Annotated in this window: 49 protein-coding genes and 2 pseudogenes (1 of these 51 running past the window's edge); 29 read left to right on the top strand and 22 right to left on the bottom strand. The window is 74.8% G+C overall.

The genetic code is table 11. The features are described 5' to 3' along the window. Positions 1 to 734: the 3' portion of a hypothetical protein gene (locus AB0F01_RS26570; RefSeq protein ID WP_362100643.1), read on the top strand. It extends 328 nt beyond the left edge of the window; the window shows 734 of its 1062 coding nt (coding positions 329-1062); the start codon falls outside the window, past its left edge; the stop codon is at positions 732 to 734. Between the two features lie 212 nt (positions 735 to 946). Here the strand turns inward: AB0F01_RS26570 and AB0F01_RS26565 are convergent, their stop codons facing one another. After that, a complete protein-coding gene (locus AB0F01_RS26565; protein ID WP_362100640.1) occupies positions 947 to 2881 on the bottom strand; it encodes a glycoside hydrolase family 15 protein in 1935 nt (644 codons plus the stop codon). 594 nt (positions 2882 to 3475) lie between these two features. Continuing rightward, a complete protein-coding gene (locus AB0F01_RS26560) occupies positions 3476 to 4609 on the bottom strand; it encodes a methyltransferase (protein WP_362100693.1) in 1134 nt (377 codons plus the stop codon). Positions 4610 to 4676: 67 nt separating this feature from the next. Between AB0F01_RS26560 and AB0F01_RS26555 the strand changes: the two genes are divergently transcribed. From AB0F01_RS26555 to AB0F01_RS26540, 4 genes are all read left to right on the top strand, one after another. After that, positions 4677 to 5327 (top strand): alpha-ketoglutarate-dependent dioxygenase AlkB, encoded by a 651-nt coding sequence (locus tag AB0F01_RS26555; protein WP_362100638.1) that lies wholly within the window; start codon positions 4677 to 4679, stop codon positions 5325 to 5327. 36 nt (positions 5328 to 5363) lie between these two features. Then, positions 5364 to 6602 carry an ROK family protein gene (locus AB0F01_RS26550; RefSeq protein WP_362100635.1) on the top strand — a complete coding sequence of 413 codons (1239 nt, stop codon included), beginning with the start codon at positions 5364 to 5366 and terminating at the stop codon, positions 6600 to 6602. 239 nt (positions 6603 to 6841) lie between these two features. Beyond that, the gene (locus AB0F01_RS26545; protein WP_362100632.1) at positions 6842 to 7723 is read left to right on the top strand and encodes an NAD(P)-dependent oxidoreductase; all 882 of its coding nucleotides are present in this window, start codon (positions 6842 to 6844) and stop codon (positions 7721 to 7723) included. A gap of 130 nt (positions 7724 to 7853) precedes the next feature. Continuing rightward, entirely contained in the window at positions 7854 to 8276 is a 423-nt protein-coding gene (locus tag AB0F01_RS26540) for a PPOX class F420-dependent oxidoreductase (RefSeq protein WP_362100629.1), read from the top strand. A 371-nt stretch (positions 8277 to 8647) separates the two neighbouring features. On the opposite strand, the gene AB0F01_RS26535 is transcribed toward AB0F01_RS26540, so the two are convergent. After that, on the bottom strand, positions 8648 to 9202 hold the full coding sequence (locus tag AB0F01_RS26535) for an ATP-binding protein (RefSeq protein WP_362100627.1): 555 nt from the start codon (positions 9200 to 9202) through the stop codon (positions 8648 to 8650). A gap of 195 nt (positions 9203 to 9397) precedes the next feature. After that, positions 9398 to 9721: a hypothetical protein gene (locus tag AB0F01_RS26530; RefSeq protein WP_362100624.1), complete on the bottom strand. Its 324-nt coding sequence runs from the start codon at positions 9719 to 9721 to the stop codon at positions 9398 to 9400. Between the two features lie 326 nt (positions 9722 to 10047). Here AB0F01_RS26530 and AB0F01_RS26525 point away from each other — a divergent pair, with 326 nt between their 5' ends. Beyond that, positions 10048 to 11172, top strand: coding sequence for a PLP-dependent cysteine synthase family protein (locus AB0F01_RS26525; protein WP_362100622.1), 1125 nt, complete (start codon positions 10048 to 10050; stop codon positions 11170 to 11172). A 116-nt stretch (positions 11173 to 11288) separates the two neighbouring features. On the opposite strand, the pseudogene AB0F01_RS26520 reads toward AB0F01_RS26525, so the two are convergent. Both AB0F01_RS26520 and AB0F01_RS26515 read right to left on the bottom strand, forming a co-directional pair. Further along, positions 11289 to 11393: pseudogene (locus AB0F01_RS26520) on the bottom strand (SRPBCC family protein); the annotation flags it as partial. A gap of 203 nt (positions 11394 to 11596) precedes the next feature. Then, a pseudogene (locus AB0F01_RS26515) lies at positions 11597 to 12403 on the bottom strand (DeoR/GlpR family DNA-binding transcription regulator); the annotation flags it as partial. A 413-nt stretch (positions 12404 to 12816) separates the two neighbouring features. Here AB0F01_RS26515 and AB0F01_RS26510 point away from each other — a divergent pair. After that, the gene (locus tag AB0F01_RS26510) at positions 12817 to 15105 is read left to right on the top strand and encodes a hypothetical protein (protein WP_362100690.1); all 2289 of its coding nucleotides are present in this window, start codon (positions 12817 to 12819) and stop codon (positions 15103 to 15105) included. A 4-nt stretch (positions 15106 to 15109) separates the two neighbouring features. Here the strand turns inward: AB0F01_RS26510 and AB0F01_RS26505 are convergent, their stop codons facing one another. The 3 genes from AB0F01_RS26505 to AB0F01_RS26495 form a co-directional block, all read right to left on the bottom strand. Then, positions 15110 to 17560, bottom strand: coding sequence for a right-handed parallel beta-helix repeat-containing protein (locus AB0F01_RS26505; protein ID WP_362100620.1), 2451 nt, complete (start codon positions 17558 to 17560; stop codon positions 15110 to 15112). 323 nt (positions 17561 to 17883) lie between these two features. Continuing rightward, the gene (locus tag AB0F01_RS26500) at positions 17884 to 18732 is read right to left on the bottom strand and encodes an MOSC N-terminal beta barrel domain-containing protein (protein WP_362100617.1); all 849 of its coding nucleotides are present in this window, start codon (positions 18730 to 18732) and stop codon (positions 17884 to 17886) included. A gap of 103 nt (positions 18733 to 18835) precedes the next feature. Beyond that, positions 18836 to 19270: a DUF6643 family protein gene (locus AB0F01_RS26495; protein ID WP_362100614.1), complete on the bottom strand. Its 435-nt coding sequence runs from the start codon at positions 19268 to 19270 to the stop codon at positions 18836 to 18838. A gap of 294 nt (positions 19271 to 19564) precedes the next feature. Between AB0F01_RS26495 and AB0F01_RS26490 the strand changes: the two genes are divergently transcribed. After that, positions 19565 to 20842 (top strand): TerD family protein, encoded by a 1278-nt coding sequence (locus tag AB0F01_RS26490; protein WP_362100687.1) that lies wholly within the window; start codon positions 19565 to 19567, stop codon positions 20840 to 20842. A gap of 19 nt (positions 20843 to 20861) precedes the next feature. Here the strand turns inward: AB0F01_RS26490 and AB0F01_RS26485 are convergent, their stop codons facing one another. After that, positions 20862 to 22055 carry a glycosyltransferase gene (locus tag AB0F01_RS26485; protein WP_362100684.1) on the bottom strand — a complete coding sequence of 398 codons (1194 nt, stop codon included), beginning with the start codon at positions 22053 to 22055 and terminating at the stop codon, positions 20862 to 20864. Between the two features lie 39 nt (positions 22056 to 22094). Here AB0F01_RS26485 and AB0F01_RS26480 point away from each other — a divergent pair, with 39 nt between their 5' ends. Together AB0F01_RS26480 and AB0F01_RS26475 are read left to right on the top strand one after the other, a co-directional pair. Beyond that, complete coding sequence (locus AB0F01_RS26480; protein ID WP_362100611.1) at positions 22095 to 22889, top strand: aspartate/glutamate racemase family protein; 795 nt, start codon at positions 22095 to 22097, stop codon at positions 22887 to 22889. Positions 22890 to 23136: 247 nt separating this feature from the next. Continuing rightward, positions 23137 to 23682, top strand: a complete 546-nt coding sequence (locus AB0F01_RS26475) for a hypothetical protein (RefSeq protein WP_362100608.1) — start codon at positions 23137 to 23139, stop codon at positions 23680 to 23682. 33 nt (positions 23683 to 23715) lie between these two features. Here the strand turns inward: AB0F01_RS26475 and AB0F01_RS26470 are convergent, their stop codons facing one another. Further along, a complete protein-coding gene (locus AB0F01_RS26470) occupies positions 23716 to 24723 on the bottom strand; it encodes an O-antigen ligase family protein (protein ID WP_362100681.1) in 1008 nt (335 codons plus the stop codon). A gap of 414 nt (positions 24724 to 25137) precedes the next feature. Between AB0F01_RS26470 and lnt the strand changes: the two genes are divergently transcribed. Further along, complete coding sequence (gene lnt, locus AB0F01_RS26465; RefSeq protein WP_362100679.1) at positions 25138 to 26709, top strand: apolipoprotein N-acyltransferase; 1572 nt, start codon at positions 25138 to 25140, stop codon at positions 26707 to 26709. Positions 26710 to 27128: 419 nt separating this feature from the next. On the opposite strand, the gene AB0F01_RS26460 is transcribed toward lnt, so the two are convergent. Then, positions 27129 to 28619 (bottom strand): SulP family inorganic anion transporter, encoded by a 1491-nt coding sequence (locus AB0F01_RS26460; RefSeq protein ID WP_362100606.1) that lies wholly within the window; start codon positions 28617 to 28619, stop codon positions 27129 to 27131. A 419-nt stretch (positions 28620 to 29038) separates the two neighbouring features. Between AB0F01_RS26460 and AB0F01_RS26455 the strand changes: the two genes are divergently transcribed. The 7 genes from AB0F01_RS26455 to AB0F01_RS26425 all read left to right on the top strand — a co-directional run bounded on the left by AB0F01_RS26455 (position 29039) and on the right by AB0F01_RS26425 (position 35887). Beyond that, positions 29039 to 29452: a MerR family transcriptional regulator gene (locus tag AB0F01_RS26455; RefSeq protein WP_362100603.1), complete on the top strand. Its 414-nt coding sequence runs from the start codon at positions 29039 to 29041 to the stop codon at positions 29450 to 29452. Positions 29453 to 29654: 202 nt separating this feature from the next. Beyond that, positions 29655 to 30134, top strand: coding sequence for an NUDIX domain-containing protein (locus tag AB0F01_RS26450; protein WP_362100601.1), 480 nt, complete (start codon positions 29655 to 29657; stop codon positions 30132 to 30134). Positions 30135 to 30655: 521 nt separating this feature from the next. Beyond that, a complete protein-coding gene (locus AB0F01_RS26445) occupies positions 30656 to 32530 on the top strand; it encodes a GAF domain-containing protein (protein WP_362100676.1) in 1875 nt (624 codons plus the stop codon). A 77-nt stretch (positions 32531 to 32607) separates the two neighbouring features. Further along, on the top strand, positions 32608 to 33186 hold the full coding sequence (locus AB0F01_RS26440; RefSeq protein WP_362100598.1) for a gas vesicle protein: 579 nt from the start codon (positions 32608 to 32610) through the stop codon (positions 33184 to 33186). Between the two features lie 10 nt (positions 33187 to 33196). Next, positions 33197 to 34114: a gas vesicle protein gene (locus AB0F01_RS26435; protein WP_362100595.1), complete on the top strand. Its 918-nt coding sequence runs from the start codon at positions 33197 to 33199 to the stop codon at positions 34112 to 34114. Positions 34115 to 34706: 592 nt separating this feature from the next. Beyond that, on the top strand, positions 34707 to 35021 hold the full coding sequence (locus tag AB0F01_RS26430; protein ID WP_164335082.1) for a gas vesicle protein K: 315 nt from the start codon (positions 34707 to 34709) through the stop codon (positions 35019 to 35021). After that, the gene (locus tag AB0F01_RS26425; RefSeq protein ID WP_362100591.1) at positions 35018 to 35887 is read left to right on the top strand and encodes a GvpL/GvpF family gas vesicle protein; all 870 of its coding nucleotides are present in this window, start codon (positions 35018 to 35020) and stop codon (positions 35885 to 35887) included. Before AB0F01_RS26430 ends, AB0F01_RS26425 begins: the two co-directional genes overlap by 4 nt. A 191-nt stretch (positions 35888 to 36078) precedes the next feature. On the opposite strand, the gene AB0F01_RS26420 is transcribed toward AB0F01_RS26425, so the two are convergent. Further along, a complete protein-coding gene (locus AB0F01_RS26420) occupies positions 36079 to 36447 on the bottom strand; it encodes an STAS domain-containing protein (protein WP_362100588.1) in 369 nt (122 codons plus the stop codon). Between the two features lie 203 nt (positions 36448 to 36650). Here AB0F01_RS26420 and AB0F01_RS26415 point away from each other — a divergent pair, with 203 nt between their 5' ends. The 5 genes from AB0F01_RS26415 (at position 36651) to AB0F01_RS26395 (ending at position 42315) form a co-directional block, all read left to right on the top strand. Next, positions 36651 to 38300 (top strand): GAF domain-containing SpoIIE family protein phosphatase, encoded by a 1650-nt coding sequence (locus AB0F01_RS26415; RefSeq protein ID WP_362100585.1) that lies wholly within the window; start codon positions 36651 to 36653, stop codon positions 38298 to 38300. Continuing rightward, on the top strand, positions 38297 to 39517 hold the full coding sequence (locus tag AB0F01_RS26410) for a cobalamin-dependent protein (RefSeq protein ID WP_362100583.1): 1221 nt from the start codon (positions 38297 to 38299) through the stop codon (positions 39515 to 39517). The genes AB0F01_RS26415 and AB0F01_RS26410 overlap by 4 nt, the downstream gene beginning before the upstream one ends. Continuing rightward, the gene (locus AB0F01_RS26405) at positions 39502 to 39720 is read left to right on the top strand and encodes an EF-hand domain-containing protein (protein WP_362100580.1); all 219 of its coding nucleotides are present in this window, start codon (positions 39502 to 39504) and stop codon (positions 39718 to 39720) included. Before AB0F01_RS26410 ends, AB0F01_RS26405 begins: the two co-directional genes overlap by 16 nt. 444 nt (positions 39721 to 40164) lie before the next feature. Further along, entirely contained in the window at positions 40165 to 41229 is a 1065-nt protein-coding gene (locus AB0F01_RS26400) for a right-handed parallel beta-helix repeat-containing protein (RefSeq protein ID WP_362100577.1), read from the top strand. 60 nt (positions 41230 to 41289) lie between these two features. Beyond that, positions 41290 to 42315 carry a methyltransferase gene (locus tag AB0F01_RS26395; RefSeq protein WP_362100574.1) on the top strand — a complete coding sequence of 342 codons (1026 nt, stop codon included), beginning with the start codon at positions 41290 to 41292 and terminating at the stop codon, positions 42313 to 42315. Between the two features lie 168 nt (positions 42316 to 42483). On the opposite strand, the gene AB0F01_RS26390 is transcribed toward AB0F01_RS26395, so the two are convergent. From AB0F01_RS26390 to AB0F01_RS26360, 7 genes are all read right to left on the bottom strand, one after another. Next, entirely contained in the window at positions 42484 to 42816 is a 333-nt protein-coding gene (locus AB0F01_RS26390; protein ID WP_362100571.1) for a TcmI family type II polyketide cyclase, read from the bottom strand. Positions 42817 to 42872: 56 nt separating this feature from the next. Beyond that, entirely contained in the window at positions 42873 to 43355 is a 483-nt protein-coding gene (locus AB0F01_RS26385) for an SRPBCC family protein (RefSeq protein WP_362100568.1), read from the bottom strand. Between the two features lie 2 nt (positions 43356 to 43357). Continuing rightward, positions 43358 to 43618, bottom strand: a complete 261-nt coding sequence (locus AB0F01_RS26380; RefSeq protein WP_362100565.1) for an acyl carrier protein — start codon at positions 43616 to 43618, stop codon at positions 43358 to 43360. Between the two features lie 26 nt (positions 43619 to 43644). After that, the gene (locus AB0F01_RS26375) at positions 43645 to 44928 is read right to left on the bottom strand and encodes a ketosynthase chain-length factor (protein WP_362100563.1); all 1284 of its coding nucleotides are present in this window, start codon (positions 44926 to 44928) and stop codon (positions 43645 to 43647) included. After that, entirely contained in the window at positions 44925 to 46193 is a 1269-nt protein-coding gene (locus AB0F01_RS26370) for a beta-ketoacyl-[acyl-carrier-protein] synthase family protein (protein WP_362100560.1), read from the bottom strand. Before AB0F01_RS26370 ends, AB0F01_RS26375 begins: the two co-directional genes overlap by 4 nt. After that, entirely contained in the window at positions 46190 to 46657 is a 468-nt protein-coding gene (locus tag AB0F01_RS26365; RefSeq protein WP_362100557.1) for a cupin domain-containing protein, read from the bottom strand. Before AB0F01_RS26365 ends, AB0F01_RS26370 begins: the two co-directional genes overlap by 4 nt. 66 nt (positions 46658 to 46723) lie before the next feature. After that, the gene (locus AB0F01_RS26360; RefSeq protein WP_362100554.1) at positions 46724 to 47845 is read right to left on the bottom strand and encodes a SchA/CurD-like domain-containing protein; all 1122 of its coding nucleotides are present in this window, start codon (positions 47843 to 47845) and stop codon (positions 46724 to 46726) included. A 249-nt stretch (positions 47846 to 48094) separates the two neighbouring features. Between AB0F01_RS26360 and AB0F01_RS26355 the strand changes: the two genes are divergently transcribed. Continuing rightward, positions 48095 to 49753, top strand: coding sequence for an FAD-dependent monooxygenase (locus AB0F01_RS26355; protein WP_362100551.1), 1659 nt, complete (start codon positions 48095 to 48097; stop codon positions 49751 to 49753). 23 nt (positions 49754 to 49776) lie between these two features. On the opposite strand, the gene AB0F01_RS26350 is transcribed toward AB0F01_RS26355, so the two are convergent. Both AB0F01_RS26350 and AB0F01_RS26345 read right to left on the bottom strand, forming a co-directional pair. Continuing rightward, the gene (locus tag AB0F01_RS26350) at positions 49777 to 50748 is read right to left on the bottom strand and encodes a hypothetical protein (protein WP_362100549.1); all 972 of its coding nucleotides are present in this window, start codon (positions 50746 to 50748) and stop codon (positions 49777 to 49779) included. A 312-nt stretch (positions 50749 to 51060) separates the two neighbouring features. Next, positions 51061 to 52506, bottom strand: a complete 1446-nt coding sequence (locus tag AB0F01_RS26345; protein ID WP_362100547.1) for a glyceraldehyde-3-phosphate dehydrogenase — start codon at positions 52504 to 52506, stop codon at positions 51061 to 51063. 176 nt (positions 52507 to 52682) lie between these two features. Here AB0F01_RS26345 and AB0F01_RS26340 point away from each other — a divergent pair, with 176 nt between their 5' ends. From AB0F01_RS26340 to AB0F01_RS26320, 5 genes are all read left to right on the top strand, one after another. After that, positions 52683 to 53087, top strand: a complete 405-nt coding sequence (locus tag AB0F01_RS26340; protein WP_362100545.1) for an SseB family protein — start codon at positions 52683 to 52685, stop codon at positions 53085 to 53087. 268 nt (positions 53088 to 53355) lie between these two features. Next, a complete protein-coding gene (locus AB0F01_RS26335) occupies positions 53356 to 53613 on the top strand; it encodes an ArsR family transcriptional regulator (RefSeq protein ID WP_362100542.1) in 258 nt (85 codons plus the stop codon). Positions 53614 to 54082: 469 nt separating this feature from the next. Continuing rightward, positions 54083 to 54568 (top strand): CrcB family protein, encoded by a 486-nt coding sequence (locus AB0F01_RS26330; RefSeq protein WP_362100539.1) that lies wholly within the window; start codon positions 54083 to 54085, stop codon positions 54566 to 54568. Next, the gene (crcB, locus tag AB0F01_RS26325) at positions 54565 to 54939 is read left to right on the top strand and encodes a fluoride efflux transporter CrcB (RefSeq protein ID WP_362100536.1); all 375 of its coding nucleotides are present in this window, start codon (positions 54565 to 54567) and stop codon (positions 54937 to 54939) included. The genes AB0F01_RS26330 and crcB overlap by 4 nt, the downstream gene beginning before the upstream one ends. Before the next feature lie 138 nt (positions 54940 to 55077). Beyond that, entirely contained in the window at positions 55078 to 56010 is a 933-nt protein-coding gene (locus AB0F01_RS26320) for a glutaminase (RefSeq protein ID WP_362100534.1), read from the top strand. Positions 56011 to 56110: the final 100 nt, after the last annotated feature.

Genomic DNA, 56110 nt, shown 5'->3' with positions numbered 1-56110 from the left:
GCGAGCACGACAAGGAACTCCACCTCATCGTGGCCTCCCGCGACCTGCGGACCTACCGCCACCTGCACCTGGTCCGCTCCGGCGACGGCACCTGGACCACCACCGCGGACCTCCCACGGGCCGGTGCCTACCGGATCTTCGCCGACTTCACCCCGGCCCGGCAGGGCGCCCGCGGTCTCACCCTCGGCGCGGACCTCGCCGTCTCCGGCGCCTACCGCCCGCTCGCCCTCCCCGGCGCCCACAGCACCGCCCGCGTCGACGGCTACGAGGTCCGGCTGACCGGCACCCTGCGCCCGGGCCGGGCGAGCGAGCTGGAACTCACCGTCTCCCGGGACGGCAGGCCCGTCACCGACCTGCAGCCCTACCTCGGGGCGTACGGCCACCTGGTCGCGCTGCGCTCCGGCGACCTCGCCTACCTGCACGTCCATCCGAACGGCGAGCCCGGCGACGGCACGACGAGGCCCGGACCGGCGGTCTCCTTCACGGCCACCGCACCCAGCAGCGGCAGCTACCGCCTCTTCCTGGACTTCCGCCACGACGGCGTCGTGCGCACCGCGGCCTTCACGGTGCACGCGGGCACCCCGGACACCCGCACCGACACCCCCGCGGCCTCGCCCGACCCCGGCACCACGGACCCGGACGGCACGACCCCGGGGCACTCCGGGGATCCGGAACACTCCGGGAGTGACGCGCCGGGCGGGGACCACGACCCCGCCGACGGGCACGGCCACTGACCGGCAGGTTCCGCAACCGGGGCCACCGAGCCCGCCCCCGGGACCACCCGAGCCCGCCTTCGGGCGCCACCCGAGCCCGCCTTCGGGCGCCACATGGGAACACCGGGGCGCATCCCGGGACCACCGGAGCCCCCGGGCCTCCGCCGGCCGGCCCTGACGAGAGCGCTGTCGGCCTGCCCCCACGTGAGGGCCGGCGGCCGGGCCGCGGGCCGTCAGCCCAGCGCCCGGTCCAGGTTGAACGCGGCGCTGATCAGCGACAGGTGCGTGAACGCCTGCGGGAAGTTGCCCTGCTGCTCGCCGGTGTGACCGATCTGCTCGGCGTACAGGCCGAGATGGTTGGCGTAGGTCAGCATCTTCTCGAAGGCGAGGCTCGCCTCGTCCAGCCGCCCCGCCCGCGTCAGCGCCTCCACGTACCAGAACGAGCAGATGGAGAAGGTGCCCTCGCCGCCGCGCAGCCCGTCGGGGCTGAGGCCGGGGTCGTACCGGTACACCAGCGAGTCCGACACCAGGTCCTCGGTCAGCGAATCCAGGGTGCGCAGCCACTTCGGGTCGGTCGGCGCGATGAACTTGGTCAGCGGCATCATCAGGACCGAGGCGTCCAGCACCACCCCGTCCTCGTGCTGCACGAAAGCACCCTGCTGCTCCGACCAGCCGTGACTCATGATCCGCCGGTAGATCGTGTCCCGGCACGCCTGCCAGCGAGGCAGGTCGGCGGGCAGCCCCCGCCGGTGGGCCATGCGGATGGCGCGCTCGATCGCCACCCAGCACATCAGCCGCGAGTACAGGAACTTCCGGCGACCGCCCCGGGTCTCCCAGATCCCCTCGTCCGGCTGGTCCCAGTGCCCGCACACCCACTCCACCAGTGCGCAGACGTGGTCCCACTCCTCGCTGGAGACGGGTTCCGCCCACTTGTCGTACAGGTAGACCGAGTCGATCAGCGCGCCGTAGATGTCGAGCTGCAACTGCTCCGCGGCGGCGTTGCCGACCCGCACGGGGGCCGAGCCCAGGTGGCCCTCCAGGTGGCCGAGTTCGGTCTCGGTCAGGTCGGTGCGGCCGTCGATGCCGTACATGATCTGCAGCGGGCCGGACGGGTCGCCGTCCCCGGGGCTGATGTGCCGGGACACGAACCCCATGAAGGCCCTGGCCTCCTCCGAGAACCCCAGCCGCAGCAGCGCGTACACGCAGAACGCCGCGTCGCGCACCCAGACGTAGCGGTAGTCCCAGTTCCGTTCCCCGCCGATGTCCTCCGGCAGGCTGGTGGTCGGCGCGGCCACGATCGCCCCGGTCGGCGCGTAGGTGAGCAGCTTCAAGGTGAGGGCCGAGCGGTGCACCATCTCCCGCCAGCGGCCCCGGTACCGTGAGGAGGACAGCCAGCGCCGCCAGTAGCTCACCGTCGCGCCGAACGCGCTCTCCGCCTCCTCCCGGGCGCAGCCACGCGGCGTCACTCCCTCGGCCAGGTGGTCCAGGGCGAGGATCGCCGTGCCGCCTTCGGTGAGCCGGAACTCCCCCCGGACGTCGTCCCCGTCGGGCGTCAGGGGGACGGTCGAGGTGAGTCCGAGGGACAGGCGCTCGGACGCGAACACCGTCACGTCGCCGTGCGGGCGCACGGTGTGCGGCCGGGTGCCGTAGTCGAAGCGCGGCGCCACCCGGACCCGGAACGGCATGGTCCCGCGCACGCACAGCACCCGCCGGATCAGCCGGTGCCTGCCGATCTCGGCGGGGTCCTCCGAGACGGGCATGAAGTCCTGCACCTCACCCACGCCGTCGGCGGTGTAGAACCGGGTGATCAGTACGTTGGTGTCGGGGAAGTAGAACTGCTTCGTGCGGGCCGGCACTGCCGCCGCCAGCTCGAAGCAGCCGCCGCGGTCGGCGTCCAGTACGGCCGCGAACACGCTGGGCGCGTCGAAGGACGGGGAGCAGTACCAGTCGATGGTGCCGTCGATCGCCACCAGGGCCGCGGTGCGCAGATCGCCGATCAGTCCGTGGTCCGCGATCGGTACGTAGCGCCGGCCGTGGCCCCGCCCGTCCTGCCCGGACTCCCCATCGTGCCCGTCGGCCCCGTCCCTCCCGTGCTCCGCGGCGGGCCCGTGGCGTTCGGCGGCGCGATCGTCCCCGGCGGCCCCGTGTTCCCCGTCCGTTCCGCCCATCGCAGCCTCCCTGGCCCGGCGGCGTACTGTCGTCCTGCCTGCCAGCCTAGGGTCGCGGGCCGGACCCGGCCCGGTGTGCGGCGCTCACGCCACGACGGCCCGGAACCCCGCCTCCTCGAACGCGTGCAGCGCCTGTGCGGCCCGCCGCCGCGTCGGTGACCCGCGTCTCGACCGCCTCCGCCGGGCAGATCCGGGCGAACGCCCGGCGGCGCAGCCGGCTGGAGTCGGCGGCCATCCCCACCCGCCCCGCCCGCTCGCGCAGGTGCCGGTCGACCCACGGCCTCAGGCTCGACCCACGGCCTCAGGCTCGGGCCTCGGGCCCGTCGTGCGCGGCGGCACCGCGGGCGACGTCGTACGCGACGACCCCGAGCACGGTCACGAGCACGGTCACGAGCACCGTCACGACCGTAGGGATCTGTTGATGCACTGACCGGTCGATGTGTCGACAAGTCGTTCCGGCGTCGTGCCGGTGGTGTCCGCCCTGCCGGTCGTGCCTGCCCCGCCCCTCGCCGGTTGTGGTCGCCTGGGTTGCGGTCGCCTGGCCGTCGTGCCGGTCGTGCCGGTCGTGCCCGTTGTGGCCGTCATGGCGGCCGGTCACCGCCGGACGGCCCTGAGCACCACGAACTTCGGGTCGGACGCGACGACTTCGCTGCTGCCGAACAGCCGCCGGAGCCGTACGTGGTACCCCAGGTGCCGGTTGCCGACGACCCACAGTTCGCCGCCCGGCCGCAGCACCCGTCGGGCGTCCCCGAACATCCGCCGGGCCGTGGCGTCCGTGGTCGCCCGGTGGGAGTGGAACGGCGGATTGGTGAGCACCAGGTCGACGCTCCGGTCCGGCACGCCCGTCAGCCCGTCGCCGACCCGGAACTCCGCGTGCCCCGGCACGCCGTTCGCCCGGTAGGTGGCCTCGGCGGACGCCACGGCCTGGAACGACTCGTCCGTGAACAGCACTTCGGCCCGCGGCTGGGCGAGCGCCACCGCCGTGCCGACCACACCGTTGCCGCAGCCCAGGTCCACCACCCGGGCCCCCTCACCGGAGGCCGGGAGGTGCCGCAGGAAGAACCGGGTGCCGATGTCGAGGCGGTCCGCGCAGAACACCCCCGCGTGGTTGACGACCGGCCGGCCGGACACCGCGCCGATGTCCTCGGGCAGCGTGTAGCGGTACGGCCAGGGGTTGTCCGGCCGTTCCAGGGCCGGGTCCGGGGTGCACAGGATCAGCCGCGCCTTCTGCTCGGCGAGCGTGGTCCTGGTCGGGCCGAGGATCCGTTCGAACAGGCGCAGCGTGGAGGTGTGGATCTCCTTGACCATGCCGGTGCCGATCACCACCGTGTCCGCGTGCACCGCGGGGGCCAGCCGCAGCAGCTGGTCCTCCAGCAGGGCCAGGCTTTTGGGCACCCGCACGAGCAGCACGTCGATCCGGCCCGGTGGCGCGTCCTGCGTGGTGAGCAGCCGAACCGCACCGGGCTCCACCCCGTTGCGCGCCAGGTTGGCCCGGGTCGCCTGCTGTCCCAGCCAGGAGTCCGTGATCTGCGTCGGCCGGTGCGCCGCCAGCGCGGTGACCAGCGCGCCCCACCGGTCACCGAGCACCACGACGGTCCCCGACGGAGTGATCCCCTCCCGGTCCAGGTACCGCAGCAGATAGGCGTCGGAGGCGTCCCAGGCGCGCAGCCGGTCGCGCGGATCCTCGGGGAAGCGGGTCAGCGCCGGCGCACCCCACGGCGTCGTCATACGGTCGTCCATCGTGCCCACAGGCTAGCCGAGCCCCAGCTCAGGCCCGGTCCGGCAGGATGGGGGCATGGACGCCGAGCTGTTCCCCAGGGCCCGGGCGGAGATCGCGCCCGGCGCGGTGCACGTGCCGGGATGGCTGGACCTCGCCGGGCAGCGCGAGCTGCTCGCGGCCTGCCGGGAGTGGGCCCGGCCGCCCGCCGGACTGCGTACGGTCCGCACCCCCGGCGGCGGCACCATGTCCGCCCGCCAGGTGTGCCTGGGCTGGCACTGGTACCCCTACGGGTACGCCCGCACGGTCGTCGACGGCGACGGCGCCCCGGTCAAGCCGTTCCCCGGCCTCCTCGGGCGCCTGGGCCGGCGCGCGGTGGCCGACGCCCTGGGCGCCGACGCGGCCCGGGGAGCGGCGTACGACATCGCACTGGTCAACTTCTACGACGCCGACGCCCGGATGGGCATGCACCGCGACAGCGACGAACGGGCGGACGCCCCGGTGGTGTCCCTGAGCCTCGGCGACACCTGCGTCTTCCGCTTCGGCAACCCGGAGACCCGGACCCGCCCGTACACCGACGTCGAGCTGCGCAGCGGCGACCTGTTCGTCTTCGGCGGCCCCTCCCGGCTCGCGTACCACGGGGTGCCCCGCGTGCACGGCGGCACCGCACCACCGGAGTTGGGGCTGGAGGGACGGCTGAACATCACGCTGCGGGTGTCCGGCCTGTAGTCGGCCACCGGGACGGATCATGGAACACTCTCCTTCATGAGCGGCAACGCGGACCCCGGGACGCCGGGGAAAGGGACCACCACGAGGGCGCGGCTGGACCGGGGGCGCGCCGCGCTCGGGCCCGCCCTGGAGCTCGTGCACACCGGCCGGGCGCCCACCCGGGCGGTGCTCACCGCAGAGCTCGGCGTGACCCGGGCCACCGCGGGGGCGGTCGCGGCCGAACTGGAGGCGCTGGGCCTGATCCGGGTGGACGCCCGCCCCGGGGCCGCCTCCGGTTCGCAGGGGCGTCCCTCGCACCGGCTGGCGGTCGCCGAGGACGGACCGGTGGTCCTCGCCGCCCAGGTGCACGCCGACGGGTTCCGCGCCGCCCTGGTCGGCCTCGGCGGCCGGATCGTCGCCACGACACCCGGCTGCGAGGTGGTGGACGCCGACCCGGCGAAGGTGCTCGGCTCCGTCGTGACGGCCGGCGCCGACCTGCTCCGCGAGACCGGGCGCCGGTGCGTGGGAGCGGGGCTCGCCGTGCCGTCCGCGGTCGCCGAACCGGAAGGGCTGGCGCTCAACCCCCTGCACCTGGCCTGGCCCGCGGGGGCGCCGGTACGGGAGATCTTCACCGAGCAGGTGCGGGCCGCCGGGCTCGACGGCCCCGCCTTCGCCGCCAACGACGTCAACCTCGCCGCGCTCGCCGAGCACCGGCACGGCGCCGGACGGGGCTCCCGCGACCTGCTCTGCGTGGCCACCGGCCATCGCGGCGTCGGCGGCGCGCTGGTCCTCGACGGCCGCCTGCACTCGGGCAGTTCCGGGCTCGCCCTGGAGGTCGGCCACCTCCCCGTCCACCCGGAGGGCCGCCCCTGCCACTGCGGCAGCCGCGGCTGTCTCGACGTCGAGACGGACCCGCTGGCCTTCCTGACCGCGGCGGGCCGGGCACCGGGCCCCGAGGTGTCCCTGCTGAAGCACGCCGACACCCTGATCCGTGAGCACCGCGACGACCCGGCCGTCCGCGTCGCGGTGGAGCGCCTGATCGACCGCCTCGGCCGCGGTCTCGCCGGGCTGGTGAACATCCTCAACCCCGACCGGATCATCCTCGGCGGCCTGCACGGCACGCTGCTGGAGGCGGACCCGGACCGGCTGCGCGCCGTCGTCGCCGACCGCAGCCTGTGGGGCCGCAGCGGCAGCGTCCCGATCCTGCCCTGCACCCTGGCCCACAACAGCCTGGTCGGGGCCGCCGAACTCGCCTGGCAGCCCGTCCTGGACGATCCCCTGGGCGCCCTCGCGTAGCCCGGGCCAGGGACCCGCGGTGGCGGCCGGGCGGCGGGCCCGGGGGGATGTCGAAGGCGCCCCATCGACCGCACGCGAACACAACGGACCTTGACCGCACGCGCACACCTCGACCGCACGCCCCCGCATACGACCGCGGGCGCACGCACCCGGCGGAACCGGGGTACTGGAGAGCGGGGGCAGGGAGACCGGCCCCCGGGGTCGCGAGGCGGCCCGGCCCGACGAAGGAAGGCGACGGCATGACCGACGACCAGCTCACCGTGGCGGTCCTGGGCACCGGCATCATGGGTGCCGCGATGGCCCGCAACCTCGCCCGCGCCGGACACGCCGTCCGCGTCTGGAACCGCACCCGCGCCAAGGCCGAACCGCTCGCCGCCGACGGCGCGCACGTCGCGGACACCCCCGCCGACGCGGTCGCCACGGCCGACGTCGTGCTGACGGTGCTGCACGACGGCCCCGTCACCCTGGACACCGTGCGGCAGGCCGCCCCCGCCCTACGGCCCGGCACGGTCTGGGCGCAGTCCACCACCGCCGGACTCGACGACGTCACCCAACTCGCCGCCCTCGCCCGCGAGCACGGCCTGCTGTTCTACGACGCCCCCGTGCTCGGCACCCGGCAGCCCGCCGAGGCCGGGCAGCTGACCGTGCTCGCCGCGGGCCCCGCCGAGGGCCGGGACAGGGCGACGCCCGTCTTCGACGCGGTCGGCACCCGCACCGTGTGGACCGGCGACGACGGCGCGGCGGCGAGCGCCACGCGCCTGAAACTGGTGGTCAACAGCTGGGTCCTGGCGGCCACGTCCGCCGTCGGCGAGTCCCTGGCGCTCGCCGAGGCCCTGGACGTCGACCCCGACGGCTTCCTCGACCTCGTCAGGGGCGGCCCCCTCGACATGGGTTACCTGCACGCCAAGGCCGGCCTCATCCGCTCCGGACAGCTGTCCCCGGCCCAGTTCGCCGTGACCACGGCCGCCAAGGACGCCCGCCTGATCGTGCGGGCCGGTCGACAGCACGGGGCACGCCTGGACGTGGCCGCGGCGAGCGCGGAGCGCCTGGAACGCGCCGCGGCACAGGGCCACGGCGACGAGGACATGGCCGCCGCCTACTACGCCAGCTTCCCGGACTGACCCGGTCGCCCGGTCGTCCGGTCGCCAGGTCGTCCGGCTGTTCGGCCGTCCGGCCCTCCTGCCCGTGCCGCCCCGGCACGCCCGCCGACCCCCGTCACCACCCTCACACGAAGAAGACGAAGGAGAACCCGTGTCCGAGCCCCCGCTGCCCGCCGACGCCGTCGACCTGCTGCGCCGCCCCAACCCGTGTGTCATGGCCACCGTGCGTGCCGACGGCTCACCCGTGTCCACGGCGACCTGGTACCTCTGGGAGGACGGGCGGGTCCTGCTCAACCTCGACGAGGGCCGCGTCCGCCTGAAGCACCTGCGCCGCGACCCGCGCGTCACCCTCACCGTGCTGGCCGAGGACGACTGGTACACCCACGTCACCCTCATCGGCCGCGTGGCCGAGTGGCGGGACGACGCCGACCTCGCCGACATCGACCGCCTCGCCCGGCACTACACCGGCGGCCCGTACCCGAACCGGGAGCGGGGCCGGGTCAGCGCCTGGGTCGAGGTCGAGCGCTGGCACGGCTGGGGCCGGATGAAGGACACCGCACAACCCTCGTCCTGACCCCGGCCCGCGCGGCTTCCCGCCCCACGGCCCCGGAGCCCCGGCAGGCGGGTCACCGCGCCGTGCCGGCCGGGCTGCCCGCCTGCCGGAGGGCTCCGGGCGGCCCCGGCCCGTGCGCCCGTGCGAGACGACCGGCAGGCCCCCGCGACCGTGACAGGAACGACCGGCAGGCGCCCGCGTCCGTGACGCGTACGGCCGCGACCGCGCGCCGTGTATCACTCCGGACGGCGCCGGGGCACAGCGCGACCGCGGGCGTGGATCACCCCGGACGGCGCCGAGGCACAGCGCGACCGCGGGCGTGGATCACCCCGGACGGCGCCGAGGCACAGCGTGCCCCGCGCCGGTCGCCCGGCGACGAGGTCACCGCCCGGTCAGCCGGGAACGGCGGACCGGGCGGGAGCTGGTTCGGGGCGGTGACCCTCGGTGGCACGTTCGACCAGGGCGACCTCCGCGACCTCGGTGATCCGGGGCGAGGGACGCTCCGCCCCGTTGAGCCGCGGGAGGCGGGCCGGGACGGGCGCGGCGGTCACGGCGGGCGTCGGCAGGGTGAACCACACGACCTTGCCGTCGTCGCCGTCGGGCAGCGCGCCCCAGCTCTCACTCATCGCGGCGACCATCGCCAGCCCTCGGCCGCAGGTCGCGAGCGGGCTCGCGTCCGACACGACGGGCAGGCGCGGATCGCGGTCGTGCACCGAGACCTTGAGCCGGTCGAGCAACAGCTCCATCTCGACGGTGCAGGTCTTGTCGGGCCGGGCATGCCGGTGGACGTTGGACAACAGCTCCGTCACGCCGAGCGAGGCCCGGTCGATCAGGCAGTCCATATGCCAGTAGCGCAACTGCGCAGATACGATTCTGCGGACCTGTCCGATCCGCGACGGCAGGGCTTGGAGCTCCACCGTGCACTGTCTGCTTGGGTGACTGATCACGGCTGCGACTCCCCGATGTCAGGTCCGGATCGGAGTCCGGAAGAACACGGAGTACGGATCCAGCAGGATGCCTGCGTGACGCTGCCGCCTGCTGTCGTGGCCGGCGGGCTGGTTCGCAGCGTTATCGCCGGTAAACCCAGAGTGACGTGTGAACAGCGTGACGTACGGGGTGGGGTGGCGCAACTCGCGGACATCTCAGTCGCCGCGCCCCGCCGCCCGCCGCACGGCCTCGATGAAGCGGCGTGCCGCCGGCGGGCCCGGCTCGCCCGGGGCGGGATCGTGGTCACCGAGGGTGAGTGAGTAACGGGTGCCGTTGACGTCCGCCAAGGCCCGGTCCTCCGGGGCGAACCAGGGGCGGGAGGCGCGTACCGCCTGCACCGGTGCGCTGTCGATCTCCGTGCCGTAGCTGGTGAGCAGTTCGAGACGGCCGTCGCTGATCCGGACCTGCCCGGCCCGGGTGAGCGACCGCAGCCGTCTGCCGATCCGCACGCCGGTGGCCGTGAACTCCGGCTCCGCCATGTCCCACGCCCCCTCGTCGCGCGTCGGTGTGCCGGGACCCTCCCGGGTCCGGCGCGTCCACCACCGGTCTCCCCGTCCGGGGGATCCTCCCGCCGGTGCAGTGTGCCCCCGCGCGCCGTCGAGCACCAGTACGCGCGCTCCTCCTTCCGCAGGCGCGCGAAGCACTCCGGCCCGTGCGCCCCCGCAACTTCACGCCCCCGTCCCCAGGAGCACCTTTGAGCCTCCCAAAGATGCGTTTATGCAGGTGAAGAGGGGTGTGTGGGGTGCTTATGATCGGAGTACCGGCCGCGTGAGACGCCGTCGGCGCTCAGCGTAAGGAGCCCGCCGTGAGCACTTCTCCCCTGACCCGGACGGACGTCACCCTCGACGTCGACCGGACCGACACCGCCTACCGCGACTGGCTGAAAGAAGCCGTCCGCCGGGTCCAGGCGGACGCCAACCGCTCCGCCGACACCCATCTGCTGCGCTTCCCGCTGCCCGAACGGTGGGGCGTCGACCTCTACCTCAAGGACGAGTCCACGCACCCCACCGGCAGCCTCAAGCACCGGCTGGCCCGGTCGCTGTTCCTCTACGGGCTGTGCAATGGCTGGATCCGCCCGGACCGCCCGGTGATCGAGGCGTCCAGCGGCTCCACGGCCGTGTCCGAGGCGTACTTCGCGCACCTGATCGGCGTGCCCTTCATCGCCGTCATGCCGCGCACGACCAGCGCCGAGAAGTGCCGACTGATCGAGTTCCACGGCGGCCGGTGCCACTTCGTGGACGACCCCCGCACCATGTACGAGGCGTCCGCCGCACTCGCGGCGGAGACGGGCGGCCACTACATGGACCAGTTCACCTACGCCGAACGGGCCACGGACTGGCGGGGCAACAACAACATCGCCGAGTCGATCTTCCGGCAGATGGAACGGGAACGGTTCCCCGAACCCGAGTGGATCGTCGCGACGGCCGGCACCGGCGGCACCTCCGCGACCCTCGCCCGCTACGTCCACTACCTCCAGTACGACACCCGCGTCTGTGTCGCCGACCCCGAGAACTCCTGTTTCTTCGACGGCTGGACGACCGGTGACGGCGACGTCACCTGCGACCGGGGGTCACGCATCGAGGGCATCGGCCGGCCCCGGATGGAGCCCAGCTTCGTGCCCGGTGCGATCGACCGGATGATGAAGGTGCCGGACGCGGCCAGCGTGGCCGCGGTCCGCGCCCTGGAGAGGGCGATCGGGCGCCGGGCGGGCGGCTCCACCGGCACCGGGCTGTGGAGCGCGCTCAGGATCGTCGCGGAGATGGTGGCCGCCGGGCGGCAGGGCAGCGTGGTCACCCTGCTGTGCGACCCGGGGGACCGCTACCTCGACCGCTACTACTCGGATGCCTGGCTGGCCGGGCAGGGGCTGGACATCACCCCGTACGAGGCGGTCATCGACACCCTGCTGAGCACCGGCGTCTGGCCGGAGTGACCCGTCCGGAGCGACCCGCCCGGCCGGAGTGACCCGCCCGGGGGCCGGGGCGGCCGGGGCCGTACGAAAGGGCCGGGGGCGGTTCCGGTCGCACGTGCTCGGCGCCGCGCGCCGGGCCGCCGGTCCGGCCTCGTGGCCGCGTCGCGGAAGGCCCGTGCGAGGCCGGACCGGGCGGCTCCGAGCGCGATCCGGAAGGGTGCCGTGCCGTCGGCGGCGAACGTCCCCGGCGGACCCGGCCGACGCTCCGGAGCCGCGCAGCTCAGGAAGGCCGGTCGCCCTCCACGGCGCCCCCGGCGGAACCGGAGCCGTCACCGTCGTCGGGTGCCGAGCCGGACGTGCGCCCGGGACCGTCGTCGCCGGGCTCGGCGTCCTCCGGTCGCCCCCCGGCCCCCGCCGACGCCCCGGTCTCCGCCGGCGCCTCGGCCTCGCCCGCCACCACCAGCCGCCGCAGCCGCTCCGCGACCTGCTCCCGCGCCCGGGCCGGCAGCCCGGAGTCGGTCACCAGCGTGTCCACCTGGTCCAGGGACGCGAACGAACTCAGGCCCACGGTGCCCCACTTGGTGTGGTCGGCGACCACCACGACCCGCCGCGCCGACTGCACCAGTCGGCGGTTGGTCTCGGCCTCCGCTAGGTTCGGCGTCGACAGGCCCGCCTCGACGGATATCCCGTGCACGCCGAGGAACAGCAGGTCGAAGTGGAGCGTGGCGATCGCCTGGTCGGCCACCGGGCCCACCAGCGAGTCCGACGGGGTACGCACCCCGCCCGTGAGCACCACCGTCGCGGCACCCGGACGCGGACCCGACGTGCGCTGCGCCGCGTGGAAGACGTCCGCCACCCGCACCGAGTTGGTGACCACCGTCAGATCGGGCACCTCCAGCAGCCGGTGCGCCAGCGCGAACGTCGTCGTCCCGCCCGAGAGCGCGATCGCGGCGCCCGGCGGGACCAGTTCGGCGGCGGCCCGCGCGATGTCCTCCTTGGCGCTCAGCTCCAGACCCGACTTGGCCTCGAAACCGGGCTCGTGGGTGCTGGCCTCCACCACCGGGACCGCGCCGCCGTGCACCTTCTCCAGCACGCCCTGCCGGGCCAGCGCGTCGAGGTCGCGGCGCACCGTCATGTCCGACACACCGAGCCTGCGGGTCAGCTCGTTGACCCGGACCCCGCCCCGGCGCCGGACCTCGTCCAGGATCAGGGTGCGTCGTTGCTCCGCGAGGAGGTTCTGATTCTCGCTCACGTACGCTCGGGTCCTTTCGCCGCGTAACCGTCCGACACGCCCGGCACTCCCGCGGCGGCGAGCACGTTCCGCCCGGCCCCGGTGCACGGACGTTCCATCCTCCCATGACGCGACCCGCCCGGCGCCACCGGCGGATCGTCGCGCACACGTCACTCGCGTCCCGTCCGTGGCCCGTCCTTCACACGGACCGGGGAGATTGCGTGACGGGAGGTGTGAGAGGGGCCGCCGCCGGACATCCTGTGCCCGCACGGACCGAGCCGACGGCGTGTCACCGGGGGGAGTTGCCGAGCGTGGAACGGGCGCAGGAACGCGGACCGGCGGAGGGCACCGCAGCCCCCGCAGCGGGTCCCGGGGAAGGCGGCGCGGCCCTGGAACTCCTCGTCCACGGCGTGGGCGGCACGACCCCCGAGGCGATGCTCAACGACCCCCGCACGGTCCGCGTCACCGGCGACGACGTGGCCGCGGTCTTCCGCCGGGCAGACGACGCCGACGCCGAGCGGCGGCCCCCCGGGCGGCGTGACGGGCCCGTTCCCGAGGCCTACGTCTGGTGCAACCTCACCTCCGGCAACGGCACCCGCGCCCTGTGGCTGCTGCTGCTGCCGTTCATGGTCGTCAACCTCGCCCACTGGATGCGCCCCACCGCCCGCGGCCGCCGCCGCACCGTCCGCCTGTACGGGGTGCTGCTGCGGCTGACCGGACTGAGCCTGACGGTGCTCCTCGTCGCCGCCGCCTGCGAGGTCGCCCTGGACCTGGCCGCCTGGCAGTGCGCGGGCACCGGCGCGTGCGCCGCCCGCCACTCCTGGCTGGGGTTCCTCTCGCCCGAGATCTCCGACGGCGGCTGGTGGAGCATGCCCGGCCGCCGCCTCGCCCTCGCCGCGCTGGTGCCCACCGCGCTGACCGGTCTGCTGTGGTACCTCTCCCTGCGCACCTGGAGCGCCTACGAGTCCCAGCAGCCGCTGTCCCCGCAGCAGGACCCCGGCACCGCCGTCGGCCCGGGGGAAGAGGAGGGGGACGGCGGTACCGCGCTGGGCCGTCCCGGCTTCTGGTACGGCCGCCGCCTCGGCGCCCGGCTGCGGGCCGCGCACACCGCCGCGGCGCTGCTGACGGTCGCCGCTGCGGTCGGCTCCGCCGCCGCCCGCCACGACCGCGAGACCCCCGAGCCGGCCGTGCCCGCGCTGCTCGGCCTCCTCCTGGAGAGCGCGCTGGCCGCCGCCGCGGCCGTCGTCGTGTGGGTGGTGTGCCGCCGGGGCCGGGCCGAACGCCGGGCCGACACCGTCCTCGACACGCACCTGGTGCGGTGGCTCCCGCTGACCGCCCTCGCCCTGCTCGTGCTCAGCGTGCTCCACGCCGGGTGGGAACGCCCCGGCTGGACGTCGTCCGGCAGGCTCCCCGGCGACGAGACGTTCGGCGCCCTCGGCCTCGCCCAGGGGCTGCTGGTGATCGCCCTGGGCGTGACCGCCCGCGCGCTGCACCGCAGCGACCCCGACCGCCGTGCCGCGCTGCGCGGCCTGGCCGGACCGGCCGTGGCGATGCTGGCCTGCGCCCTGGGCGGAGTGATGTCCGGCGGCGTCGCCCAGCGGGTGGCGGACTGGCTCGACGGCACCGGCACCGCGATGCCCGGACCGCCGGTCGTGCTGACCTGGCAGGCCTCCGCGATCCCGCCCCTGCTGGTCCTGCTCCTGGTGCTGGCCGGCTGGCTGGCCCGGCGCGCCTGGCAGCTGGCCCGCGAGGAACGCGCCGCCGTCGCCCGGGAGTACGCCGGCGAACCGGCGGACCCCGCCCGCACCCGTCGCATCGCCCGCACCCGCGCCCTGGCCGCCCTCACCGACCGCGGGCCGCGCGTCGTGGCCGTCACCTCCGGCGCGACCCTGCTGCTGGGAGCGGGCGCCCTCGTCGGCGCCCTGGTCACCGACCGGACGCCCGGCGAAGCCGCCCGCGGCTCGTACGCCGTCGTCCACGGGGCCGCCGAGACCGCGCAGGCACTCGGCTCCTGGCTGATCGGCCTGGGCTTCATACTGTTCGTCACCTGGGGGCGGCGCGCCTACAAGGACGCCTCCGCCCGGCGCACCATCGGCATCCTCTGGGACGTCGGCACCTTCTGGCCGCGCGCCGCCCACCCCTTCGCCCCGCCCTGCTACGCGGAGCGCGCGGTGCCGGACCTGACCTGGCGGATCGCCACCTGGACCGAGGACACCGGCGGCCGGCTGGTCGTCTCCGGCCACTCCCAGGGCAGCGTGCTGGCCGCCGCCGCGGCCTGGCAACTGCCGCCCGCCACCCGCAGCCGGGTCGCGCTGCTGACGTACGGGTCCCCGCTGGAGCGCCTCTACGGCCGCTGGTTCCCGGCCCACTTCGGGCCGGACGCCCTCGACCGGCTGCACCGGGAGGCCGACTGCTGGACCAACCTGTACCGGCTCACCGACCCCATCGGAGGCCCTGTACGGCTCTCCGGCGACGACGGCCCGCCGGTGGACCGCCCGCCGCTGAAGGACCCGCTCGCCTACGGCCGCACCCGCGCCCACCCGTTGCCCGCGCCGATCCTGGGCCACTCCGACTACCAGGCCGACCCGGTCTTCGCCGAGGAACGGCGCCGGCTCCTGGCACGGCTGCGGCCCGAGGTTCCGGGACCGCGCCCTACCGGGCCGCCGTCCGGCGCGGTGCCCGGGCCGGCGTCCCGACACGCGTCCGAAGGCGCGTCCGGGTGACGGATCAGGGCAGCGCCGGCAGGTCCTCGCCGTAGAGCAGGGTCAGATCGTCGGTGCTCGGCTCCGCGAGCTGGGCGACCCGGCCCGCGTGCCGTTCCACCATCGCCTCGAACGTCTGCCGCGCGGTGCGGCCGTTGCCGAACGCGGCCCCCTTGGGGATGTCCGTGAAATACGCCAGCAGGGCCTCGGCGGCCCCGGGGGCGAGCCGGTACTCGTGCTCCTCGGCCTGCTGTTCCACGATGCGCAGCAGTTCCCGCGGGCCGTAGTCGCCGAAGGTGATCGTCCGCGAGAAGCGGGACGCCACCCCGGGGTTGACCGACAGGAACCGCTCCATCTCCGCTGTGTAGCCCGCGACGATCACCACGACCGCGTCGCGGTGGTCCTCCATCAGCTTCACCAGCGTGTCGATGGCCTCCTTGCCGAAGTCCCGCCCGGCGTCCTCCGGGGACAGGGCGTACGCCTCGTCGATGAACAGCACACCGCCGCGCGCCTTCTCGAACGCCTCCTGGGTGCGGATCGCCGTCGAGCCGATGTGCTCGCCGACCAGGTCCACCCGGGACACCTCGACCAGGTGCCCCTTCTCCAGCACCCCGAGGGAGGCCAGGATCTCGCCGTAGAGCCGGGCGACGGTGGTCTTGCCGGTGCCGGGGGAGCCGGTGAACACCAGGTGCCGCTTCACCGAGGCGGCCTTCAGGCCCGCGCGCTGACGGGCGCGGCCCACCTCGATCATGTCGATCAGCGCCCGGACCTCCCGCTTGACGCTCTCCAGGCCCACCAGCGCGTCGAGTTCGCCGAGCACCGCCTTCGACTCGCGGGCCTCCGGCTCCACCGCGGTCATCGGCGCCACCGGGGCGGCGGGCACGGGTTCGGGGCGCTGCACCGGGACGGCGCCCAGCAGGCCGGGGGAGTGGCCCGCCGTCTGCACGGCCGGTTCGGGCGTCGCGGTGGCGGCGGGGCGCAGGCCGCCGCTCTCGTCGCTGGTGCAGTCCTCGACGAGCGGGCCGCCGGCCCCGGTCGCGTCCGCGCCGCCCTCCGCGAACTCGTAACCCCCGCGCGCGCAGCGCTCGGTACGGCACTTGCGGAGCGTGGTGCGGCTGCCGTCGATGACGTGGAAGCCGTAGCCCGAACTGCCGGTGACCCGGCAGTTCAGGAAGGAGCCGCGGCCTCCCGCGGAGACGTACACGCCCGCTTCGGCGGGGGAGTCGACGGTGCAGCGCTCGACGGTCGGGTCGGCGCCCTTGGTGACGATGACCCCGGTCTGGGTGCCGTCCAGGGTGCAGTTGCTGAGGGTGCCGCCGCTGCCGTGGTCGCGGAACCAGGCGCCGGTGGCCGCCTCGCGGATCCGGCAGTCGTCGAGCTGCGCGGTGGCGCCGTCGCTCACCGACACCGCGGTGTTGCGCACCTGGGACAGGTCGCTGTCGACCACGTCGGCGCGGGATCCGCGGTCGAGCACGAACAGGGCGTCCGGCACGTCGTGCACCCGGCACGAGTCCAGCACGGCGGTGGCCCCGTCGCTCACCCAGACCGCCGGGTAGTCGCCGGTGCTGTCGAAGATCTCGCACTGGTTGGCGTCCACGCGGGTGCCGGGGTCCCACACCGACAGGCCGTTGCGGCCGAACTGCCGCACGGTGGTGCGGGTGAGGGTGAGCACCGAGCGGGAGCGCAGGTCGACGGCGTTCTCCGGGATGTCGTGGATCCGGCAGTCGGCCAGCGTCAGCACCGCGTCGGTGTCGAGGGTGACGCCGTCGCCGGTGGTGCGGTGCACGTCGCAGTCGGTGAGGTGGGCGGCGGCCCGGTGGGTGACCTGGACGCCGCTGCCGCGCACCTCGTACACCTCGCAACCCACCGCCTCCAGCGCCGAGTTCTCCCCGGTCACGGTGAGGCCGGACCCGGCGGCGTGGTGCACCCGGCACCGCTCCAGGCGCGGGTGGCCGCCGCCGCGCACGGCGACGCCGGCCTGTCCTGCGGAGACCACCTCGCACTCCTCGAACACCCCGCCCCCGCCGTCGAGTACGGCGATGCCGACGCCGGCCGGATTGTCGACCGTGCAGCGGCGCACGGTGGGCCGGGCGTCACCGCGCACCTCGATGCCGGCGGCGGAGCGGGTGACGATCCGTAGGTCCCGCAGCTCGGGGGTGCCCTCCTCGACGAGGACGGCGGGGGCGGCCGCGTCCTGGCCCTCCACGTGCAGGTCCTGGACGACCGCCGAGGCCCGCACGGTGAGCGGCACGCCGTCCGCGGGCGCGATGCGCACCGAACCGGGCGAGCCGTCCGGCCCGCGCAGCGTCACGGCCCGCTCCACGACGAGGTTCTCCCGGTACGTGCCGGGGGCGACGGTGAGGACGTCGCCGTCGGCCGCGGCCTCCAGGGCGGCGGCGAGCGATGCGTACTCACCCGTGCGGCGCCGCCACCGCGAGGTGCCGGTGTGCGTCACCTGGACCGTGCCCTGTGCCATGGCGTAACTGTGCCCCCACCTCGTTGTACGCGGGTTGTCGCCGAGTGCCTCGGCCCGGTCCACCGTAGCGTGCGCGGGGCGCGCGAGTTGACCGGAGCCGGAAGGCGGCCCGCGCCCGCCGTACGGCTTCCCCCGGCCCCGCGCCCGCACGCCTCGGCGCCTCGTCGGTACCGCACCGGCCCCGGTGGGTGCCGGAGGGGAGGGGGCGCTCACGGCGGCGGGCGCGCGGCGCCGTCCGCCCTGCCGCCGCTCGGCCGGTGAGCCGCCCCGGCCGTGCCCCGCCCCGGCCGGTGAGCCGTTCCGGCCGTGCCGCGCCCGGCGGGTCAGTCGCCCCGGCCGGACCGGCGGGCGAGGACCCGCACCGGGTCGCCGGTGCGGACGGTGCCGGTGGTGAGCGGGATCAGGTTCTGGCCGAAGAGCAGCTTGGTGCCGTCCCGGCGGTGCCGCGCCAGGGAGTGCAGCGGCTCCCGGCCGCGCCGCCCGGTGCGCTGGTCGGTGGTGGTCACCACGCACCGCCCGCAGGGCTTGGCGATCCGGAACGCGACCTCGCCCACCGCGACGCGCTCCCAGTCGTCCTCCGCCCAGGCGTCGGTGCCCGCCACGACGAGGTTCGGCCGGAAGCGGTTCATGGGCAGCGGCCCCTCCGAGGCGTGGTCCCCCACCGCGATCAGGGAGTTGAGGGCGTCGAGGGACGCGGTGGTGGTGAGCAGCAGGGGGTAGCCGTCCGCGAAGGTGACGGTGTCGTCCGGACCCGCGTACGCCGGGTCGATCCGACGGCGGGTGGCCGGGTCGTCCAGGTGCACGAGACGGTAGCCGGTGCCGAAGCGGGCCCGGCACCACTCCCGCACGGCCGGGTCCTCGACCGGTGACGCCTCCACCGTGTCGCCGAAGATCTCCACCGTGACCGTGGTGCCGGTCCGGGGCACGGGCACCGTCAGCGGCTCCGCCCCCGGCACGGACAGCCGCACGCCGCCCCCGGGCAGCAGCTCGGCGACGGTGGGTGCGAGGCGCGGCTGCTGACGTTGCGTGACGACCCTGCTCCTGTCGTCGACCAGCATCCAGCGCCGGTCTCCGGCGGGCCCCCAGGGCTCCACGACGACCTCCGTGAGCGGGACGCCCCGGAGCGCCTTGACCGGATGAATGTGAATCGAGTGCAGACGCGCGTTCCCCATGGAGCCATCCTGCCGGACCGCACGGACCGCACGGACGGCACGGACGGCACGGACCGCACGGACGGCGCGGAGGGCTCCAGGGGACGGCTCGGCGGCGCGGTGCTCAGTAACCGCGGTACTGCTGGCTCTGGTACGGGTCCTGGTACGGAGCCGGACCGGGCCGCGGGGCAGCCGCCGGGCGCATCGCCTCGTAGCCCCCGCCCGGGGGCACCGGGCGCGGCGGCTGCGGCTGCGGGCCGGGGTAGCCGCGCGGCGCGGTGGCCTGCTGCGGGATGTAGGCCGTGGGCGCCTGCTGCAGCGGTGCGGGCTGCTGCGCCTGCGGGTAGCCGTAGCCGTACTGGGAAGGAGCCGCCGGGAGAGCGGGCAACGCCGAGGGAAGCGCGGGCAGATGACTGCCGGGTGCTTCGTAGGCTGCCGGGACCCGGATCGGGGCGATCTGCGGGGTGCCCCGCTCGGCCACGAGCGAGTCGTAGATCGGAGTGTCCGGGAAGGAGGCGGAGTAGTAACCGCCGCCATAAGTGGAGCGGGGGGAGGTCATGGCACATAAGTTAAGCCCACGATGTGTTTTTGGGGAGACCGGTAAGACGGTTCTTTTCCGTGCCCGCAGTGGCGTGGCCGCACTTATGTGAGTGAACTTGCCGAAAAGGGGCGTCCGGGCGGTTGACGTTATGGTAAAGCCCGAGTTCCGGGCCTGTTACCGCCGGTTGACTCCCGGTCATGACGGGTCGTTCCTCACGTCCGCGGCCCACGGGGCATAGTGGGGCGGACGAGAAGACCACGCGTGCCGGGGCCCGACCTGGCGTGATGACCCGTGATGGGGGCGCACATGTCCATGCCGAAGGGATCGAACACACCGGTGCCGACCGCGGCGCTGCGGGTGGAACTGGGGTGGCGTACCGGCCCCGGAGTGCCGGACGCGGACGCCTCGGCGCTGCTTCTGGTCGGCGGGAAGGTCCGCTCCGACGACGACTTCGTCTTCTACAACCAGCCGTCCCACGCCTCCGGGGCCGTGCGCCACGAGGGCAAGCGGAACGCCGGGGACCGCGTCACCGACACCCTCGCGGTGGACCTCACCCGGGTGGAACCCGCCATCGAGACGGTGATCCTCGCGGCCTCCTGCGACGGCGGCACCTTCGGAGCGATCCCGGACCTCTACATCGAGGTGCAGGAGCCCGGGGGGACCGTCGCCGCCCGGTATGACAGCACCGGCGCCACCACCGAGACGGCGTTCGTCCTGGGCGAGTTCTACCGGCGCCAGGGCGCCTGGAAGTTCCGCGCCGTCGGCCAGGGGTACAGCAGCGGCCTCGAGGGACTCGCCACCGACTACGGCATCAGCGTCGACGAGCCCCAGCAGGCGACGCCCCCGCCCGCCGGCCCGCCCGCGGCCCCCGCCGCGGCCCGGCCGGTGACGCCCCCGGCCCCGCCCGCCGCGCCGCCCGCCGCTCCGCCCGCCCCCGCCGCGGCACCGGTGCGGCTGACCAAGGTGACGCTCACCAAGGCCGCCCCGTCGGTCTCGCTCACCAAGCAGGGCGGCACCTCGGGCGCCCTGCACGTCAACCTCAACTGGGAGGTGCGCAAGCAGTTCTCGGGCTGGGCCGCGAAGCTCGGCCGCGCCGTCGCCACCCACTCCGACCTGGACCTCGACCTGTGCGCCCTCTACGAGCTCACCGACGGCCGCAAGGGCGTCGTCCAGGCCCTCGGCAACGCCTTCGGCTCGCTGCACCAGCCCCCGTACATCCACCTGGACGGCGACGACCGCACCGGCGCGGTCGCCAGCGGTGAGAACCTCACCGTCAACCTCGACCACAAGCAGGCCTTCCGGCGCATCCTGGTCTTCGTCACCATCTACGAGGGCGCCCGGTCCTTCGCCGACCTGAACGCCACGGTGACCCTCCGGCCGCAGAACGGCGCCCCGATCGACTTCTCGCTCGACGAGTGCACCGTCCCCTCGACGGTGTGCGCCCTCGCCCTGATCACCAGCACCGGCGACGGCGACCTCGTGGTGCAGCGCGAGGCCCGCTACCTCGTCCCGGAGCGCGGGGTGAGCCCCCAGCGCACCGTCGACCACGTCTACGGCTGGGGCATGAACTGGACCCCGGGCCGCAAGTGACCCCGGCGCCCGGCCGGCATCAGCCCTCCTCGGCGAGGGCGTCCGGCCGGGCGTAGGTGCGGCCCTTCCACGCGGCACCGCGCCCCCGGTGGTGCCGCACCGCGGAGTCCACCGTCATCAGCAGGTACAGCGACGCGGTGAACGGCAGCAGCGGCGCGAGCCACCACGGCTGCCCGTATTGGCGCACCATCGGCAGGAACGTCCCCGTCATCACCAGCCAGGCCGCACCGCCGAGCGCCGCGGCCGGCCACGTGCCCGTCAGGACGCCCGCGGCCACGGCCACCGGCGGCACCAGGTAGACCAGCGCCAGCCCGGCGACCGTGCCCGTCAGCAGCAGCGGACTGTGCCGCAGCTGCGCGTAGGCGCTGCGCGACACCATGCGCCACAGGTCGCCCAGCCGCGGGTACGGGCGCACGCTGTCCACCCCGTCCGCCAGGCCCAGCCAGACCCGCCCGCCGACGCCCTTGACCGCCCGCGCCAGGGCCACGTCGTCGATCACGGCGTGCCGGATGGCGTCGGGGATCCGGGCCCGCGCGGCCGTGTCGGCCCGCAGCAGGACGCAGCCGCCCGCCGCGGCCGCCGTACGGGCACCCGGCCGGGAGATCCGCCGGAACGGGTAGAGCTGCGCGAAGAAGTAGACGAAGGCCGGCACCACCAGCCGCTCCCAGCGGCTCGCCACCCGCAGCCGGGCCATCTGCGAGACCACGTCGAACCCGCCGCCCGAGGCCGCCGCGACCAGCCGGCGCAGGCTGTCCGGCGCGTGCGCGATGTCGGCGTCCGTCAGCAGCAGGTAAGCGGGCTCCCGCTCGCGGGCCAGGGCGATGCCGTGCCGCACCGCCCACAGCTTGCCCGTCCACCCGGCCGGCGGCTCCCCGGGCGTGCCGACCGTCAGCGGCAGCCCGCCCCGCTCCCGGGCCAGCTCCCGGGCGAGGGCGCCGGTGCCGTCCGTGCTGCCGTCGTCGACGAGGAACACCTCGGCACGGCCCGGGTAGTCCTGGGCCAGCAGCGTCGGCAGACTCGCGGGCAGCACCCCGGCCTCGTCCCGGGCCGGGACCACCACGCACACCGGCGGCCAGGAGTCCGGCTCCCGCCCGGGCGGCAACCGGACGTCCGTCCGCCAGAAGAAGCCCTGGCCGAGCAGCAGCCACAGCCAGGCGACGAGTGATCCGGCGGCACTCCACACGACGACGTCCACGGGCGCAGTGTCCCCCACCGGGGCGGCCGGGACCGGCACATCGATTATCGTGACCGGGTGAAGATCGCGCTCATGGACTCCGGAATCGGTCTGCTGGCGGCCGCCGCCGAGGTACGGCGCCTGCGCCCGGACGCCGATCTCGTGCTCTCCCTCGACCCCGACGGTATGCCGTGGGGCCCCCGCACCCCGGAGGACCTGACCGCCCGGGCCCTGGCCGTCGCCGAGGCCGCCGCCGCGCACCGGCCCGACGCCCTCGTCGTCGGCTGCAACACGGCCACGGTGCACGCCCTCACCGCCCTGCGCGCCCGCCTGGAACCCGGACTGCCCGTGATCGGCACCGTCCCGGCGATCAAACCGGCCGCGGCCGGGGGCGGGCCGATCGCGATCTGGGCCACCCCGGCCACCACCGGCAGCCCCTACCAGCGCAACCTGATCGACACCTTCGCCGACGGGGTGGAGGTGGCCCAGGTGCCGTGCTGGGAGCTGGCCGAGGCCGTGGATCGCGCGGACGAGTCCGCCATCGACGCCGCCGTCGCGGCTGCCGCCGCCCTCACCCCGGACGACGTGACGGCCGTCGTCCTGGGCTGCACCCACTACGAACTCGTCGGTGAGCGCATCCGGGCCGCCGTCCAGCAGCCCGGCCGTCCGCGGCTCGCGCTGTACGGCTCCGCCGGTGCCGTGGCGGCGCAGGCGCTGCGCCGGATCGGCGGGGAGCCCGCGCCGCAGGCGCCGGCGACCGGCACCCTGACGGTGCTGTTGAGCGGGCGGGAGGGCCCGCTCCCGGCGGCGGTGCTCACCTACGCCGAGGGCCGACTCCTGGACGGGACCGCCGGGACCGCCCCGGTCGGCTGACTCCGCACCGCCGTAGCTCCGCCGCCGTAGCTCCGCTGCCGCAGCTCCGCAGCTCCGTGGTCCCGTGGCCCGAGAGCGTCGGCGCGCCCGCGCCGCCGGGTTCCACGGCCGCCCCGGGCCGCCCGCCCACGTGCCGAACGTGGCGGCCGGGCCGAAGGCGTCGAACGCGCTGGCCGGGCGCCGAGCCGACACCGTCACGCAGAGTGACGCCGTACCGGCGGAGCGAAACCTGAGTAACCTCGAAGGTATGAGGGACCACCCCCACGGCAAGCCCGTCCCCTACTCCGACGTCTGGATCGGCCGGGCCACCAACCGCATCCAGTGGCTGCTCGCCCTGATCGGTGCCGCCTGCATGGCGCTCGGCATCGCCCTGGCCGTCGACTCCGCGTGGACGACTGGCATCGCCCCCCTGGCCATGGCCGTCGTCGGCTGCATCGCCGCCGGCCTGCTGGTGCTGTTCGGCACCCTCGCCTTCGTGCACGTGGCGCTGCGCGTCGACGAGGACCACCTGGAGGTGCGGTGCGGCCACATCGGCGTGCCGCGCCGCCGCATCCCCCTGTCGCAGGTGGCCGGGGCGGACTTCGCACCGCACGTCACCCCGCGGCACTGGGGCGGCTGGGGCTACCGCTGGCGGCCCGAGAAGGGCACCGCGGTCGTCGTGCGGCGCGGTGAAGGGGTCGTCCTGCGTCTGTGGGACGGACACACCTTCACCGTCACCGTCGACGACGCGGAGGCGGCGGTGCGCGTCATCCGTGACCGGCTGCACCCGCACAGGTCCGGCGCGACGCACTGACCCGCCCGGCGCCGGCCGGGGGAGTGGCGGCCCTCACCGCACCGGCCGCCCGGGTTCCGGAGGGTCGGCAGGGGGCGGCGTCCGGTCGTGGGCGACCGGGGCGAGGGGGCGCGCGGTCGCCAGCCCGGCCAGCAGCCCGGCGCCCAGCGGCACCGCGCTGAAGCTCAGGGCGTTGCCCACGGCGGCGACGGCCGCGACGGCGGTCAGCGCGGCGCCCGCGGTGAGCACCACCGCCGTGCTCCGGGGACTGCGCCACAGGGCGTGGAGGATCCACCCGAACGCCGCCGCCAACAGCGCCGCCCCGACCAGCCCCTGTTCGGCCGCGAGCTGCAGGGGCGCCGAGTGCGGCCGGTCGCCGGAGAGCACGGACCGTGCGGCCGCGGTGCTCAGGCTCCCGAAGTTCCCCGGCCCCACACCCACCCCGGGGTGTTGCTCGGCCATGGTCAGCGCGTCCCGCCACAGCTCCACGCGGTGCGGGGTCAGCCGTCCCTCCAGGGCGGCGGCGAACCCCTCGGGCACGGCCCGGCCGGCCACCGCCCAGGTCAGCCCGGTCACGCCGGCGGCGGTGACCGCGAGCGCGGCGAGGCCCGGGCCGCGGCGGACCGCCCGGCCGGCGACGAGGGAACACAGCAGTACCACCGCGGCGGCCACGCAGCCGCCCACCGAACCCAGCGCCGCCCCGGTCACCACGATCCCGGCCGCCAGCAGCCGCAGCGCGAGCCGGACCGCCCGGCCGGACGCCGCCCCGGCAGCACAGCAGGCGCCCCCGGCGGACAGCGCCAGGACGGCCGCGGTGGCGCCGGCGTGCCCCGGCGGCGTCACCAGCTGCGGGCCCGGTGTCAGGTCCGGCACCAGCACCGCCGAACCCGCTCCGGCCAGGGCCGCGACAGCGGGGGCCGCCACCGGCAGCAGAGCCCCGCCGATCCGGCCCGCCGCGTACCCGGCCGCGACGGCCAGCACGGCGAGCAGCATCCCCTCGGGGCGCCCGCCGCGGACGGCCGCCGTGATCAGCGGCCAGGCCGCGCAGGCGCCCATCACCATGATCCCCGCGGCGTCCGCCCCCGTACGTCTGTCGCCGTCCGTCTCCGGACCGGCCGTGGACCTTTCCGTGGAACCCACCCCGCACCCCGCACCGCGTCGCCCCCGACCCTGACGGCACCCCGGCCGTCGGCCGCCGCGTCCCGCGGGCACGTCCAGGGCACCGGCACACCGTAACGGGTGACGGCCGGTCCGGGACGGTCGTGAACCGGTCCGTCCGTCGGCCCCGTGGCAGCGCGGGCCGTCACCGACCCCGGCCCGGACCGCCGTGGCCCGCGGCGACCGCGGCGGAGGGCGCCCGGCCGGGCGGGCCGAGGGCGCCCCCGGGTCACCGGTCCGCGCTGTCATCGCCGAGGTCACGCGCCGTAGACTCCCCGCGTGACCGTCACCGCACCTCCTGTCGGCGCGGCGGACCCCGTGCCACCGCCCACGCCCCGCGACCGTCTGCTCGGACGCGTCCGGCGCCTCCTGCCCGCCGCCGCGTCAGCTCTGGCCGGCCTGCTCCTCTACGTCAGCTTCCCGCCGCGCACCCTGTGGTGGCTGGCCGTGCCGGCCTTCGCCGTCCTCGGCTGGGCCCTGCGCGGACGCGGGTTCAGGGCGGCGCTGGGCCTGGGCTACCTCTTCGGGCTGGGCTTCCTGCTGCCGCTGCTGGTGTGGACCGGGGTCGAGGTGGGTCCGGGGCCGTGGATCGCCCTGGTGGTGATCGAGGCCGTGTTCGTCGGCCTGGTGGGGGCCGGTGTCGCCGCCGTGTCCCGGCTGCCGGCCTGGCCCGTGTGGGCCGCCGCCCTGTGGACGGCCGGCGAGGCGGCCCGCGCCCGCGCGCCCTTCAGCGGCTTCCCGTGGGGCAAGGTCGCCTTCGGGCAGGCCGACGGCGTCTTCCTGCCGCTGGCCGCGCTGGGCGGCACGCCCGTGCTCGGCTTCGCGGTCGTCCTGTGCGGCTTCGGCCTGTACGAGACCGTACGCGTGGCCGTGGCGGCCCGGCGCACCGGCGGTCTGCGGCGGGGCGCGGCGGCCGCCGGCCTGCTGAGCCTGGCCGTCCCGCTCGTGGCGGCGGTGGCCGCCCGGCCGCTGGTGACGGACGCGGCCGAGGACGGCACCGTCAGGGTCGCGGTCATCCAGGGCAACGTGCCCCGGCTCGGTCTCGACTTCAACTCCCAGCGGCGCGCGGTCCTCGACTACCACGCGCGGGAGACGGAACGCCTGGCGGCCGAGGTCGCCGCGGGCCGGGTCGCACAGCCCGACGTGGTCCTCTGGCCGGAGAACTCCTCCGACATCGACCCCTTCACCAACCCCGACGCCCGGGACGTCATCGACCGGGCGGCCAAGGCCGTGGGCGCGCCCGTCTCCGTCGGCGGCGTGGTGTCCAAGGACGGCAGGCTGCTCAACGAGCAGATCCTGTGGGACCCGGACAAGGGCCCCGTCGACACCTACGACAAGCGGCAGATCCAGCCGTTCGGCGAGTACCTCCCGCTGCGCTCGCTGATCGGGGCGATCAACGACGAGTGGACCTCGATGGTCCGCCAGGACTTCAGCCGCGGCTCCGTGCCCGGCGTGTTCACGATGAACGGCGCGGGTGTCGGCCTGGTCACCTGCTACGAGGCGGCCTTCGACTGGGCGGTGCGCGACACGGTCACCGCGGGCGCCCAGCTGATCTCCGTGCCCAGCAACAACGCGACCTTCGGCCGCAGCGAGATGACCTACCAGCAGCTCGCGATGTCCCGGGTCAGGGCCGTCGAGCACAGCCGCACCGTCACGGTCCCGGTGACCAGCGGTGTCAGCGCGATCATCATGCCGGACGGCACGGTGGCGCAGCGGACCGGCATGTTCGTCGCGGACTCGCTGGTGCAGGAGGTGCCCCTGCGCTCCTCGCAGACCCCGGCGACCCGCCTCGGCGTGCTGCCGGAGGCGGTCCTGGTGCTGGTATCGGCGGGCGGTCTGGCTCTGGCCGTCGCCGTGCGGGTGCGTGCGCGGCGGACCGGGGACGCGTAGACCGGCGAGCGGGCCCGGCGGACGCGGCCGTGACGCCTGCCCGCCGGCCCTCCGCCACGGCGGTCCCGCCCTCCCGGGTCCCGGCACCGCCGGCTGCCGGACGTAGTTGTCGCAGTCCGTCGTCGTGGCCGCGGTCATGTCGACCGCGGTCGCGTCGCCCGCGCGTGCGCGGCGGCCTGCCGCGCACCCGGGAGATCCGTGGACGGGTGGCGGACGGTGGCCGTCGACAGCGCTCGGTACCGGGGCGCGGCACCGTCGCCGTGGCCGGGTGCGGCCCGCTGGCGGGCGTCCAGGACGCCGGGTCGTCGCCCGACCGGGGATGAGCGGCGAGCAGGAGAGACGGAAGGCGAGCAGGAGAGACGGAAGGACCCCGGCCCGGCGGGCCGGGGTCCTTCCGCTGTGGTCGTACGGGGACGCGGTCAGTGGCTGCCGGCGAGTTCGCCGGTGAGCCTGCCGTGGAGGTCGGCGCTGGGGTGGTTCAGACCGGTGATCTCCACCGTCTTGCCGCGCTGGGCGTACTTGGTCTCGATCGCGTCGAGAGCGGCGACGGAGGAGGCGTCCCAGACGTGCGCGGCCGACAGGTCGATGACGACCTTCTCCGGGTCGTTCGCGTAGTCGAACCGACCGACGAGGTCGTTGGAGGAGGCGAAGAACAGTTCCCCGGTGACCCAGTAGACGACCGTGGTGTCGTCGGGGTCGACGACGGAGGTGACCTCGGCGAGGTGAGCGACCCGCCTGGCGAAGATGACCATCGCGGTGATCGTGCCGACCACCACGCCGATGGCGAGGTTGTGGGTGGCGACCACGGCGACCACGGTGACGACCATGACGCCGATCTCGCCCGCCGGCATCCGCTTCAGCGTCTTGGGGGCGATGGAGTGCCAGTCGAAGGTCGCGAACGACACCATGATCATGACGGCGACCAGCGCGGCCATGGGAATGTCGGAGACGACCGGCCCGAAGACGATGCACAGCACCATCAGAAAGGCGCCGGCGAGGAAGGTCGACAGACGCGTGCGGGCGCCGGACACCTTCACGTTGATCATCGTCTGGCCGATCATGGCGCAGCCGCCCATGCCGCCGAAGAAACCGGTGACGATGTTGGCGATGCCCTGGCCGACGGACTCGCGGGTCTTGTTGGAGCGGGTGTCGGTGATGTCGTCGACCAGCTTGGCCGTCATCAGCGACTCCATCAGACCGACCAGAGCCATCGCGAAGGAGTACGGGGCGATCGTCGTCAGGGTGTCGAGAGTGAACGGCACGTCCGGCAGGCCGGGGACCGGCAGGGAGGAGGGGAGCTCGCCCTTGTCGCCGACGGTAGGCACCGCGATGGCCGCGCCGACGGTGATGACGGTCAGGACGACGATGGAGACCAGCGGAGCCGGGATCACCCTGGTGACCCTGGGGAAGAGCACCATCAGGACCAGGCCGCCGATGATCAGTGGATACACCGCCCAGGGCACGTTCCTCATCTCGGGGACCTGGGCCATGAAGATCAGAACGGCGAGGGAGTTGACGAAGCCGACCATCACCGAGCGGGGGACGAACCGCATGAGCTTCGCCACGCCCAGCGCGCCGAGGGCGACCTGCATGACACCGGCGAGGATCACGGCGGCGACGAGGTGGCCGAGGCCGTGCTCGCGGTTGAGCGGGGCGACGACGAGCGCGACGGCGCCCGTGGCGGCGGAGATCATCGCCCGGCGTCCGCCGACGACCGAGATGACCACGGCCATCGTGAAGGAGGCGAACAGCCCCATCGCCGGGTCGACCCCGGCGATGATCGAGAAGGAGATCGCCTCGGGGATCAGTGCCAGGGCGACCACCAGCCCGGCCAGGACCTCGGTGCGCCAGACCTTCGGGTCGTTCAGCCAGTCGGGCGTGACGTCGCGCAGCCGCGCGGTGAGTGTCACAGCAGCAGAAGACAAGAGATGCGTACCTGTCGTGCTCGGGCACACCCCGTCGGCAGGCCGGGACGTGCGGGAAGGACGCGCGAGGCCGGGCCGGCACTCCGCGGACGGCCCGGGGAACGAGCCGGAAGTCGAAGAGGGGGGAGGTGTGGCCGGGCGGCGCGCACGGGCGGCCGGGCGGCTCACCTCCGGGGGCGAAGCCTCACGGCGGGCAGACAGCGGCGGTCGGCGTCATGGGCTCGCGCACGCGCTCTCTCCTGCACAATCCTGGATCTTCGCCGGGGGCGTCGTCGGCCCCGGAACAGCGGCAGCGAGGGAGCCGGGCCGCCCTCACGGGCAGCAACTCTACCCTAACGTTAGAGTAGGGCTTGCTGGGGCCGCGGACCGCGGACCGCCGACGGAGAAGGGCCGGGACCACGGGCGTGGACGACACACACATGCAGATCGGCGAGGTCGCCGCACGCACGGAACTGTCCTTGCGGACCATCCGGCACTACGAGGAGACCGGCCTGGTCGTCCCTTCCGCCCGCTCCCGGGGCGGCTTCCGCCTCTACACCGAGACCGACGTCGCCCGCCTGATGGTCATCCGCCGGATGAAGCCGCTCGGCTTCACCCTGGAGCAGATGCGCGATCTGCTGGACGCCACCGACCGCCTGGAGAGCCACGACCCCCTCGACGCAGACGAGCGCGAGGTGCTGCTGGAGCGCGTGCGGACCTACCGGCAGGACGCCGCCGAGCAGGTGGAGAAGCTGCGGGTCCAGCTCGCGCGCGCCGAGGACTTCGTCGCGACCCTGGGCGCCCACCTGGAGCGGAACGCTCCGTCCGCCCGCCTCTGAGACACCGCGGCGCCCCTCACGGGGGCCGCCCTCACGGGGCCGGCGCCTCGCCGCTGCGCGGCGGCGGCTCGTGGCGAGGCTGTCCTCGGAACACCCGGAGGCGACCGCTTCCCCGGTGCAGGCCGCCGCCCCCGGGCCGGGAAGACGATCACCGGCCGGGGCCGTGGCTCGGGCGCCGGCGAGCACGCCGTAGGGTCGGGCCATGGCCACTCCCGACTTCATCCGCACCCTGCGTGCCTCCGCCGGGCATCAGCTGCTGTGGCTGCCCGGTGTCACCGCCCTCGTCTTCGACGACCGGGGGCGCCTGCTGCTGAACCGGCGGAGCGACACCGGCGCCTGGTCGGTGATCGGCGGCATCCCGGACCCCGGTGAGCAGCCCGCGGTCTGCGCGGTGCGGGAGGTCGAGGAGGAGACCGCGGTGCGGTGCGTCGTCGAACGGGTCGTCCTGGTCCAGGCGCTCTCACCGGTGACGTACGGCAACGGCGACATCTGCCAGTACATGGACATCACCTTCCGCTGCCGGGCGGTGGGCGGCGAGGCACGGGTCAACGACGACGAGTCGCTCGACGTGGCCTGGTTCGACCTGGACGCCCTGCCGCAGCTGAACGAGTTCGCGCGCTTCCGCGTCAAGCAGGCCATGTCGGATGCACCTACATGGTTCGACACCACAGGAATCGGCTGAACTGTGTAGGGCGGACCCATGGGGCAGGGGCGGGCTGCTGTCTAGGGTCGGCCGCATGACCGCGTTGTCCACAGGCCTGACGGGGCGGCCGCGTGATGAGGAATCCTGTGACCATGTCCCGTGACCACCTGCCGCCCGCCGGGCGCCCCCGCACCGGGTCCCGCGCCCACGCCGGGGCCCCGGCCGACGCGGCGGCGGCAAGCGCCCCCACTGCCCGACCCGCCCCCGGCCCGGACCGCGGCCCCGGATCCGCGAGCCCCCCGCGTGCCGACCGTGCGGGAACGAGAACGGGACCGAGCACGGGAACGAGCGCGGGTCCGGGGAAGGCTACGGGGGCGGGTGTCGACACGGACACGGACACGGAGGCAAGGGCGGGGACCGACCCGGATCCGGGCCGGGGCCCGGGTACGGCCCCGGCCGGTCCGGCCGGTCCGGCCGCCCCGGACCGGGCCGACGAGCCCCCCGCCTCCGCCCCCGCCTCCGCTTCCGCTCCAGCTCCCGCTCCCGCCGAGACGCCGTTCCTGGAACTGCTCGCCCGGGGCGCGCCCGCCGAGGCGTACGAGCAGCCCGTGCTGCTCGCCCGTGCCGAGGGGTGGCCCGCCGAGCGGATCGCCGCACTGGAGGACGCCAAGCTGCTCGCCCTGCGCGTCCGCGCCGAGCTGGAGGGCAGGCGACGCCGGGAGGCCGAGCTGTCCGCGCTGTTCGAGACCGCGCACGACCTCGCCGGGCTGCGGGACCTGGACGCCGTGCTGCAGGCCATCGTGCAGCGCGCACGGTCCCTGCTCGGCACCGACGTCGCCTACCTCAGCCTCAACGACCCGGCCCGGGGCGACACCTACATGCGGGTCACCGAAGGGTCCGTGGCGGCCCGCTTCCAGCAGTTGCGGCTGGGCATGGGCGAGGGACTCGGCGGCCTGGTGGCGCAGACCGCCCGCCCCTACGTCACCGACGACTACTTCCGCGACGACCGCTTCCAGCACACCGTCCCCATCGACACGGGCGTGCGTGACGAAGGGCTCGTGGCCATCCTCGGCGTGCCCCTGATGCTCGGGAACACCGTCATCGGCGTGCTGTTCGCCGCCGACCGGCGGGCCCGGGTCTTCGAACGCGAGCAGATCGCCCTGCTCGGCTCCTTCGCCGCCCTCGCCGCGGCGGCCATCGACACCGCCAACCTGCTCGCCGAGACCCGGTCCGCCCTCGCCGGGCTGGAGCGCGCCAACGAGATCATCCGTGACCGCAGCGGCGTCATCGAACGCGCCTCCGACGTCCACGACCGGCTCGCCGAACTCGTCCTGCGCGGCGGCGGGGTGCACGACGTGGCCGCAGCCGTCTCCCAGGTCCTGGACGGCACCGTGGAGTTCACCGAGGCCGCCGCCGCGCCCGTCCGAGCCCTGCAGACCTCCCGCGCGGAGGGCCACGCGGTCCCGCACGGCGACGACTGGATCGCCGCGGTGGCGGCCGGCGGTGAACTGCTCGGCGCGCTCGTCCTGCGCGGGCACCCCGGGCTCGACCCGGTCGACCAGCGCACCCTTGAGCGGGCGGCCATGGTGACCTCGCTGCTGCTGCTGGCCCGCCGGTCCGCCGCGGAGGCCGAGCAGCGCGTGCGCGGCGAACTGCTCGACGACCTGCTCGACGCCCGGGACCGCGACCCCCGCCTGCTGCGGGAGCGGGCGAGCCGGCTGAACGCCGACCTCGACGCCACCTACGCCGTGCTCGCCACCCGCCTGGAGACCGGCACCGCCGACGCGGACCAGGAGGCCGACGCCCGGCGGCGCCTGTGGGCCGCGGCCTCGCACCTGGCGGCCACCGGAGAGGGCCTCGCCGCTGCCCGGGACGGCGGCACGGTCCTGCTGCTTCCCCTCGCCCCCGGGGACACCGCCACCGACCTGGCCCGCCGCGCCGCCCGCCAGCTCGGCACCGCCGTCCAGGAACCCGTCACCGTCGGCGCCTCCGCCCCCGTCGAGCACCTGACCGCCGTCCCCGACACTGTGGCCCGCGCCTACGCGGAGGCCCGGCGCTGCCTCGACGCCCTGCGGCTGCTCGGCCGGGCCGGGGACGGTGCCGCCGCGGAGGACTTCGGCTTCCTCGGCCTGCTGCTCGCCGGGGACCGGGACGTCGGCGGCTTCGTCGAGCGCACCATCGGCCCGGTCATGACGTACGACGAACGCCGCGGCACCGAACTGCTGCGCACCCTCGACGCGTACTTCGCCTGCGGCATGAGTCCCGCCCGCACCAAGGACGAACTCCACGTCCACGTCAACACCGTCGCCCAGCGTCTGGAACGCGTCGGCCGGCTCCTCGGCGACGACTGGCAGGAGCCGGGCCGCGCCCTGGAGATCCAACTGGCCCTGCGCCTGCGCCGGCTGGCGGGACGGACACCGCCGGTCGCGGACTGACCCGGCGGGGCGCTTCCGGAGCGCACCCGGATGCCCGCCGTGAGTGTGAGGGGCGGGGAAACGGTTAAACGCGGGGGATGAGCAGCTATCCCGAAAGGATCAGGTCCGGCGACGGCGGTTTCTCCTCGGCGGTCTCCCCGCGCGAGCCGTCGGCCCGCGTACCGGCGGTGGGGGCGGGCGCCTCCCCCATGCAGCCGCGGCGGGACGGCGAGGGCAGCCTCGCGCACGTGGTCGAGACCCTGCTGGACAAGGGACTCGTCCTCAACGCGGACATCATGGTCTCGGTGGCCGGGGTGGAGCTGCTGGGCATCCGACTGCGCGCCGCGCTCGCCTCGTTCGAGACGGCGGCCCGCTACGGGCTGGAGTTCCCCTCCGGTACCGACACGGAGACCGCCGCCTGGCGCGAGACCCGGGAGGAGAAGGAGTCCTGCCCGGCCTGCGGCAAGCGCGCCCCGCTGGAGCAACTGCTGAACCAGTGGTGCCCGTGGTGCGGCTGGCGCAGCGCCCAGGCCCAGGCCCGCGCGGCCGGGGACGGCGACGCCCCGGAGGCCGTGACCGGGGGCGGGGAGGCCACCGCCGCCGTCGAGGGAGGACGGGACGCGGACCCGGCGGAGGAACCCGCCGCCGAGCGGGAGGCGTCGCGGAGTGACGGCTGAACGAGCCCCCATGCGGCCCACCCGGGACCCCCGGGTGACCCTGGACGACCTGGTGGAGGTGCTGCTCAACAAGGGAGCGGTCCTGCACCTCGACCTCATCGTCGCGGTGGCGGACATCCCGCTGATCGGCGTCTCGCTCCGGGCGGCTGTCGCCGGGATGGAGACCATGCTGGAGTACGGGATGATGCGCCACTGGGACGAGGCCACCCGCGACTGGGCCGAACGATCCGTCGCCCGGCGGGCCCTGGACCTCCGCGAGGGAGAGCGCCTGCTCCACCGCACCGGCGGCGGACACCTGCTCACCGAGGGCGTCTACCGCGGCTGGCGGCCCGGGACCGTCCACGTCACCGACCAGCGGATCGTCGTGCTGCGCGCCGAGCCGCGCGAGATCCTGTGGCAGGCCGACCTCGCCGCCGTGCGCGCGGTGCGGATGACGCCCGAGCGCACGGTCGGCGGCGAGGAACGCCTGCGCCTCGAACTGACCCTGGCCGACGGGGCCCGGGAACTGCTGTCGGCCCGCGAGCCGGAGGCTCTGCACGACCTGCTCACCCGCGCCTGCGCCGGGAGCCTCGCGCCCGCCCTGCCCTTCGGGCACGCGCCCGCACCCGAGGAGGAGACGGCGCTCGCCGAGGGCCACCTCTGGTACGAGGAGCCGCGCCGCTCCGGTCCCCTGTGGCGGGGCGGGCGGGCCCGGCTCACCGAGGACCGGCTGACCTGGAAGTCCCCGGTGGACGCCCGTCCCGCGCTGGTGCTGCGCACCGCCGACATCACCGGCGCACGGCGGCTGCCCGGGCACGGCCCGGCCGGCGAGGGCAGTGTCCTCGGCCTGCGGACGGCCACCGGCGACGAGGTCCGGCTCGCCGCCGACGACCCGGCGGCCTGGATCCGCCGGCTGGACGCGGCCCGCCCCGTGGGAGCCGCCGGATGAGCGCGCGAAGGGCGGCCGGCCGCCCCGCACCGCGCACCGGGTCGCCCGCGGCCGGGGGCCGCGGAACGGGGTGGCCGATCAGGCACCGGGGAGCCGGACGGACGCCCGGGGGAGAGACCCGGGGTGCCCGGGCCGGCGGGCCGGACACCCTGCCCCACCGGGGCAGTGACCCCGGGCGAACCGCCGGACGGGGCCTCGGGCGGACCGCCGGACGGGGCCTCGGGCGGACCGCCGGACGGGGCCTCGGGCGGGCCGCTGGACCGGGAGCCGGACGCACCGCCGGACAGGGCCCCGGGCGGACCGCCGGACAGGGTCTCGGGCGGACCGTTGGGCAGTGCCTCCGCCCGGACGCCGGCCGGAACGCCCGCCCGGACGGCGGCCGGAACGCCCGCCCGGACGGCGGCCGGAACGCCCGCCCGGACGGCGGCCGGAACGCCCGCCCGGACGGCGGCCGGAACGCCCGCCCGGACCGCGGCCGGAACGCCCGCCCGGCCCGTGACCCGAACCTCTGTCCGGTCGGCGACCAGGCCGCCCGCCGGACCCGGGCACACCACACCCGACAGGACCGCGGAGAAGACAAGGGAGGACCGACATGCCGTTGACGGTCGACGAGAACAGCCTCAAGCAGGGGGTCCTGTCCCTCGTCGTGACGCTGGTCGAGGTCATCCAGGAGGCGCTGGACCGCCAGGCGCTGCGCCGCATGAACGGCGGCGACCTGACGCCGGAGGAGTCCGAGCGCCTCGCGGACGCCCTGCTGGAACTCGACGAGGCACTGGAACAGATCAAGGAGGACCACGGGATCGTCTCCTCGGTGGCCGACCTGCACCGCGGACTGGACGAGGTGGTCGACGACGTCGTGGACAAGCTGATCAACCCCCGGCGCTGGGCGGAGGAGGCACACGGATGACCGACCACGACCACACGGCGCTCTACGTGTACGCGTTGGTTCCCGACCGGCCCGGGGCCGCCGACGGGATCACCGGGCTGGACGGCCGCCCGCTGCGGCTGGCCGGGGTGCCCGGCACCGGCGTGGCCGCGCTGGTGCACGACGCGGCGCCCGCCCCGTACGAGGGCGGTGACGCCGAGGTGCGGCGCTGGGTGGCCGAGCAGAGCGAGGCGGTGACCGCCGTCTGGGAACGCACCGGCAGCGTGCTGCCGATGACCTTCAACGTGCTCGTCGCCGACGACACCGCCTCGGGCCTCGACGCCCGACAGCGCCTGGCCGCCTGGGTGGCCGAGCAGGAGCCCGGCGTCAGCGAGCAGTTGGCGGCCCTGGAGGGACGGTGCGAGCTGAGGGTGGAGATCACCGTGGACCGCGCGGCGGCCGCGGACGGGTCCGCCCCGCCCTCCGACACCCCGCCCTCAACCTCCCCGCCCTCCGGCACCCCCGGCCGCGACGCCCCGGTGGAACGGCCGGGGGACGGAGCCGTCTCGCCCGGCATGCGCAGGCTGCTGGCCAAGCAGCGGGAACGGGAGGCCCGCGACGCGGCCGGGCGGCTCGCCGACGCGCTCCACGCCGAGGTGCGGCAGCGCCTGCTGGCCGTCGCCGAGGACATCCGGGACCGCGGGCCCGTCCACCGGTCCGCCGACGAGACGGACGTGCTCTCCGCCGCCCTGCTGGTGCGGAACGAGGACATCGACGCCGTCGGCACCGTCCTCGGCGACCTCGGTGCCCGGGAACCCGCCGTCCGCATCCGCTTCTTCGGTCCCTGGCCCCCGTACTCCTTCACCGACGACCGGCACCGGGCCTACGCGGAGCGGCCCGCGTCCTGAGAGCGGAGCGGTCCGCGTCCTCGAGAGGAGCGGATCCCCGGCCGGCACGTGTCGTACCCCACACGCCGTCGGCGGTGCCCTTCATCACGGCCGGGCGCCGCGTCCGCCACCGGCCCGAGGACGGAGCCGGTGGGGCGGGCGGGGCCGCGTGGCGCTCCGCCGTCCGGCCGGGCGGACGGCGGGCGCGGGGCTCACCGGCGGTCGGTGTCGGACGCCGCCCCGCGCACGGCCGCTTCCGCGTCCTCGGTGAGCGGAAGGTGGTCGGCGGTGCCCGTGAGGTCGAACAGGCGCCGCACCGCGTCGTGGAAGGGGCCCGCCACCGCCAGCCGCCGGCCGGCGGCCGAGTAGCGCACCTGGGCCTCCAGCAGCAGGTTCAGCAGGCTGGAGTCGGCGAACCGGATGCCGGACAGGTCCACGACCGTCACCGGCGCGTTCACCTCCCAGGCCCGGGCCATGCCCTCCTCGAGCGCGTCGACCGTGTCGATGTCGATCTCGCCCGCCACCTCGAGAACGAACGCCTGGGCGCCTTCCCGCACCGTCACCATCTGCTCGTCACTCATGCCCGCACTCTGCCACCCTCCCGCGCGCAATCCCAAAGGTTCCCTTCGCCCGCCGCCGGAATCCTCCGTCGGAAACGGACTTGTCACCCCCGTTCCCGGCCGGCTCACCGGCTTGCGTCGGCGCCCCGGGGTGAGGAAGGGTGGCCGGACCACCCACTGCTGATGGAAAGGGGAGGTGAGCGGCCGCACCTGGCGGCCCGCGCATGACGACGCTCCCCGACCTGCCCGATCTCCCCCACGCCGTCGGCACCGGTCCGGCGGATCCGGTCGGCCGGGCGGCGGCCTCCCCCTTCCCCGTCGTCGTCCTGGACGCGGCCGGGTGCGTCGTGGACGTCAACGCCCCGGCGGCGGCGCTGCTGCCGGACGCCCGCGCCGGACAGCCCCTCCGCTCCCCGGCCTGGCTCGTCGAGGCGCACCGCACCCCAGGAGCCGGCACCCCGCGCGGTCCGGTCGGTGACCGGTTCGTCGCGGCCACGGCCGCCCCGCTCGGCGACGGCGGCCGGACGGCCTGGTGGCTGCAGGACGAGACCGCGCACCGCGCCCTCGCCGCCGAACTGGCGGCGGAACGCCGGCGCACCCGGTTCCTCGCGGAGGCGTCCAGCGCCCTGCTCGCCTCACTGAACCCGCAACGGTGCATGGAGGTCACCGCCCGCCTCGCGGCCGAGCACCTGGCCGACGCGGCCGTGGTGGTGACCCCGACCGGGGCCCGCAAGCTCCCCGTGGTCGTCTGCGACCACCGCGGCCGGATCACCCGGGACGCCGTCGCCGCCGCTGCCGCGTCGGAGCTGCCCGGACTGGACGAGGCGCTCCAGGGCTTCCCCCCGACGCCCCCCAGGTGGATCGACCCGGCCGCCGCTCCCGACTGGCTGGTCCCCGAGGGGTTCGGCGAGATCGGCGCGATGACGGTCACCCCGCTCCCCGGCCACGGCCTGTCCGCCGGCGCGCTGATCCTCCTGGGCCGCACGCGGCGCGCCGCGTTCGAGGCGGCCGAGGGGGAACTCGTCGGTCTGTTCGCCGCCCGGGCGGGCTCGGCGATGTCGGCCGCGCGGCTGTACGCCGAGCAGAACCAGGTGACCGACACCCTCATGCGGGCGCTGCTGCCGCCCACCCTCCGGCACGTCGAGGGCATGGAGTTCGCCGGCGGCTACCGCGCGAGCGTCGACACCGACCGCGTCGGCGGCGACTTCTACGACGTGCACCCGCCCGGCGAGGACTGCGCGGAGACGCTCGCCGTGCTGGGCGACGTGGCGGGCAAGGGCCTGGACGCGGCCGTGATCACCGGCCGGATCCGCAACACCCTGAACGCCCTGCGGCCGTTGGCGGACGATCACGGCCGGATGCTGCGCCTGCTGAACAACGCCATGCGCAGCGAGGGCGGCCGGGTGCGCTTCGCGACCCTGGTGCTGGCCTCCGCCCGCCGCGAGGGCAGGTCCGTGGCGTTGCGCCTGACGTCCGCCGGTCACCCCCCGCCGCTGATCGTGCGGCGGGACGGCACCGTCGAGGAGGCCGACACCGGGGGCACCCTGATCGGCGTCCTCCCGGAGATCACCTCCCGCACCGCACACGTCCGGCTGGCCCCGGGCGAGACCTGTGTGCTCTACACCGACGGCGTCACCGAGGCCAAGGGGGGTCCGCTCGGCGACGCCCAGTTCGGGGAGGAGCGCCTCACGCGCGCCCTGGCCGAGTGCGGCGGCCTGCCCGCGGCGGCCGTGGTCGAGCGCGTGCAGATGCTGACGGACGCCTGGATCGGCGGCGGACGCCACGACGACATCGCGGTCCTCGCCGTCACCGCGCCCCGCGGCGAGCCGACGGGTGCCGTGGACACGGCGACGGTGGGCACTCGTACCGCATGACCGCCACACGCGCATCCTCCCGCCAGGACGGGCCCGCCCACCGGACCGGGTCCCACCCGGCCCCGGCCGCCGTCGACGAGCGGGCGGAGCAGTGGGCCGAGCGGCTCTGGCAGGCCGCCCTGGCGGCGGACGAGTACGCGGCCCTCGACGTCGTGGCCGACGCACTGGGAGCGGGACTGGACCCGGAGTCGGTGCTCCTGGACGTGATAAGCGCCGTCCAGCACCGGGTGGGGCGGGAGTGGGCCGCCAACCGCATCGGCGTCGCCGACGAGCACGCCGCGACCGCCATCAGCGACCGGGTCATCGCCGCCCTGCCCGTACCCCGGCCGAACCCGGCGCGGGGCAGCGTGACCGTCGCCTGCGTGGACAAGGAGTGGCACGCCCTGCCCGCCCGGCTGCTCGCCGAGACCCTGCGGCTGCGGGGCTGGCAGGTCGCCTACCTGGGGGCGCAGGTCCCCACCGCCCACCTGGTGCGCCAGCTGCACCGCACCGGATCGTCGGTGGTGTGCCTGTCGGCCGCCCTCTCCACCCGCCTGCCCATGGCCCACGCGGCGATCACCGCGGTGCAGGCGACCGGCGTGCCGGTCATGGTCGGCGGTCTCGGCTTCGGCGTGGACGGCCGCTACGCGCGCCGGCTCGGCGCCGACGCCTGGGCACCGCACGCCCGTGCCGCCGCCGACCGGCTGGGCGCCGGGCCGCTGCCCGCCCCCCGGCCGCACCACCAGACCGTCGACGATCTGCCGCACCTCGCGGACCAGGAGTACACGAAGGTCACCCGCGCCGCGCACCACCTGGTGCGCGAGACCGTCGAACAGCTGGAGCGACGCTTCCCGCCGATGCGCGACTACGACGAGGAACAGCGCGAGCGCACCGCCGAGGACCTGGCGCACATCGTCGACTTCCTGGCCGCCGCCCTCTACGTCGACGACGCCGACGTCTTCACCGGCTTCCTCACCTGGACCGCCGGGATCCTGGCCGCCCGGGGCGTGCCCGCCCGCTCCCTGCCCCCCGCCCTGGACGCCCTGGAGGAGCAGATGCCGGACCTGCCCCGGACCCGCGGGCTCCTGGACGCCGGACGCGCCGCCCTCGCCGTCGGAGTCCGACCGCCGGCGGACCTCGCGGGAAGGGCCGGCGGTCAGGAGCCGGCCGCGCCCGGCGCTACTGTGGCCCCGTCAGCGGAGATCGCAGAAGGACGGAACACATGGCGGACATCGTGAAGACGGCGGCGCGCACGGTCTTCGAGCGCTACGACCTCGACGGGGACGGTCAGGTCACCCCGGAGGAGTACCGGCAGGTCGTGGCCGAACTGGAGGGCTCCCACCTCACCGAGGCGCAGGCCCGCGAACTGATCGACTCGCTGGACACCGACGGCGACGGCCGCATGTCCTTCGAGGAGTTCTGGGCGGCCATGAACGGCTGACCCGCGCCTGCCGCCCGGCACCGGCCCGGCACCCACGCGAGGCCCGGGCCGGAGCCGCCGAGGAGGCCGGGCCGCTCCTGACCGGCGGGTACGCCGCCGGAAGGCGCACGCCGGGGGAGTGGGGCCGGCCCCGCGAGGGGCACCGTCCCGCCCGCGGGCACCGGCCCGTCCCGCCCGCCCGTCGTCCCACCCCGCCCACCGGCACCGGCCCACCCCGCCCGTCGGCACCGGCTCACCCCGCCCGTCGGCACCGGCTCACCCCGCCCGTCGGCACGGTCGCGGCAGCCCCGGCCGGCCCGCCGCCGCACCCGCCCGGTCCCATCGCCGGTGCCCGGCCGCCGCTCTGACGGGCCGTCGCCTCCCACCCCGGCGGCACACCGCACGCCGAGCCCACCTGGGCGATCACCGGTGGCGGGGCGGTACCCCCGCTCATAGCTTCGGCACATGACCAAACGACACCTCACCTACCTCGCCTGCACCGCGGCGATCGTGGGTACCGGCCTGGCCGCCGCACCGTCCGCACCGTCCGCGGACCACCGCTCCGTGCACCGGGTGAACCCCGGCGAATCCATCCAGAAGGCCGTCGACGCGGCCGAGCCCGGCGACACCGTCCTCGTCGCCCCCGGCACCTACAAGGAGAGCGTCCGCATCACCGACTCGGGCGTCACCCTGCGGGGTTCCGGCGCGGGGCGCACCGTCCTGGTCCCCGGCACGGGCAAGGACGCCTGCGCCACGGCCGGCAACGGCGTCTGCGTCACCGGCACCGACGACAAGCCCCTCGAGGACGTCTCCGTACGGTCGTTGACCCTGCGCGGGTTCGAGAAGAACGGCCTGTGGGCCACCCGCACCGAAGGGTTCGAGGTGCGCGGCGTGAGCGCCGAGAAGAACGGCCAGTGGGGCATCGCCCAGGAGCGTTCGGTGCGCAGCGTCGTCAGCCACAACGTGGCCGAGGACAACGGCGACGCCGGGCTGTTCGTGTCCAACACCACCGACACCGAGGAGGGCGCCCGGGACGCGGACGGCACCGTGATCCGCCACAACCGCATGACCGGCAACCGCATCGGCGTCACCGTGCGCCGCCTGCGCAACCTGAGCGTGGAACGCAACGAGGCCACCGGAAACTGCGCCGCCGTGTTCGTGGTGGGCGACGAGTCCGAGCCGCGGGCCGGCGCCCTGAGCGTCACCCGCAACCACATCCACGCCAACAACAAGCACTGCGCGGCGACCCCCCGGCTGCCCTTCCTCCAGGGTTCCGGCATCGTCCTCACCGGCGCCGAGGACACGGTGGTGGCCCGCAACCGGGTCGAGGACAACCGCGGCACCTCACCGCTGTCCGGCGGCATCGTGCTGTTCAAGAGCTTCGTCGGCGCCGTCAACGAGCGCAACGACATCCGCGACAACCTGGTGACCGGCAACAGCCCCGCCGACCTCGCCAACCGGGACACCGCCGGCGCCAACACCTTCCGCGGCAACACCTGCACCCTCTCCGAGCCCGCCGGACTGTGCTGACCCCGGCCCCGCCCGGCCCCCCACCCCCACCCCCCAGCACCATCAGAAGCGAGGCAACGGATGACCACCGTTGATCCGACTCCCCCGCCGCCCATGCGGCTGAGGGAGCTCGTTTTCGGCGCGGCCTGCGCCGCCGCCGTCCGCGCAGCCGTCCGCCTCGGCGTGCCGGACGCGCTGGACGACACCCCCCTGACCGTCGACGACCTGGCGGAGGCGGTCAAGGCCCCGCCGCACACCCTGCGCCGCCTGCTGCGGGCACTGACCTGCCAGGGCGTCTTCACCGAACGGCCCGACGGCACCTTCGCCCACACCGACATGTCCCGCCTGCTGCGCGAGGACGACCCGCACAGCCTGCGCTACATCGCCCTGTGGTGCACCGAGCCGTGGACCTGGAACGTCTGGCCGCAGCTCGACGAGGCCGTGCGCTCCGGGCGCAACGTCTTCGAGGACGTCTACGACGAGGAGTTCTTCACCTACCTCAACGCCTCCGCCCCGGAATCCGCGCACGTCTTCAACCGCGCCATGACCACCTCCAGCGAGCAGTCCGCGCGGGACGTCGCCGGGCTCCTCGACCTGGCCGGAGCGGCCTCCGTCGCGGACATCGGCGGCGGCCAGGGCCACGTCCTGGCGAGCCTCCTGGAGAAGCACCCCCACCTGCACGGCACCCTGCTGGACCTGCCGGGCGTCGTGGACAACGCCGACCCGCGGCTGCGCGCGGGCGGCGCCCTGGCCGGCCGGGCCACCGTCGTGCCCGGCGACTGCCGCGAGGACATCCCCGTCCGGGCGGACGTGTACATCATCAAGAACGTCCTGGAGTGGGACGACGACAGCACCCGCAGGGCGCTGGCCAACGTCCGCCGCGCGGCGCGGCCCGGGGCCCGGGTCGTCGTCATCGAGAACCTCGTCGACGACACCCCCTCCATGCGGTTCACCACCGCCATGGACCTGCTGCTGCTCCTCAACGTCGGCGGTGCCAAGCACACCCGGCAGAGCATGACCGACCGCCTGACCGACGCGGGCCTCGTCATCGACGACGTCAGCCCGGTCAACGCCTACCTGCACGCCTTCGACTGCACCGTCCCGTAGGTCCTCCGTCCGCACCGGGCCGGACCCCGCTCCCCGGTCCGGCCCGGTCCGCACGAGAGGTCCCGGGCGCACGAGAGGTCCCGGACGACCGGTCCGGCCGCACCCGCCCGCACCGAGGCCGCCGGCCCCGCGACGTACGCGGAACCGGCGGCCTCGGTGTGCGCTCCTCTAGGAGCCGCCGCGCTCCCAGTGGTAGAAGCACTGCGCCATGGCGTCCTTGGGGCCGCGCCAGGTGGCCGGGTCGTACGGGCTGACGTACGCCTCCAGCTGTTCGCTGATGCTGCGGAACTCCGGGTGCCCGGCCACCTTCGCGATGGCGGGCGCCGGGTCCTGCTCGGACTCGATGAGGTGCAGGTACACGTCGTCGCCGAACCGGAACAGCCGCCGCCGGCTCACCCCGACCAGGTGGGGGAGTTCCCCCCGGTCGGAGGCGGCGAACACGTCGGCGATCTTCGACTCCGACCCGGGAGCCATCCGGGCGACGATCAGGGCGTGGTGCATCGGTGGTGTCCTTCCTGGACCTCGGGCCTTCCCGGACCTTCCCGGACCGGTGTCTCTCAGCGGGTGGAGGCGACGGACGCGTCGTCCCGCTCGCGGGCGGCCTGCTCGATCCGGTCCCGGATGAGCGCCATCTGCGTACGCGAGTTGCGGTTGATGTTGTCCGTCATCCACGCGTCGTCGACGGGGGCGTCGGGCTTCATCGCGAAGTCCTGCGTCCAGCGCATCTGCACCCCGCCCGGCACGTCCGCGTACTCCCACAGGATGTCCATGTGGGCGAACGGGCCGGTCTCGACGCGGCGGGCCCGCACGGTCCGCGTGGCGCGGTCCGGGGTGCGCTCGGACACCCAGCTCCAGACCGTGCCGTTGTCGTCCGGGTGCATGGTCAGGCGGAACCGGGTGGTGTCGCCCTCCCGCGCGAGCACCTCGACGGAGGCGTACTCGCTGAACAGGTTCGGCCAGTTCTCCAGGTCGTTGGTCATCTCCCAGACGAGGTCGAAGGGAGCGTCGACGGTGATGCTGTTCTCGGTGTGTCCGGCCACGGTCAGGCTCCAGCCTTGAGGGTGTTGTTGACGAGGTCGAGGAACTCCCGGGGCGTCTTGCAGCGCTCCGAGTCCGGCGGCAGCGACCGGCCGTACCGGTTCTCCAGCTCGCCGACGATGCCGAGCAGGCCCAGCGAGTCCAGACCGAAGGAGTCGAAGGGGGACTCCGCGGCCTGCCTCAGCTCCTGCGGGTCGACGGTGATGCCGGCCGCCTTCTTCATCAGGGCGGCCAGTTCGTCGAAGGTCACTTCGGTGGTGATCATGCTGTCTGCTCCTTCCCCGCCCGGACCTACCGGGCGGACTCGCCACCGCGGCGCACGACCAGCGCCGCGTTGGAACCCATCAGTCCCCTGCTGAGGACCAGGGCGGTGCGCAGCTCGGCCGGGCGGGCCCGCGACGTCACCAGGTCGAGGTCGTGGCAGCCGGCGGACACGTTGGGGGTGGGCGGCACCTGGCCGTGCTCCATGGCGAGCACCGCGGCCACCGTGTCCAGCACCGGCGCCGCGCAGTGCGCCCGCCCGTAGCCGGTCTTGGGAGCGGTGACGGGGACCCGGCTGCCGTGGGCGCCGAGGGCGTCGGTGATCGCCAGCGCCTCGGCGCGGTCCGCCTCGGGCACGCCCATCGCGTCGGCGAACACCACGTCGACGTCCTCGGGGGCGCAGCCCGCCTCCGCCAGGGCACCCTCGATCGCCCGGGCGAGGCCCGCGCGGGAGTCCGCCCAGCGCGACGCCCCGGTGAAGGTGGCGGCGTGCCCGGCCAGGGTGGCCCGCACGGCGGCACCCCGCCGACGGGCCTGCTCCTCGTCCTCGACGACGAGCAGGGCGCCGCCCTCGGCGGGCACGAAACCGCACGCCGCCTCGGTGAACGGGAGGTAGGCCCGCTCGGGCTCCTCGACGGTGCTCAGTTCGGGGTAGCCGAGCTGGCACACCATCGAATAGGGGGCCAGGGGCGCCTCGGCGGCGCCGACCAGCATGGTGCCGGTGCCCCGCCGCACGTCACGCGTGGCGTGCGCGAGGGCGTCCAGCCCGCCGGCCTCGTCGCCGGCCACCACACCGCAGGGCCCCTTGAAGCCGCCGCGGATGGAGATCTGGCCGGTGCTCGCCGCGTAGAACCAGGCGATCGACTGGTAGGGGCCGACGAACTTGGGGCCCTGGCCCCAGAGTTTCTGCAGCTCCCGCTGGCCGAACTCGCCGCCTCCGGATCCGGCGGCGGTGACCACCCCGACGCCGAACGGCTCCGCGGGGTCACCGCTGCCGAGCCCGGCGTCGTCGAGGGCGAGGGAGGCCGCCGCCATCGCGAAGTGGCTGAACCGGTCCGTCTGCACGAGGAACCGGTCCTCGATCAGGTCCGCCGCGTCGAAGCCGCGAACCTCGCCGGCCACCCGCAGCGGCAGGTGGTCGCAGCCCTCCCGGGTGATCCGGTCCAGTACGACGACGCCCTCGCTGACGGCCTTCCAGAACGCGTCGGTGCGCGTGCCGTTGGGCGCGATCACACCGATGCCGGTGACGGCGGCGCCCCGGGGAGGCCGGCCGCGCAGGCCGCCCTGTGTGCGCTGTGTGCGCTGTGTGCTCATGGAGTCCTCCCGCCCGGCCCGGTCAGCAGCACCGCGGACTGGAAGCCGCCGAACCCGCTGCCCACGGAGAGCACGTGGTCCAGCTTCCGCGGACGGGCGGTGCGCGGCACGTAGTCCAGGTCGCACTCCGGGTCGGGGGTCTCGTAGTTCGCCGTCGGCGGCACCACCTGGTGCTTCAGCGCCAGGACGCAGGCGACCACCTCGATCGCGCCGATCGCGCCCAGGGAGTGCCCCACCATGGACTTGATGGAGCTCATGGGCGTGTCGTGGGCGTGCGCGCCCAGCGACCGCTTCACCGCCGCCGTCTCGTGCCGGTCGTTCTGGCGGGTGCCGGAGCCGTGCGCGTTGACGTAGTCGATGCGCGTGGGATCGATCCGGGCCTGCTCCAGCGTGCTGTCGATGGCGCGGGCCATCTCCAGACCCTCACTGGTCAGCCCGGTCATGTGGTAGGCGTTGCCGAAGGTGGCGTACCCGCCGATCTCGCAGAGGATCTCCGCGCCCCGGGCCCGGGCGTGCTCGTAGTCCTCCAGGACGAGCACCGCGGCGCCCTCGCCCATGACGAAACCGTCGCGACGGGCGTCGAAGGGACGGGAGGCGTGCGCGGGATCGTCGTTGTTGGGCGACGTCGCCTTGATGGCGTCGAAGCACGCCATGGTGATCGGCGATATGGGGGAGTCGGACGCCCCCGCGATGCAGACGTCCGCGCGGCCCTCGGCGACGGTGTGGAAGCCGTAGCCGACCGCGTCGAGCCCGGAGGTGCAGCCCGTGGAGACGGTCTGCACGGGGCCCCGCGCGCCGAAGCGTTCGGCGACGACCGAGGCGAGGGTGCTCGGCTGGAACGCCAGGTGCAGCTTCGGCTCGGCCGCCCGGTGGTCGACGTCCCAGCGGCTGCCGTGCTCGCTGACCCGGACGTAGTCGTGCTCCAGCCGGGTGGTGCCGCCGACCGCGCTGCCGAGACTGACCGCGGTGCGCCAGGGGTCGGCGGGGGACGAGTCGAGCCCGGCCTCCCGCACCGCCTCGTCGGCCGCGACCGCCGCGAACTGGATGTAGCGGTCCGCGTGCTGGCACAGCTCCGGATCGAGGCCGTGCTCGAAGGGATCGAAGTCGCACTCGGCGGCTATGCGGGAGCGCAGTCCCGCCGGGTCGAACAGGGTGATGCCGCGGGTGGCGGTGCGGCCGGCTGCGAGGAGGTCCCAGAACGCCGTCGTCCCGGTACCCCCGGGAGCGACCACACCGATACCGGTGACGGCCACTCGCCGGGTCATTTTATGGCCCCACTGGGCTCGGACGGCCGCCCGTGCTCGGGCCCGCCGACCGTGAGCTGCGGCCCGGCCTCGCTGGAGACGTTCTCCTCGGTGTCGACGTGGCCCAGGCTCGGGTGCGGGGCCAGCGGACCGAGGTGGAAGACCATGCGGGCCTCCTCGTCACCGACGTTGCGGAAGCGGTGCCGCATGTCGACGGGGATCAGCAGGCCCTGCTCGGCGCGCAGCGCGAACGGCTCGCCGTCCAGGTCCACCTCGAGCGCGCCGCTGACGACGTACACGAACTCCTCGGAGTACGGGTGGTAGTGCTCGCCGATGCGCTCACCGGGCTTGATGATGGCCAGCCCCATGAACCCGCTGGTGGAGCCCACCGTGGCGGGCGTGAGGAGGGTCCTGAGGTCACCGCCGCGCCGGCGGTTGGGTTCCGTCTCGCTCAGGTCCACGATGCGTGGATGATGCTTGGACATGATGGGTACCTCCGGTTGGTGCGGGACGCCGGGGCGTCGACGGCCCGGCGTCGCCGCGGTTGACCGTCAGGAAGCCGCCGCGCTGCGGTCGGTGACCGGCATCATGTCGGCGTGCGACAGGAGCCGGTTGAGGGTGCGCTCCGAGTCCAGGGAGCCCTCGACGCCGATCGCGGCGCCGTCCAGCAGCCGCTCCAGTTCGGCGGCCTTGCCGGCGCCCTTGATGCCGAGGGCGGCGTGCGGGTCGAGGTCGAGGTCGCCGGTGACGTCGACCAGGCGGACCACGATGTCGTCGCGCTGGAAGACGGTGCTCGCGTACACCGGGCCGGACGGGTCCTCGGCCGCGGCCTCGTCCTGGTGGGCGAGGAACCGGGCGAGGTCCGTGCCGCGGCCGGTGACGGCCGGGTAGTACAGCATGTGCCGCCGCAGCCCGGCCGGTTCCGGTCCGCCGGACACCACGTGGTGCACGGCGGGCAGCGCGGCGCGGGTGAAGAACACCCGCGCGGAGTCGGGGTCGGTGAGGTCCCGTTCCTGCTCCAGGTACGGGTCCAGGGCCTGCTCGACCGCCCGCACCCCGGGCTGCTTCGCCACGTGCCGCAGCGCGGCCAGCAGGTCGCCCTCCACCTCCACGGCCCGGACGACCCGGTTGCCGTGCATGAACAGGGAGGTGCGGCGCAGCCGGGTGGTCTCGTCGACCCGGGCCTCGGGGGACTCGTACCCGGCCAGGAGTTCGGCGACCTTCGACTCGGAGCCCGGCTTCACGGTGAACGTCAGGGCGTGGCGGGCCACTCCGTCGCCCACCCGCACGGCGGTCTGCAGGCCGGCCGCGGCGCCCGCGTCCGACGGCTGGTCGCGGTGGGTCTCCCGCAGCACGGTGTAGCGCATCGAGCGGGTGTCGCGGACGCAGCTGTGCATCGGCCGGACGGTCTCCACGTGCTCCTCGCTGTTCACCCAGGCGAGGAACGGCGGGGCGCTCTCCCACTCGCTGGTGATGAGCCACTGCGAGGGGTTCTCGATGGACTGGCAGAGCTGGTCACTGATGTGACCGGGGACGGAGGCGACCTTGCTCCGCATGTGCTCGTACGCGTCGAGGAACTGCTGCTGCGCTCCCTCGTACAGGTCGAGCAGCAGGATCACCCGCAGCCTGGAGCCGTCGAAGGCGGACTGCGATATGCGTCCCGACATGGTCATCCGGCACACCTCTCCTCTTCTTCGCGGAAGTACAGCTCGAGGGTCAGGAACGACCGCCTGTCCGAAGGGGGCCGGGGTCGCCATGCCTCGATGGTCGACGCGGCCCCCACAGGGCGCGAGCGACACGGTGCACCCGGGTGAACCCCGCGCCAACCGGGTGCCGCGGCGACGCGCGCCCCTCCCCGCCGGGCATGTAAGGGGGCGTCCCGTTCCGCAGCCCCGCGCGGGCGATGCTGGAGGCGCTCTGTCATGAACCGAATCGAAGAGGCCGGCGAGGTCGGGCACCGCACGCCCGTCCTCATCGTCGGCGGCTCGCTCGTGGGCCTGTCCACCTCCCTGTTCCTCGGACGCCTCGGTGTCCCCCACACGCTGGTCGAACGCCACGCCGGCACGTCCGTGCACCCGCGCGGGCGCGGCAACAACGTCCGCACCATGGAGCTGTTCCGGACCGCGGGCGTCGAGGACCGGATCAAGCGGGCCGCGACGGTGCTGGCGGACAACCACGGCATCCTGCAGACGCCGAGCCTGACGAGCGACGCGGGCGAGTGGCTGTTCCGCGAGATCGACCCCGGCGGCGGCCTGGCCCGCTTCAGCCCCACCGCCTGGTGCCTGTGCAGCCAGAACGACGTCGAGCCCGTGCTGGTGGAGGCGGCCCGCGAACTCGGCGGCGACCTGCGCTTCCACACGGAACTGATGTCCTTCGACCAGGACGCCGACGGGGTCACCGCCCGGGTCAAGAGCCGGGACACCGGCGAACACACCACCATCCGGGCGGACTACCTCGTCGCCGCCGACGGCCCGCGCAGCCCCGTCCGCGAGCGCCTCGGCATCGCCCACAACGGCCCCGGCGACCTGTTCCACAACGTCAGCATCACCTTCACCTCCCGCGACCTCGCCGACGTGGTGGGGGACCAGCGGTTCATCGTCTGCTACCTGACCGGCGAGGACGGGGACGGGGCCCTGCTGCCGGTGGACAACCGCGAGCGCTGGGTGTTCCACGCCCCCTGGCACCCCGAACACGGCGAGACGCTGGAGGAGTTCACCGACGAGCGGTGCACCGCCCACATCCGGCGGGCCGTCGGCGTACCCGACCTGGACGTCACCATCACCGCCCGCGCCGCCTGGCACGCCGCCGAGCGGGTCGCCGAACGGTACGCCGACGGCCGGGTGTTCCTCGCCGGCGACTCCGCCCACGAGATGTCTCCCACGGGGGCCTTCGGGTCCAACACCGGCATCCAGGACGCCCACAACCTCGCCTGGAAGCTGGCCGCGGTGCTCGACGGCTGGGCCGGGCCGCGGCTGCTGGACTCCTACGACGCCGAACGCCGGCCCGTCGCCGAGGCCACCAGCGCCCGCGCCTCGTCACGCTCGGTCGAGCACAGCCACCCCGGCTACACCCCCGCCGAACAGACGGGCGGGCCCGGCGGACGCAAGGGCGGCATCCTCAACGTCGCCCTGGCCTACCGCTACCCCCGGGGCGCGGTCCTCGGCACCGACCCCGCCGCGCCCGTCGTCCCCGACGGGGTACGGCTGACCGGCGAGCCCGGCAGCCGCGCCCCGCACCTGTGGCTGGAGCGGGACGGCGCGCGCCTGTCCACGCTGGACCTGTACGAGCGCACGCCCGTCCTGCTGAGCGCCGCGGGCTCCGCATGCCCCTGGCACGCGGCGGCGGACCGGGTGGCGCAGCGGCTGTCCGTGCCGCTCACCTCGTACCGGGTGGGCGACGGACCGGACACCGATCTCCGGCCGGCGGACGGCGCCGACTGGGCGGCGGCGCACGGCATCACCGCCGGCGGCGCGGTCCTGGTACGCCCCGACGGGTTCGTGGCCTGGCGTTCCGAGGGGCCGGTCACCGACCCGGAGGCGGCGCTGCGCGAGGCCGTCGGGACGGTCTTCGACCGGCACTGACCGCGGGGGGCGGCCGGGCGGCGTCAGTTCCCGCCGATGCCTCCCTGCCGCCCCCGCTCCGCCTTCGCCTGGTGCTGCTCGAACCGCTGCACCGCCGGGCCGTCGACGTCCCAGGGCCACGGGGTGACGGTGCCCTGGAGCACCTGGAAGACGTGGTGCGCGTCGGCGGCCCGCCCGGCCGCGCACAGCGCGTACGCCAGCACGTTCAGGTCGGCCAGCGCCGCAGCGTGCTGGAAGAAGCCGGGCTTCGCCCACAGCCCGGCGGCCTGCTCGACGGCCGCCGCGATCTGCCCGCCGTCCCACAACTGGCCCGCGGTCATGGCCCGCACCCCGCCCTGCGCCAGCAGGCCCTGGTACTGGCGGACGGCGGCCGTGATCTCGATCGCCGCGCAGGGCGCGTTGGCGGGGATGCGGGTGCGCACCACGTCGATGAAGTCCAGCACCGACGCGCTCGAACCGCCCTCCTCCGGCGAGAGGTAGGCGAGCATCTGCACGTACGCCTCACGGTGCCAGCGGTCGCGGGCCGTGGCCTCCCGCCAGATCGCGTTGACGTCGTTCTGCGCGTACCGCTCGACGCGGGCCAGGCCGAGCAGGACCACCCAGGGCGTCGGGTCGGCGGGGTCGGCCTCGGCCGCCCGGTGGCACTGGTGCACCAACTGGGCGGCGTCCTCCACCCGACGGTCGCGCAGGCCGCGCGCCAGGCCGACCCAGGAGTGGAACACCAGCGCGTCGGCGTTGTCCGGCTCGCGGTCCAGCCAGGCAGCGGCCAGCTCGGTCCCGGCCACCGCCTCCGCCAGCACGGACGCGCGGTGGCTGCGACGGTCCCAGTCGTCGCCCGCCTCCCGCAGCAGCGTGGCGACGACCGACACCTCGGGGGCCCGGCCCCCGCCGACTCCCCGCTTGCTCAACTGCTTCAGACCGCGGGCCAGGTCGGCGTCGTCGAGGGCGGGAACGATACGGGGACGTCGGCTGGTGCGACTGCTGAAGAGGGACATGCACGCAGCGTAGGAAGTGTTTCGCGCTCGGCAAGCGTTACCGGGTGATCGTTACCGATCTGGACCCAGGGGTTCGCGTACCGTCACCGATCCGGGCGGAGCGATTCCGTCCGGACCGGTGACGATCACCCGGTACCGGGCGCGAGGGAAGGTGACGACAGGACCCAGGGCGCTCGCGCCCGCCGTCGCCGCCTCGGACGCGGGGACGCCCCCGGTGCGGGACCGTGACCGGGGGCCACGGTCCCGCACCGGGGGTGCGCACCGGCGGATCGGCGGATCGGTGGGATCGGCGGACCGGTGGGACGTCCGGCGTCAGACCGCCGGGGCCGGGTAGGTCGGGTACTCCACGCCCGAGACGTGCTGGACGACCCGGACGACCTGGCAGGAGTAGCCGAACTCGTTGTCGTACCAGAGGTAGAGGATCGCGTTGTCGTCCTCCACCTTCAGGGCGCCGGCGTCGACGATGGACGCGTGGCGCGAGCCGATGAAATCGCTGGAGACCGCGTCGGGAGCGCTGATGAAGTCGATCTGACGCTTCAGCGGCGAGGTCAGCGACACCTTCCGCAGGTGGTCCAGGACCTCCTGACGGTTCGTCGCCCGGCCCAGGCGAAGGTTCAGGATGGCGATGGAGACGTCGGGCACCGGAACGCGGATGGAACTGCCGGTGATGCGCGCCTTGAGGTCCGGCAGCGCCTTAGCGACGGCCGAGGCGGCGCCGGTCTCGGTGATCACCATGTTCATCGGCGCGGAACGGCCGCGGCGGTCGGACTTGTGGTAGTTGTCCAGCAGGTTCTGGTCGTTGGTGAAGGAGTGGACGGTCTCCACGTGTCCGCTCAGCACGCCGTACTCGTCGGCCATCGCCTTCAGCGGCGGCACGATCGCGTTGGTCGTGCAGGAGGCGCAGGACAGGATCTGCTCGTCCGGCTTGAGGGTGTCGTGGTTGACCCCGTGCACGATGTTGGGCACATCGCCCTTGCCGGGCGCGGTCAGGACGACCTTGTCGACGCCGGGGCGCAGGTGCTGCGAGAGGCCCTCGCGGTCGCGCCACTTGCCGGTGTTGTCGATCAGGATCGCGTTCTTGATGCCGTACGCCGTGTAGTCGACCTGTGAGGGGTCGTTCGCGTAGATCACCTTGATGCTGTTGCCGTTGGCGACGATCGTGCTGTTCGCCTCGTCCACGGTGATCGTGCCCTGGAACTGCCCGTGCACCGAGTCGCGGCGCAGCAGCGAGGCACGCTTGACGAGGTCCTGCTCACCGCCCTGGCGGACGACGATGGCGCGCAGCATCAGGCCGTTGCCGGAGCCGGACTTCTCGATCAGCAGCCGGGCGAGGAGCCGGCCGATGCGGCCGAAGCCGTAGAGGACCACGTCGCGCGGTTCACGGCGGTCGATCTTGTTCGCACCGGTCGCGCCCGCCACCGCCTCCGCGGTGAACTCGGCCACCGACAGGCCGCGGTCGTCCGTCCGGTACGTCGCGGCCAGCATGCCGAGGTCGATCTGGGACGGGCCGAGGTCGAGCGCGGTGAGGGCCTTCAAAAACGGCAGCGTCTCGGTGACGGAGAGTTCCTCGCCGGCGATCTGCCGGGCGAAGCGGTGGGTCTTGAGAATGCTGACCACCGACTTGTTCACCAGAGAGCGGCTGTGCAGCAGGACGGTGACGTCCCGCTCGCGGTGCAGCTTCCCGATGATCGGGATCATCGACTCCGCGATCTCCTCGCGGTGTTGCCAGGCGGTGAACGAGTCTTCGTTGACAGTCACAGGATCATCTTTCGAGCTAGACGGCGCTCATATGATAGCCATGCGTTTCAGGGGAGCGGCAGGGGGTCGGTTCCGCAGGGTTGCGCCGTCGCGGACCGGGTACGCGTGCAGCACCCGCGCCCGGAAACGATCTTGATCCGGGCGGTCGCACGCACCTCCGCCAGCAGGGATCTGTCATGGAAACACCCGCGCACGAGAACAACGCCCCCACGCCCGCGCAGCGCGCCCTGGACGCGCTCGCGCACGACACCGAGGACACCGCCGCGCTGGACGCCCTGGCGGACAGCGACGTCCTGATCCCGGTCCCCGACGACACGGGCGACGAGGAGGCGGCCGACCCCGGTGCCGTGGCACTGCCGGTGCTGGAGCAGCCCGGCGGCACCCAGGTGGTCCCGGTGTTCACCTCGGAACTGGAGATGACCGGGCTGCTGCCCTTCGTCTCCCGCTACCGGCTGGTGCCGCTCGGAGCGCTCGCCGCCCAGTGGCCGGCCGAGGAACTGTCCCTCACGATCGACGGCAGCTCCGAACACAGCCTCACGCTCACCTCCGAAGGCGTCCGCACCCTGCTCGCCCGCCCCTGAGGCACCGTCCACCCCCGGTCGCCCGGGCGACCGCTCCCCGTCGGCGGGTCGCGATGCACCGCACCGCTTGCCGCGTCCTGCCGCGTCGCCGGGGAGGTCGTCCGGTTCGTGGCGCCGCTGACCGCCGCCAAGAGGGCCGCATCGGCCAACTTGGGTACTCCGCAACGACATCGACCCGCCAAGCGCCCCCGAGCCCGGGACAGCGGGACCCGGACTGCGCGACAGTGGAGGAGCCCGCAGAGCGGCACCCGCGGTGGAGGTGGACGACATGCTGAGGACTCCCGTCGACGGGACACGGCTGCACATCCTGATGTGGCTCAAGCACCCCGAACTCGCCGAGAGGGGCGCCACCGCCGACGCCGTCGCGGCCCGTTTCCGGATGCCCGACCCGGTGGCCCGCACCCACCTCGGACTCCTCGCCGCGCTCGGCCTGCTGCACGTCGACCGCGCCGACGGCGCACCCCGCTACCGGCGGGACGAGGTACGCATCGCCGAGGTGGCACGCCTGGTCGAGAAGGGCTGGTAGCGCCCCGCGCGCACGCGCCCCGGCCGTCCGCAGCCATCGGTGGGCCGACGGAGCAGACGGGCAGACAGGCCGGATCGGCCGGGCAGACGGGCAGACGCAGAACAGCCGGAGCACCGGCCCACACGGCGCGCCCCCGCCCGCGGACCTGTCGTGCTGCGGCGGGCGGGCGGGTGGGCTGGCCGGCCGGACCGTCGGCCGCTGTGGCAGGTCCGCGTGGGCGGACGGCCGGAGCGCGACGGCGGAGGACGGCCGGACCAAGCCCGTCCGGCTGGTCCGGTCCGTCCGCTCGCCCCCCGGCCGCCCCGGACGGCCATGCGGTCCGCCGCGTTAGGCTGGGGACCGCCGTGGGCCCGCCCACGGCACGGCGGTGGGGCCCGCCGTCCCGAACCGCGCACCGCCGCCGACGGTCCCTGCTCATGACCGCGCCCGGACGACGCCCGGGCCGCCCGCGAGTAGGAGACGCGCCCCGGTGACACCCCCGCCCAGCGCACGCCCCGTCCGGGCCGTGCGGTTCCCCGGCCTCCCGGTCCTGGCCGTCGTCGCCCTCGGCGGAGCGGCGGGTGCCGCCGCGCGCCACGCGGCCACGCTGTGGTGGCCCGTCGCGCCGGACCGCTTCCCGTGGACCACCCTCGGGGTCAACGTCCTCGGCTGCGCCCTGATCGGGGTGCTCATGGTGACGGTCACCGAGGCCCGCGCCGTCCACCCGCTCGTCCGGCCGTTCCTCGGCACCGGGTTCCTGGGCGGCTTCACGACCTTCTCGACGTACACCGTGGACGGCCTGCGCCTGATCGAGTCGGGGCGCGCGGGCCTCGCGCTCGTGCTCCTCGCGGGCACGCCGGTCGCCGCGCTGGCCGCCGTGTGGACGGCCACCGCGGCTACCCGCCGCGTCCTGCGGGTGGCCGCCCCCGGTCCCCTCCGCAGGGCGCCGGAGCCCACCGGCGGGGGCGCCCCGTGACCTGGCTCCTCGTCGTGCTGGGCGGGATGGCCGGCGCGGTCCTGCGGTACCTCACCGACCACGCGGTGCGCTCCCGGCACGACAAGGCGTTCCCGTGGGGGACGTTCCTCGTCAACGTCACCGGCTGCCTGGTCCTCGGTCTGCTCACCGGCGCGATCGCGGCGGGCGCCGCCGGCCCCCGGCTCGGGCTGCTGCTCGGCACCGGCTTGTGCGGGGCCCTCACCACGTACTCGACCTTCTCCCACGAGACGCTCCGGCTGGCCGAGTCCGGCGACCGGCTGCTCGCGGCCGTCAACGTCACGGCGAGCGTCGTGACCGGCACGGGCGCCGCCTTCGCGGGCGCCGCGCTGGCCCGTCTCCTGTGGGCGTAGGGCCTCGCTCGGCTGGGCCCTGCCCGGCGGGTCGTGCCCCGGGTCCGATCCCGCTCACCAGCGCTCGAGGGAGCCGCTGATCGCCAGCTGCTCGGTCCCGGACAGGCCCCGGCGGCGGCGCGCGGGGGAGCGCGCACAATGGGGATCATGACGACGTCCATGACCTTCCTGCCGGTGCTGGAGCGCATCGCGGAGGAGATCGAGCGCACGCCCGGCCGGGGCGTTCCCGCCGGCTACATCCCGGCCCTCGCGGCCCGCGACCCGCGTCGCTTCGGCATGGCCGTCGCCGAACTGGACGGCACGGTGTACGGGGTGGGGGACTGGCGGGAGCCCTTCTCGGCCCAGTCGATCACCAAGGTCTTCACCCTGGCGCTGGTGCTGGCCCGGGAGGGCGACGTCCTCTGGGAGCACGTCGGCCGCGAGCCGTCCGGCAACCCCTTCAACTCGCTGGTGCAACTGGAGTACGAGGACGGCATCCCGCGCAACCCGTTCATCAACGCGGGCGCCCTCGTCGTCACCGACCGGCTGCACACGCGGACCGGCGACGCGGCCGGGGAACTCCTCGCCCTGCTGCGGGCCGAGAGCGGCAACCCCGGCCTGGACTTCGACCTGGAGATCGCCGCCTCCGAGGACGCCCACGGCAACCGCAACGCGGCCCTCGCCCACTTCATGGCGTCCTACGGCAACATCGACAACCCCGTGCCGGTCCTGCTCGACCAGTACTTCCGGCAGTGCTCCGTCGCCGCGTCCTGCGGGGACCTGGCGTCGGCCACCTCCTTCCTGGCCCGGCACGGTCTACGCGCCGACGGCACCCGCCTGCTCAGCCGCAGCGAGGCCAAGCAGGTCAACGCCGTGATGCTGACCTGCGGGACCTACGACGCGGCCGGGGACTTCGCCTACCGGGTGGGCCTGCCGGGCAAGAGCGGGGTGGGCGGCGGGATCATCGCCGTCGTGCCGGGCCGCTGCACCCTGTGCGTGTGGAGCCCGGGCCTGGACGAGCACGGCAACTCGGTGGCGGGCGTGGCCGCCCTGGACCGTTTCACCACCCTGACCGGCCTGTCGGTCTTCTGAGCCGGGTGGGCCTCCGGCCCAGGTTTCCCTCGTGGCCGGTCGGCCTGCGACGCCCCTCCCCGTCCCGGTATCCCGTGGCGGGGCCCCGGTCGTCGGGGCC

Source organism: Streptomyces sp. NPDC029526, assembly GCF_040637405.1.
Classification (GTDB): Bacteria; Actinomycetota; Actinomycetes; order Streptomycetales; family Streptomycetaceae; genus Streptomyces.
Note: the sequence above shows the minus strand (reverse complement) of the source record. Positions and strands in the feature narration are given on the sequence as shown.

What these genes read in the sequence shown, in the direction of transcription:
- AB0F01_RS26565 (WP_362100640.1), bottom strand. Translation starts at nt 2,881, where the DNA reads ATGGGCGGAACGGACGGGGAACACGGGGCCGCCGGGGACGATCGCGCC.
- AB0F01_RS26560 (WP_362100693.1), bottom strand. Translation starts at nt 4,609, where the DNA reads ATGACGACGCCGTGGGGTGCGCCGGCGCTGACCCGCTTCCCCGAGGAT.
- AB0F01_RS26555 (WP_362100638.1), top strand. Translation starts at nt 4,677, where the DNA reads ATGGACGCCGAGCTGTTCCCCAGGGCCCGGGCGGAGATCGCGCCCGGC.
- AB0F01_RS26550 (WP_362100635.1), top strand. Translation starts at nt 5,364, where the DNA reads ATGAGCGGCAACGCGGACCCCGGGACGCCGGGGAAAGGGACCACCACG.
- AB0F01_RS26545 (WP_362100632.1), top strand. Translation starts at nt 6,842, where the DNA reads ATGACCGACGACCAGCTCACCGTGGCGGTCCTGGGCACCGGCATCATG.
- AB0F01_RS26530 (WP_362100624.1), bottom strand. Translation starts at nt 9,721, where the DNA reads ATGGCGGAGCCGGAGTTCACGGCCACCGGCGTGCGGATCGGCAGACGG.
- AB0F01_RS26510 (WP_362100690.1), top strand. Translation starts at nt 12,817, where the DNA reads ATGCTCAACGACCCCCGCACGGTCCGCGTCACCGGCGACGACGTGGCC.
- AB0F01_RS26505 (WP_362100620.1), bottom strand. Translation starts at nt 17,560, where the DNA reads ATGGCACAGGGCACGGTCCAGGTGACGCACACCGGCACCTCGCGGTGG.
- AB0F01_RS26500 (WP_362100617.1), bottom strand. Translation starts at nt 18,732, where the DNA reads ATGGGGAACGCGCGTCTGCACTCGATTCACATTCATCCGGTCAAGGCG.
- AB0F01_RS26495 (WP_362100614.1), bottom strand. Translation starts at nt 19,270, where the DNA reads ATGACCTCCCCCCGCTCCACTTATGGCGGCGGTTACTACTCCGCCTCC.
- AB0F01_RS26490 (WP_362100687.1), top strand. Translation starts at nt 19,565, where the DNA reads ATGCCGAAGGGATCGAACACACCGGTGCCGACCGCGGCGCTGCGGGTG.
- AB0F01_RS26475 (WP_362100608.1), top strand. Translation starts at nt 23,137, where the DNA reads ATGAGGGACCACCCCCACGGCAAGCCCGTCCCCTACTCCGACGTCTGG.
- AB0F01_RS26470 (WP_362100681.1), bottom strand. Translation starts at nt 24,723, where the DNA reads ATGGTGATGGGCGCCTGCGCGGCCTGGCCGCTGATCACGGCGGCCGTC.
- AB0F01_RS26450 (WP_362100601.1), top strand. Translation starts at nt 29,655, where the DNA reads ATGGCCACTCCCGACTTCATCCGCACCCTGCGTGCCTCCGCCGGGCAT.
- AB0F01_RS26440 (WP_362100598.1), top strand. Translation starts at nt 32,608, where the DNA reads ATGAGCAGCTATCCCGAAAGGATCAGGTCCGGCGACGGCGGTTTCTCC.
- AB0F01_RS26435 (WP_362100595.1), top strand. Translation starts at nt 33,197, where the DNA reads ATGCGGCCCACCCGGGACCCCCGGGTGACCCTGGACGACCTGGTGGAG.
- AB0F01_RS26430 (WP_164335082.1), top strand. Translation starts at nt 34,707, where the DNA reads ATGCCGTTGACGGTCGACGAGAACAGCCTCAAGCAGGGGGTCCTGTCC.
- AB0F01_RS26425 (WP_362100591.1), top strand. Translation starts at nt 35,018, where the DNA reads ATGACCGACCACGACCACACGGCGCTCTACGTGTACGCGTTGGTTCCC.
- AB0F01_RS26420 (WP_362100588.1), bottom strand. Translation starts at nt 36,447, where the DNA reads ATGAGTGACGAGCAGATGGTGACGGTGCGGGAAGGCGCCCAGGCGTTC.
- AB0F01_RS26415 (WP_362100585.1), top strand. Translation starts at nt 36,651, where the DNA reads ATGACGACGCTCCCCGACCTGCCCGATCTCCCCCACGCCGTCGGCACC.
- AB0F01_RS26410 (WP_362100583.1), top strand. Translation starts at nt 38,297, where the DNA reads ATGACCGCCACACGCGCATCCTCCCGCCAGGACGGGCCCGCCCACCGG.
- AB0F01_RS26405 (WP_362100580.1), top strand. Translation starts at nt 39,502, where the DNA reads ATGGCGGACATCGTGAAGACGGCGGCGCGCACGGTCTTCGAGCGCTAC.
- AB0F01_RS26400 (WP_362100577.1), top strand. Translation starts at nt 40,165, where the DNA reads ATGACCAAACGACACCTCACCTACCTCGCCTGCACCGCGGCGATCGTG.
- AB0F01_RS26395 (WP_362100574.1), top strand. Translation starts at nt 41,290, where the DNA reads ATGACCACCGTTGATCCGACTCCCCCGCCGCCCATGCGGCTGAGGGAG.
- AB0F01_RS26390 (WP_362100571.1), bottom strand. Translation starts at nt 42,816, where the DNA reads ATGCACCACGCCCTGATCGTCGCCCGGATGGCTCCCGGGTCGGAGTCG.
- AB0F01_RS26380 (WP_362100565.1), bottom strand. Translation starts at nt 43,618, where the DNA reads ATGATCACCACCGAAGTGACCTTCGACGAACTGGCCGCCCTGATGAAG.
- AB0F01_RS26375 (WP_362100563.1), bottom strand. Translation starts at nt 44,928, where the DNA reads ATGAGCACACAGCGCACACAGCGCACACAGGGCGGCCTGCGCGGCCGG.
- AB0F01_RS26370 (WP_362100560.1), bottom strand. Translation starts at nt 46,193, where the DNA reads ATGACCCGGCGAGTGGCCGTCACCGGTATCGGTGTGGTCGCTCCCGGG.
- AB0F01_RS26365 (WP_362100557.1), bottom strand. Translation starts at nt 46,657, where the DNA reads ATGTCCAAGCATCATCCACGCATCGTGGACCTGAGCGAGACGGAACCC.
- AB0F01_RS26360 (WP_362100554.1), bottom strand. Translation starts at nt 47,845, where the DNA reads ATGACCATGTCGGGACGCATATCGCAGTCCGCCTTCGACGGCTCCAGG.
- AB0F01_RS26355 (WP_362100551.1), top strand. Translation starts at nt 48,095, where the DNA reads ATGAACCGAATCGAAGAGGCCGGCGAGGTCGGGCACCGCACGCCCGTC.
- AB0F01_RS26350 (WP_362100549.1), bottom strand. Translation starts at nt 50,748, where the DNA reads ATGTCCCTCTTCAGCAGTCGCACCAGCCGACGTCCCCGTATCGTTCCC.
- AB0F01_RS26340 (WP_362100545.1), top strand. Translation starts at nt 52,683, where the DNA reads ATGGAAACACCCGCGCACGAGAACAACGCCCCCACGCCCGCGCAGCGC.
- AB0F01_RS26335 (WP_362100542.1), top strand. Translation starts at nt 53,356, where the DNA reads ATGCTGAGGACTCCCGTCGACGGGACACGGCTGCACATCCTGATGTGG.
- AB0F01_RS26320 (WP_362100534.1), top strand. Translation starts at nt 55,078, where the DNA reads ATGGGGATCATGACGACGTCCATGACCTTCCTGCCGGTGCTGGAGCGC.